Origin of the sequence: Pontibacter chitinilyticus, assembly GCF_039748935.1 — a bacterium.
Classification (GTDB): Bacteria; Bacteroidota; Bacteroidia; order Cytophagales; family Hymenobacteraceae; genus Pontibacter; species Pontibacter chitinilyticus.
The window spans coordinates 286,588-344,258 of record NZ_JBDIZJ010000004.1 but is presented as its reverse complement, the minus strand read 5'-3'; the positions used below and the strand labels follow the sequence as shown (position 1 = coordinate 344,258).

Annotated in this window: 52 protein-coding genes and 1 tRNA gene (2 of these 53 only partly in view); 20 read left to right on the top strand and 33 right to left on the bottom strand. The window is 50.7% G+C overall.

Features of this window, described 5'->3' with window-relative positions:
- Positions 1–1,551, bottom strand: the 5' portion of a protein-coding gene (locus ABDW72_RS09660) for a pyruvate kinase (protein ID WP_347158340.1). 303 nt of this gene lie to the left of the window's left edge; 1,551 of the gene's 1,854 nt are visible here — the first part of the coding sequence; its start codon is at positions 1,549–1,551; its stop codon lies off the left edge, out of view.
- A 236-nt stretch (positions 1,552–1,787) separates the two neighbouring features.
- Here ABDW72_RS09660 and ABDW72_RS09655 point away from each other — a divergent pair, with 236 nt between their 5' ends.
- The gene (locus tag ABDW72_RS09655) at positions 1,788–2,555 is read left to right on the top strand and encodes a ZIP family metal transporter (protein WP_347158339.1); all 768 of its coding nucleotides are present in this window, start codon (positions 1,788–1,790) and stop codon (positions 2,553–2,555) included.
- Between the two features lie 85 nt (positions 2,556–2,640).
- Here the strand turns inward: ABDW72_RS09655 and ABDW72_RS09650 are convergent, their stop codons facing one another.
- Positions 2,641–3,099, bottom strand: coding sequence for a peptidylprolyl isomerase (locus ABDW72_RS09650; RefSeq protein ID WP_347158338.1), 459 nt, complete (start codon positions 3,097–3,099; stop codon positions 2,641–2,643).
- Positions 3,100–3,254: 155 nt separating this feature from the next.
- Between ABDW72_RS09650 and ABDW72_RS09645 the strand changes: the two genes are divergently transcribed.
- The 3 genes from ABDW72_RS09645 (at position 3,255) to ABDW72_RS09635 (ending at position 7,924) form a co-directional block, all read left to right on the top strand.
- The gene (locus tag ABDW72_RS09645) at positions 3,255–3,908 is read left to right on the top strand and encodes a fasciclin domain-containing protein (protein WP_347158337.1); all 654 of its coding nucleotides are present in this window, start codon (positions 3,255–3,257) and stop codon (positions 3,906–3,908) included.
- Between the two features lie 735 nt (positions 3,909–4,643).
- Positions 4,644–5,828, top strand: a complete 1,185-nt coding sequence (locus ABDW72_RS09640; protein ID WP_347158336.1) for a hypothetical protein — start codon at positions 4,644–4,646, stop codon at positions 5,826–5,828.
- A 2-nt stretch (positions 5,829–5,830) separates the two neighbouring features.
- A complete protein-coding gene (locus ABDW72_RS09635) occupies positions 5,831–7,924 on the top strand; it encodes an OmpA family protein (RefSeq protein WP_347158335.1) in 2,094 nt (697 codons plus the stop codon).
- 182 nt (positions 7,925–8,106) lie between these two features.
- Here ABDW72_RS09635 and ABDW72_RS09630 read toward each other — a convergent pair whose 3' ends face one another.
- Positions 8,107–8,808, bottom strand: a complete 702-nt coding sequence (locus tag ABDW72_RS09630; protein ID WP_347158334.1) for an SDR family oxidoreductase — start codon at positions 8,806–8,808, stop codon at positions 8,107–8,109.
- A gap of 210 nt (positions 8,809–9,018) precedes the next feature.
- On the opposite strand from ABDW72_RS09630, the gene ABDW72_RS09625 reads away from it, so the two are divergent.
- Positions 9,019–9,426, top strand: coding sequence for a hypothetical protein (locus ABDW72_RS09625; RefSeq protein ID WP_347158333.1), 408 nt, complete (start codon positions 9,019–9,021; stop codon positions 9,424–9,426).
- Between the two features lie 16 nt (positions 9,427–9,442).
- Here ABDW72_RS09625 and rsgA read toward each other — a convergent pair whose 3' ends face one another.
- From rsgA to ABDW72_RS09595, 6 genes are all read right to left on the bottom strand, one after another.
- Positions 9,443–10,366, bottom strand: coding sequence for a ribosome small subunit-dependent GTPase A (gene rsgA / locus ABDW72_RS09620; RefSeq protein WP_347158332.1), 924 nt, complete (start codon positions 10,364–10,366; stop codon positions 9,443–9,445).
- Between the two features lie 5 nt (positions 10,367–10,371).
- Complete coding sequence (locus tag ABDW72_RS09615; RefSeq protein WP_347158331.1) at positions 10,372–11,613, bottom strand: 3-deoxy-D-manno-octulosonic acid transferase; 1,242 nt, start codon at positions 11,611–11,613, stop codon at positions 10,372–10,374.
- Positions 11,614–11,953: 340 nt separating this feature from the next.
- Entirely contained in the window at positions 11,954–12,592 is a 639-nt protein-coding gene (locus ABDW72_RS09610; RefSeq protein WP_347158330.1) for a peroxiredoxin, read from the bottom strand.
- Positions 12,593–12,618: 26 nt separating this feature from the next.
- Positions 12,619–13,083 (bottom strand): Fur family transcriptional regulator, encoded by a 465-nt coding sequence (locus ABDW72_RS09605; RefSeq protein WP_347158329.1) that lies wholly within the window; start codon positions 13,081–13,083, stop codon positions 12,619–12,621.
- Positions 13,084–13,457: 374 nt separating this feature from the next.
- A complete protein-coding gene (locus ABDW72_RS09600; RefSeq protein WP_347158328.1) occupies positions 13,458–13,607 on the bottom strand; it encodes a hypothetical protein in 150 nt (49 codons plus the stop codon).
- Positions 13,608–13,810: 203 nt separating this feature from the next.
- Complete coding sequence (locus tag ABDW72_RS09595) at positions 13,811–15,070, bottom strand: aspartate kinase (protein ID WP_347158327.1); 1,260 nt, start codon at positions 15,068–15,070, stop codon at positions 13,811–13,813.
- Between the two features lie 96 nt (positions 15,071–15,166).
- Here ABDW72_RS09595 and fbp point away from each other — a divergent pair, with 96 nt between their 5' ends.
- Complete coding sequence (gene fbp, locus ABDW72_RS09590) at positions 15,167–16,192, top strand: class 1 fructose-bisphosphatase (protein ID WP_347158326.1); 1,026 nt, start codon at positions 15,167–15,169, stop codon at positions 16,190–16,192.
- Positions 16,193–16,327: 135 nt separating this feature from the next.
- Here the strand turns inward: fbp and ABDW72_RS09585 are convergent, their stop codons facing one another.
- From ABDW72_RS09585 to yihA, 4 genes are all read right to left on the bottom strand, one after another.
- On the bottom strand, positions 16,328–16,636 hold the full coding sequence (locus ABDW72_RS09585; protein WP_347158325.1) for a hypothetical protein: 309 nt from the start codon (positions 16,634–16,636) through the stop codon (positions 16,328–16,330).
- Positions 16,637–16,689: 53 nt separating this feature from the next.
- Entirely contained in the window at positions 16,690–17,148 is a 459-nt protein-coding gene (locus ABDW72_RS09580; RefSeq protein WP_347158324.1) for a DUF5606 family protein, read from the bottom strand.
- A 17-nt stretch (positions 17,149–17,165) separates the two neighbouring features.
- Positions 17,166–17,570, bottom strand: coding sequence for an energy transducer TonB (locus ABDW72_RS09575; protein WP_347158323.1), 405 nt, complete (start codon positions 17,568–17,570; stop codon positions 17,166–17,168).
- Positions 17,571–17,641: 71 nt separating this feature from the next.
- On the bottom strand, positions 17,642–18,247 hold the full coding sequence (gene yihA / locus ABDW72_RS09570) for a ribosome biogenesis GTP-binding protein YihA/YsxC (RefSeq protein WP_347158322.1): 606 nt from the start codon (positions 18,245–18,247) through the stop codon (positions 17,642–17,644).
- A gap of 135 nt (positions 18,248–18,382) precedes the next feature.
- On the opposite strand from yihA, the gene ABDW72_RS09565 reads away from it, so the two are divergent.
- The 5 genes from ABDW72_RS09565 to ABDW72_RS09545 all read left to right on the top strand — a co-directional run bounded on the left by ABDW72_RS09565 (position 18,383) and on the right by ABDW72_RS09545 (position 24,389).
- A complete protein-coding gene (locus ABDW72_RS09565) occupies positions 18,383–19,705 on the top strand; it encodes a hypothetical protein (protein WP_347158321.1) in 1,323 nt (440 codons plus the stop codon).
- A 357-nt stretch (positions 19,706–20,062) separates the two neighbouring features.
- Positions 20,063–22,024: an OmpA family protein gene (locus ABDW72_RS09560; protein ID WP_347158320.1), complete on the top strand. Its 1,962-nt coding sequence runs from the start codon at positions 20,063–20,065 to the stop codon at positions 22,022–22,024.
- A 152-nt stretch (positions 22,025–22,176) separates the two neighbouring features.
- Entirely contained in the window at positions 22,177–22,899 is a 723-nt protein-coding gene (gene ubiE, locus ABDW72_RS09555) for a bifunctional demethylmenaquinone methyltransferase/2-methoxy-6-polyprenyl-1,4-benzoquinol methylase UbiE (RefSeq protein WP_347158319.1), read from the top strand.
- Positions 22,900–22,913: 14 nt separating this feature from the next.
- Complete coding sequence (porT, locus tag ABDW72_RS09550; RefSeq protein WP_347158318.1) at positions 22,914–23,630, top strand: type IX secretion/gliding motility protein PorT/SprT; 717 nt, start codon at positions 22,914–22,916, stop codon at positions 23,628–23,630.
- 9 nt (positions 23,631–23,639) lie between these two features.
- Positions 23,640–24,389: an SDR family NAD(P)-dependent oxidoreductase gene (locus ABDW72_RS09545; RefSeq protein WP_347158317.1), complete on the top strand. Its 750-nt coding sequence runs from the start codon at positions 23,640–23,642 to the stop codon at positions 24,387–24,389.
- 102 nt (positions 24,390–24,491) lie between these two features.
- On the opposite strand, the gene ABDW72_RS09540 is transcribed toward ABDW72_RS09545, so the two are convergent.
- The 5 genes from ABDW72_RS09540 to ABDW72_RS09520 form a co-directional block, all read right to left on the bottom strand.
- A complete protein-coding gene (locus ABDW72_RS09540) occupies positions 24,492–25,061 on the bottom strand; it encodes a DUF4256 domain-containing protein (RefSeq protein ID WP_347158316.1) in 570 nt (189 codons plus the stop codon).
- A 338-nt stretch (positions 25,062–25,399) separates the two neighbouring features.
- On the bottom strand, positions 25,400–26,032 hold the full coding sequence (locus ABDW72_RS09535; RefSeq protein ID WP_347158315.1) for a hypothetical protein: 633 nt from the start codon (positions 26,030–26,032) through the stop codon (positions 25,400–25,402).
- A gap of 91 nt (positions 26,033–26,123) precedes the next feature.
- Entirely contained in the window at positions 26,124–29,066 is a 2,943-nt protein-coding gene (locus ABDW72_RS09530; protein WP_347158314.1) for an FAD-binding and (Fe-S)-binding domain-containing protein, read from the bottom strand.
- Positions 29,067–29,444: 378 nt separating this feature from the next.
- Positions 29,445–31,070, bottom strand: coding sequence for a hypothetical protein (locus ABDW72_RS09525; RefSeq protein ID WP_347158313.1), 1,626 nt, complete (start codon positions 31,068–31,070; stop codon positions 29,445–29,447).
- 48 nt (positions 31,071–31,118) lie between these two features.
- Positions 31,119–32,714 (bottom strand): hypothetical protein, encoded by a 1,596-nt coding sequence (locus tag ABDW72_RS09520; protein ID WP_347158312.1) that lies wholly within the window; start codon positions 32,712–32,714, stop codon positions 31,119–31,121.
- A 356-nt stretch (positions 32,715–33,070) separates the two neighbouring features.
- Here ABDW72_RS09520 and ABDW72_RS09515 point away from each other — a divergent pair, with 356 nt between their 5' ends.
- On the top strand, positions 33,071–35,560 hold the full coding sequence (locus tag ABDW72_RS09515) for a DUF5686 and carboxypeptidase-like regulatory domain-containing protein (protein WP_347158311.1): 2,490 nt from the start codon (positions 33,071–33,073) through the stop codon (positions 35,558–35,560).
- Positions 35,561–36,011: 451 nt separating this feature from the next.
- Here ABDW72_RS09515 and ABDW72_RS09510 read toward each other — a convergent pair whose 3' ends face one another.
- The 6 genes from ABDW72_RS09510 to typA all read right to left on the bottom strand — a co-directional run bounded on the left by ABDW72_RS09510 (position 36,012) and on the right by typA (position 42,181).
- Positions 36,012–37,226 (bottom strand): OmpA family protein, encoded by a 1,215-nt coding sequence (locus tag ABDW72_RS09510; RefSeq protein WP_347158310.1) that lies wholly within the window; start codon positions 37,224–37,226, stop codon positions 36,012–36,014.
- Positions 37,227–37,491: 265 nt separating this feature from the next.
- Entirely contained in the window at positions 37,492–38,658 is a 1,167-nt protein-coding gene (locus tag ABDW72_RS09505) for an OmpA family protein (protein ID WP_347158309.1), read from the bottom strand.
- A gap of 332 nt (positions 38,659–38,990) precedes the next feature.
- Complete coding sequence (locus tag ABDW72_RS09500) at positions 38,991–39,302, bottom strand: putative quinol monooxygenase (protein WP_347158308.1); 312 nt, start codon at positions 39,300–39,302, stop codon at positions 38,991–38,993.
- A gap of 10 nt (positions 39,303–39,312) precedes the next feature.
- Entirely contained in the window at positions 39,313–39,729 is a 417-nt protein-coding gene (locus tag ABDW72_RS09495) for a DUF6157 family protein (protein ID WP_347158307.1), read from the bottom strand.
- Positions 39,730–39,763: 34 nt separating this feature from the next.
- Positions 39,764–40,171: a VOC family protein gene (locus ABDW72_RS09490; RefSeq protein ID WP_347158306.1), complete on the bottom strand. Its 408-nt coding sequence runs from the start codon at positions 40,169–40,171 to the stop codon at positions 39,764–39,766.
- A gap of 204 nt (positions 40,172–40,375) precedes the next feature.
- Positions 40,376–42,181 (bottom strand): translational GTPase TypA, encoded by a 1,806-nt coding sequence (typA, locus tag ABDW72_RS09485; RefSeq protein WP_347158305.1) that lies wholly within the window; start codon positions 42,179–42,181, stop codon positions 40,376–40,378.
- A 374-nt stretch (positions 42,182–42,555) separates the two neighbouring features.
- Between typA and ABDW72_RS09480 the strand changes: the two genes are divergently transcribed.
- From ABDW72_RS09480 to ABDW72_RS09470, 3 genes are all read left to right on the top strand, one after another.
- Positions 42,556–43,332 carry a DUF3050 domain-containing protein gene (locus ABDW72_RS09480; RefSeq protein WP_347158304.1) on the top strand — a complete coding sequence of 259 codons (777 nt, stop codon included), beginning with the start codon at positions 42,556–42,558 and terminating at the stop codon, positions 43,330–43,332.
- A gap of 104 nt (positions 43,333–43,436) precedes the next feature.
- Entirely contained in the window at positions 43,437–43,703 is a 267-nt protein-coding gene (locus tag ABDW72_RS09475; protein WP_347158303.1) for a hypothetical protein, read from the top strand.
- A gap of 180 nt (positions 43,704–43,883) precedes the next feature.
- Entirely contained in the window at positions 43,884–44,210 is a 327-nt protein-coding gene (locus ABDW72_RS09470; protein WP_347158302.1) for a hypothetical protein, read from the top strand.
- A gap of 27 nt (positions 44,211–44,237) precedes the next feature.
- Here ABDW72_RS09470 and ABDW72_RS09465 read toward each other — a convergent pair whose 3' ends face one another.
- The gene (locus tag ABDW72_RS09465) at positions 44,238–44,474 is read right to left on the bottom strand and encodes a hypothetical protein (RefSeq protein ID WP_347158301.1); all 237 of its coding nucleotides are present in this window, start codon (positions 44,472–44,474) and stop codon (positions 44,238–44,240) included.
- Between the two features lie 243 nt (positions 44,475–44,717).
- Between ABDW72_RS09465 and metG the strand changes: the two genes are divergently transcribed.
- On the top strand, positions 44,718–46,766 hold the full coding sequence (gene metG, locus ABDW72_RS09460) for a methionine--tRNA ligase (RefSeq protein ID WP_347158300.1): 2,049 nt from the start codon (positions 44,718–44,720) through the stop codon (positions 46,764–46,766).
- 89 nt (positions 46,767–46,855) lie between these two features.
- Here the strand turns inward: metG and ABDW72_RS09455 are convergent, their stop codons facing one another.
- The 7 genes from ABDW72_RS09455 to purL all read right to left on the bottom strand — a co-directional run bounded on the left by ABDW72_RS09455 (position 46,856) and on the right by purL (position 54,101).
- Positions 46,856–47,530: a GAF domain-containing protein gene (locus tag ABDW72_RS09455; protein WP_347158299.1), complete on the bottom strand. Its 675-nt coding sequence runs from the start codon at positions 47,528–47,530 to the stop codon at positions 46,856–46,858.
- Positions 47,531–47,781: 251 nt separating this feature from the next.
- Positions 47,782–49,047, bottom strand: a complete 1,266-nt coding sequence (locus tag ABDW72_RS09450) for an MDR family MFS transporter (RefSeq protein ID WP_347158298.1) — start codon at positions 49,045–49,047, stop codon at positions 47,782–47,784.
- Positions 49,048–49,146: 99 nt separating this feature from the next.
- Entirely contained in the window at positions 49,147–49,713 is a 567-nt protein-coding gene (gene pth, locus ABDW72_RS09445) for an aminoacyl-tRNA hydrolase (protein ID WP_347158297.1), read from the bottom strand.
- A gap of 139 nt (positions 49,714–49,852) precedes the next feature.
- Entirely contained in the window at positions 49,853–50,440 is a 588-nt protein-coding gene (locus ABDW72_RS09440) for a 50S ribosomal protein L25/general stress protein Ctc (protein WP_347158296.1), read from the bottom strand.
- A 165-nt stretch (positions 50,441–50,605) separates the two neighbouring features.
- On the bottom strand, positions 50,606–51,535 hold the full coding sequence (locus tag ABDW72_RS09435) for a ribose-phosphate pyrophosphokinase (RefSeq protein ID WP_347158295.1): 930 nt from the start codon (positions 51,533–51,535) through the stop codon (positions 50,606–50,608).
- A gap of 169 nt (positions 51,536–51,704) precedes the next feature.
- A tRNA-Gln gene (locus ABDW72_RS09430) sits at positions 51,705–51,777 on the bottom strand.
- A 107-nt stretch (positions 51,778–51,884) separates the two neighbouring features.
- Positions 51,885–54,101 carry a phosphoribosylformylglycinamidine synthase subunit PurL gene (gene purL / locus ABDW72_RS09425; RefSeq protein ID WP_347158294.1) on the bottom strand — a complete coding sequence of 739 codons (2,217 nt, stop codon included), beginning with the start codon at positions 54,099–54,101 and terminating at the stop codon, positions 51,885–51,887.
- Positions 54,102–54,373: 272 nt separating this feature from the next.
- Here purL and ABDW72_RS09420 point away from each other — a divergent pair, with 272 nt between their 5' ends.
- From ABDW72_RS09420 to atpC, 4 genes are all read left to right on the top strand, one after another.
- Positions 54,374–54,523 carry a hypothetical protein gene (locus ABDW72_RS09420; RefSeq protein ID WP_347158293.1) on the top strand — a complete coding sequence of 50 codons (150 nt, stop codon included), beginning with the start codon at positions 54,374–54,376 and terminating at the stop codon, positions 54,521–54,523.
- A 302-nt stretch (positions 54,524–54,825) separates the two neighbouring features.
- Positions 54,826–55,095, top strand: a complete 270-nt coding sequence (locus ABDW72_RS09415; RefSeq protein WP_347158292.1) for a hypothetical protein — start codon at positions 54,826–54,828, stop codon at positions 55,093–55,095.
- A gap of 306 nt (positions 55,096–55,401) precedes the next feature.
- A complete protein-coding gene (atpD, locus tag ABDW72_RS09410) occupies positions 55,402–56,907 on the top strand; it encodes a F0F1 ATP synthase subunit beta (RefSeq protein WP_347158291.1) in 1,506 nt (501 codons plus the stop codon).
- A gap of 91 nt (positions 56,908–56,998) precedes the next feature.
- Positions 56,999–57,244: an ATP synthase F1 subunit epsilon gene (atpC, locus tag ABDW72_RS09405; protein ID WP_347158290.1), complete on the top strand. Its 246-nt coding sequence runs from the start codon at positions 56,999–57,001 to the stop codon at positions 57,242–57,244.
- A gap of 389 nt (positions 57,245–57,633) precedes the next feature.
- On the opposite strand, the gene ABDW72_RS09400 is transcribed toward atpC, so the two are convergent.
- A protein-coding gene (locus ABDW72_RS09400; protein WP_347158289.1) for a hypothetical protein crosses the window boundary here: on the bottom strand, positions 57,634–57,671 show its 3' end. 637 nt of this gene lie beyond the right edge of the window; 38 of the gene's 675 nt are visible here — the last part of the coding sequence; the start codon falls outside the window, past its right edge — the gene reads right to left on this strand; the stop codon is at positions 57,634–57,636.

The window sequence follows — 57,671 nt, the reverse complement described above, 5'->3', positions numbered from 1 at the left end:
TCGTTGCCAGCCACATTCCACCGCCAGGTCGCCACGCGCAATCATCACGCCTGCCGGGTAGCTCTGCATCAGGGCCAATAGCAGCTGCGCCAGGTTATGAAAGCCTTCTTTGGTCTCGATCTTGAGCATAATTCCCTTCTCGGTTGCATTCAGCTGCCGGAGTTCCTGCTGCAGCGCCTTCACCATGCTAGCGTCATTCACAAATGACAAGCCTACTATATCGGCGTGCTCAGCCACAAAGCGCAGGTCTTCTTTGTCTTTATCTGTCAGGCCATTTAGCTGCAGTTTGGTATCGGGCAGGTTAATGCCCTGGTCGGCCCGTAGTTTACTGCCAGTGTCGCTTGCATAGGTGATTTTTACCTGCATCTGCTCTTCATTTACCTGCTGCACCAGTCCTTCAATCTTCCCATCGTTAAATAGGATTGGCTGGCCGGCTTTTACCTGCGCAAATATTTCGGGGAGCGTGCAGGAGATATTGGCCGGTTGCACCACATGTCCCTGCGCATCGTATTTGGCTGGCGAGCCGGGCGTGGGTGCTTTAGTGAGCAGCAGCATGTCTCCTTTTCTAAGCCGCAACGGCTCTTCTTCAATTGGCAACTGACCCACGGCAGCCGTGCATTCCCGCATGGTGTCGGTTTTAACTTTCAGCAGGGTGCCGGTGGAGATGTAGGAGTTCTTGAGCAGGTGGGCCAGCACGCCATCCACCGTTTTTTGCACTACGGACAGCTGTCGCTTGCGGCCGCGGGTATCGGTAAAGTATAGCTGATCTCCGGGCTGTAACCCAGCCAGCCAGTCTGCATCTAGCGGCAGTGTGGCATCTGTTCCGGCAGGAACTGGCCCACCGGCAGCAGTGAGCCATACTTTTGCTGGTCCCACTACCTGTCCGAGCTTGTTTTGTACCGGGCGTATAATGAGCAGGGGTGGCCCGGGCTGAAGCGGACCTGTCCGGAGCTTCGGCCCCATCAGGTCCATCAGAATCTGGCAAGGGAGGTGGAGTGCCTCGCTGGCTTTGCGGATTTGCTGTACCATCCGGAGCCATACTTGCGGATCGTCGTGGGCGCAGTTAATGCGGGCGCAGTTCATACCCGTCTGTAGCAGGCGACACACCAGCTCGTAATTATCGGCCAGGTCTGAAGAAAAGGTGACCATGATGCGGGTACTGCGGTTTTCCGGTGCCGGGCCAAGCAGATCGTTGTTGTGGGTGGCTAGCAGCGTGTCGTTCTCCAAAAAAGAAACAGCCAGGTGTTCTTCCGAGGGTTTGCAGTCTGCCAGGCAGCACAAGTGGTGGCGCACCGCCTGTAAGCTGGCCAGCACGTGCCCTTCCGCCCGCCCGAGCGACGACAGGCCCAACTGCGCTAAGGTCTGCTGCAGACTGCGGATGTCATGCTGGCGCAACGCCAGGTAATGAGCTAGGTTCTGCGCACTTTTCCGGAAGTTAGGATGCACATTAACGATTGCCGGAGTCAGTTTTAACTCTAACGCTATGGCCTGTTGGTGTAACTGCTCCAGTTGCCCGATAAGTTGCTGATAAAGGAGGGTGTTCTGCGGCATGGCACTTTAAAAAAGGAGTATTATACTATGGCTACGCTGGTTTGGTATTATAAGATAACATGTTAGCTGTTGAAGTAACATTGAAACGCATTGTTAAATGAATGATGAGCAGCAGCTAAAGGAGAGTGTGCTGGGTAAGACATAAAGTGATGCCGGAAATTTCATCGGCCACAGCACTTTTGAACTGACCAGGCAGCCACGTTTGCCGTACTATAATTTTCAAATAAGATGATAGTATGGCAATAGACATCCCTGTTTGGGCGAAAGCTGGTTTGTGGGGCCTGGTAGCTGGGTCAGCGCTTCTGATTGGCGCCTGCGTGGGTTATTTTGTACCGCTGCGGCAGCGTGTGGTAGCAGCTGTTATGGCGTTTGGCAGTGGCGTCCTGATTTCGGCGCTTTCCTTCGAGCTCATGGACGAGGCATACCAGCGGGGCGGCTTTATTGCCACCGGGCTTGGCTTTTTTCTAGGCGCCGCAATTTTTACTGGGGCTAATTACATTCTGGCACATCAGGGAGCCAGGCACCGTAAACGCTCGGGGCACCAGCAGGCCACAGAAGCTGAGAACAGCGGCAGCGGCATGGCCCTGGCGATCGGCTCGCTGGTAGATGGGATACCCGAGGCGATCGTGATTGGGGTAAGTATGATTGAGGGCGGTGCGGTAAGCCTGGTAGCGGTGGCTGCTATTTTCCTGTCCAACATTCCAGAAGGCCTTTCCAGCTCAGCAGGAATGAAAAAGGCGGGCCGTTCCAAAACCTATGTTTTTGGTGTGTGGCTGAGCATCGCTGTGATTCTTGGTGGCGCTTCGCTGGCGGGCTATTCTGTGTTTAGCGGGTATTCGCCGCAAGTTGTCTCTGCTACCATGGCGCTGGCTGCCGGCGCTATTCTGGCCATGCTCTCTGATACCATGATACCCGAAGCGTTTGAGTATGCCCACGACTTTACCGGCCTGATCACGGTGGCAGGTTTTCTGGTAGCCTTTGTGCTGAGCCAGCTGACCCGATAAAAGTATAGGCCGCCCTGGTTAGGAGCGGCCTATACTTAAAACAATGCAAAGCAGGTTATACTTACAGGTATAGCCTGCAGCGGGACTATTCCTCGTTTACCACAATCTTCTGAATCCGGTCGTTGGCACGAATATCGTCTATCACGTCCAGTCCATCTACCACTTTGCCGAAGCAAGTATGATTACGGTCCAGGTGGGCCGTGTTTTTGCGGCTATGTACAATAAAGAACTGAGAGCCCCCGGTATTGCGGCCGGCGTGGGCCATGCTCAGCACCCCACGGTCGTGGTACTGGTTATCACCGGTCAGTTCACAGTCTATTTTGTAGCCGGGGCCACCGGTACCGGGCACTCCTTTGGCACCTTCGCGCGAGTTAGGGCAGCCGCCCTGTATCACAAAGTCGGGAATAACACGGTGGAAGGTCAGGCCATCATAAAAGCCTTTGTTGGCGAGGTCTATAAAATTTTGTACGGTTTTAGGAGCGTCTTTCTCATAAAACTCTACTTTCATCACGCCTTTGTCGGTATGGATCTCTGCAGTTCTCATGTATATTTCTGGTTAAGCTTAAAAATCAATCCGGATAACAAAAGTAAGCAATTTATAGTTTAAGAAACCTAAGCGGCAGGATTTGCTACGGCTTAGGCTGCCATTCTTGCTGCCGGTAAGTGTCAAAATCAACCAAGAGAGTACAAAGTAACACTATGAAAAAAACAAGGAGACTGGCCTATGCCATTGCTATATGCTGCAGTACCGCACTTATAAGTTGCGGCACAAACGATCAGAATGCTGAGAACGAACTGCAGCGGGAAACAAAGCCTAGCCCCGGCGCGCAGGAAGATGCCCGGATGACTGACCCGAATACACCGGGAGCCCAACAGACCAAGGAGGCCAACGTGCAGCAGGACGGCGCTTCGCTCGGAGCCTATACCATGATGCCATCGAAGAGCATCACGGAAAACTTGATTTCTGACGCGGAACTGACCACGTTTGATTCGGTTGTGAAGCAGGCCGGCCTGGTGCAGGAACTAAGTGGTACCGGCCCCTACACGGTGCTGGCTCCTACAAACGAAGCCTTTGATGCGCTGCCGGAGGGTACCCTGGAGGACCTGATGAAGCCAGAGAACAAGCAGCGATTGGTTAATATTTTGCAGAACCATATCATTGCCGGAAAAATCAGCGCGGCAGACCTGCAGAGTGGCAGCACGCTGCGTACGCTGGGCAACGGGCAGCTGAAAGTAGATAAAAAGCTGGAAGATGTCATGATCAATGGCGCCGCTATTGAAAAAGCAGATATAGAGAGCAGCAACGGTGTAATTCACATCATCAATAAAGTGTTGGTGCCGGCAGAGAAGTAGAGCCTTGCACGTCGTTCGTTCCGCATGAGCGGGTGCAGGAACATTAGAAAAACAAAAAGGCTTTTGGGCGAGATTGCCCGGGAGCCTTTTTGTTTTTAACACAGTCTACTTAAAAGATGCCTTCCGCTTCTGCCAATCTGTAATATCCGGCTCTTTGCGCATGTATACTTCCCATCAGCAGAAGCAGCTTTAATGTGAGGCAAGAGCCTGAGGTATAAAACTGAATAGTATAAAAGTGCAATTTATCATACTTGTTCTTCTGTTATAAAATCAATAGCAGCAGAGAAATCAGATTTGAAGAATTGTATAGGATAAAGCCCCAGTTAGCAAATAGCTTCCAATCTTATGCCGCAAGGGAAAGGTAGTGATGGCATGTAATAGCCCGTGTAACGTTTTGTTGATCTGGTAAATAGCTGAAATTAGCCTTGCGGCAGCTAGCTTACTTCTTACCCCTGTGTACCTGCTGAATTGTATAAATTAACGTAAAAAACAAACATTATCCGATTGCTCCTGTTTTTATCCCGTATACTAATAATGTAAAAATAGTGTAATATCAGTAACCTGTAGTGCAGATTTACGAGTAAATCCTGTGCAACGGCAGCGCTACTGAACAACAGGGATCTACCTCTCCTGGAGCAGGAAATAAACACAGCAACATGCTGCCTGATCTGCCCGGGGCCTTGCAGCAGCCGCTGTGCCCCGGCCTGTTGATAACCATCATAAAATACAAAAACTATGAAATCTAAACTTTACGTACTCCTCATCTTTATGATAGTGAGCATGCCTGCTATGGCGCAGTACAAAACTGTTATGTTTAACTACGAGCGGGCTTATTTCGACGATGGCCAGCCATTGCCTGCTGAAACCAAGTTTATAGTTACCGGAGAAACCAGCCCCACCATTGGCCTGGTAGAACTGAAACTATATGAGTCGAGCAATACAAAGAAAGAACCATTCTATCAGAACTCCTGGAAACGGCGGGTTGGCAGCAGGCAGAATACGTTTTCTATTCCGGTTAGCCAGCCCTTGCGTGGCAACGAAGAGTATACGTTTGTGCTCAACTTTTACTCCCCGATCACAGTTAGGCAGCAGCGCCGGTTGTTGGGGCAGGTAAATGAAGCGCTCTCCGCCTACATCAATCAATCGTATCAGGTAGAGCGAAACAGCATCGAGATGCGGGAGAATCCCAGTACCGTTCGCAGCGATATGAATGCTATTGTAAACCAGGGATTGTCGCTTTACCGAAACCAGATCAACTATAAGTTTGATGGTTTTTCGGATATCGTGCTCGATAAGCTGAAGCAGATACAGGACTTGAACCTCAAAAAAGCCCGCTTTAACATCTTTAGTAAAGAGGACGCTGACAAAACGGAAATCCGGTTAAAGTATGCGCAGGAGCAACTGGAAGCTTTAAAAAGTTTGGTACAGGGAGAGGTAGCGCAATACGTAGGGCCACAGCTGTATGCACTGACTGATACCAAGATCATAAAGGACTACGCTACGGAGAAAACCAAAAATGTGATCGCCCTTAACTTCGGCTATGGCGGAGTATACTATTCCGGCAGCGCCAGCAATTTTACCTCCGATACAGCGCCTTATGCAGGCATTTCGTTGCCGCTGGGTAAAGCACCTTTCTCTTCTGCTTTCTGGAACAACACCAGCATATCGGCAGGTGTGTTTCTCAAGAACCTGGATTTTGGCGATGGCAAGGTAGCGACAGGGCCATTGGTGCAGCGGCCGGTGTTTGTTGGACTTGGCTACAAGGTGCTGCCCTTCATCCGCCTGAATGCCGGCGCTACGGTACTGCAGGACAAAAAAGGTGGTAACAGCCTTTCAGACCTGAGCTTAGATAGGATCTACGTTAGGCCATTTGTTGGCTTGAGCCTGGAAGTGAACTTATGGTTAAACTTAAGCCGCTAACCATGAGGAAGATACTTATATTTATATTGCTGATGGCCTGCGCACTGCAAGCCTCGGCACAGCACGACCACTACAACTGGCACGTCAAGGGCTATGTTGGCATTGCCGACTACTATAATCCCGATCAGGATGCCAGCACTTATTTTTCTGCGAACAACCACCTGCTCTACCGGTTTGAACTGGGTAAAAGCCTGGGAAACACGTTTGGTGTTGCTGCCAGTGCCACGTATGGACACGTGCAGGGCTGGGGAGTTCAGGGAAATTCCTTCACTACAGAAGCACGGATGATATCGGGCCGGCTATACTTCTATACCGACAATGGCTGGATATTCAATACCTCTGCGCAGCTGTCGCCATACTTTTTTGGCGGCTATGGCCTGAGCACTTTGCAAACCACTGTTGGGAGTGAAACGCAGGAGACACGCCGTATGCCGGTGGTGCCGTTCGGCGTAGGGCTCAAATTCCGGCTAACGGACAGGCTACAGCTTAACCTGCAGGCAGAGGCGATCTACAACACCAAGCAGCACCTGGCGCCGCTGGTAGTTGAGCAAAACAAGCATAACAATTCTATTCTGCACGGTGGTCTGGCCCTTGCCTATAGTTTCGGACAGAAAGAATCGACGTTCAAAGCCCCGCGATTCTATGTAGGCAAAGCGGATACGTATGCTACAAGCGGAGGGGAGCTGCTGCCACAGCGGGCAGACAGAAGTATGCTGGACTTTATACTTCAGGTTCAACCTAAGCCGGTGCAGCTTGGCCATAACCCATCAGCAGACAGCCTGACCAAAGCGGCCCGCCAGCAGTTGCCCTTAACGTCTCCCGGCGATTCGCTGATTCAGGATGCAAAAGCCGATCTGGCCATCATTCCTTTTACCAGCAGGCTTGTTACTGTTGATACAACCAACCAGCAAAACCAGGCAGGTGGAGTAACGAAGTATACCCTGGTGCCAGTTGACAGTATGACCGTAAACCCACCAGCTGTTACTGTGCCGGCCGGCAGCCGACAGATGGTATACACTGATACCGATACAAGCCGTGCTGCTGCAGCTGCCAGACGAGGACAGGCTGATACGACACGCACAGCACCATCACCTCGGACAAGGGCGGCTACTGCCAGCCGTGCCGCTGCTGATACTGTCCGGCAGCAAACCAATGCTGTTGTGGCCGATACCAAAAACAAACAAAAAGGAAAGCAAAAGTCCAAAGCGCAACGAAATGAAGAGGTAAAGGACCAGGAGCAGGCAGCTCGCAGCACCGAAGTGGACCGCGAGGTGGAGGAGGAGCATGCCGAGAATTTAACAACAACGGCACCTGTCCGCCAGGACCCCATACGCGTGCAACAGCCCGCAACCCGAACACAGATACAGCAGCGTACTGTTTACGTACCCATCGACCGGTCCTATGCTGACCGATCAGGACAACGCGACAGAACGATGACTTTACTCCTGGATAATGACAGGAGAAGACTGGAAGCGGCAAACAGAACCAACCGCCAGCTGCGCAGCAACCTGGACTCGCTAAATGCCCTGCAGGCAAATGATGCCATGGCAGCGGAGCAGGAAACAGAAAATGCCTCTTACTTGCAGAACGATAGTGTATTGCACTACATGGACGAGCAGGCGGCGCTAAATGATAGCATTTTGCAGCGCCTGACTTTATACCAAGTAGAGCTACAGCGCCTGCAAGCACCGGCGGCACGGGCGGTTACACCAGGTACTACTGCGCCCGCTACTACAGCAGTAGCTGTCCCTGTTGCGGTAAGCAGTCCTGCCCCAGTGAGTGATTCGACCAACGTGTTCTTTGCTTTTAATTCTGCCAAGGTGCCGATGGAGAGCTATAACAGCTTGCTCACCTTTGTAAGGTTGCTGAAAGATAACCCTGACCTGCAGTTACTGCTTGCCGGCTATACCGACCAGCAGGGAGATCCCAACTATAACCTGGTGCTAAGCCGCAAGAGAGCGGAAGCCGTGTCTGCTTTTTTCCAGGAGCAGGGTATTGCCAAAGAGCGGATCAGAGCAGAATATAAAGGCGAAGCTTCCTCCGCTAACAAGTCTGTAAACCCGGTAAACAGGCGGGTGACATTATACTTACATTAGTAATTGAAGCTCCTGCAGTAAGATGCAGGAGGAAAAAAGAACAGCCTCCCGTCGCAGAACTATACGTGCGGCGGGAGGCTGTTTTATAGTATGGAAACTACCACACTATAGTATAAAGTATCAGAAAAATGTGGTCCGCTTATTACGAAAGGGCGTGAAGTATTCTGTTGCTGCCCTGCAACTCAGAAAGGATTGGTAGCCCAGACGGCTAGCTCCGGTATAAACCCGCGGCTATCCATTTCCAGCGCGCCTTTAATAGCCCATGCAATCTCCTCACCTCGCAGCTTGTTAGGCTTGCTTTCCCGCTCCTGCCGGTCTTCACGGCCAAAAGCAGTGGTTACCTCGCTGGGGTTTATCAGCATCACGCGTATGTCGTAGCGGCGCAGCTCGGCCTGCCAGCTCTGCGTCATGCTGCGGAGGGCAGCTTTAGACGAAGCATAGATGGAGCCGCCTTCATACCCTTTGCTGGCCGCTGTTGAGCCTATGTTGATGATGTTGCCAGCATTCTGTTTTTTGAAGATTTCGGCAGCCTGCGCCGCCATCAGAGCCGCACCAAACACATTAACACGGTAAATTTGCTCGAAATTTGCAATGGTCAGGTCTTCCACTCTTCTGGCTATACCTATGCCTGCGTTGTTGATCAGCACATCCAGCCGGTCATACTTCTCCATAAATACCTCAAAGGTACGCTGCACATCATTAGGGTTGGCTACATCGGCCGTGATGGGCATTGCTCCGATTTCTTCTGCCGCTTTCTGCGTGCGTTCTTTGTCGCGCCCGGTGATGGCCACCGCAGCGCCGTGTTCTACCAGTAGCTTAGCAGTGGCATAACCAATGCCCAGCGTACCACCTGTTATCAGTATGTGTGCGTTCTCCAGTTTCATGTTTGTCTTTTGGAAGTGAAACACTTTTTAACGCAGCAAGGGAGACAGGGTTAACAACCAGCTCCTAAGAACCGATTTTGTATTAAAGAGATGCGGACTACGCAAGATTGTATAGTAGGTTCTGAAAACTTATGGGAAGCTGCTAAAAGGCCGTAGATATTCTTATCTTGTCCTCTGTTTACAGAAAACTGATAAAGTGTGCCGGCAAACATGATATTACACCGAGATGGCCTGGTAGAAATGCAATACGATGCCGCCGTTGATATTCTGAAAGTAAAGTGGCTGGACAGCAAAGGTGCTACCAGGGACGAGTTCGGCTATTCTTTCCAAAAGCTGTTAGAGACTATTCGGAACTACGACATAAAAAAGCTCCTGATCGATTCGCGTGAGGACATAACAGCAGTGACGGATGAGGAGTATAAAGAATTGAATACCACGTTTGCTAACAAACTGGCTGGTACTCGCCTGGCCCGCATTGCCCGTTTGGGAACTACAAACACCAGCCGCGAGAGCTTTGTAGAAGCCTTGGTTGAGGATGTGCTGGCACTACCCGATACGACTGTGGCTTACCATAACTTTTACGACGAGCAGCACGCCACGGCGTGGCTTGTAGCATAAAGCAAGTATACACGCCTTATTTCCGGTTGTCGCCGCCGTGCAGCATACTTAGGTAGCTTTCGTAGCGGGAGAGGGCGATCTCATTGTGGCGCACCGCCTCGATTACAGCGCAGCCCGGCTCATTGAAATGGGTACAGTTATGGAAGCGGCACTGGTTCAGGCGCTCGCGCATTTCCGGGAAATAGTGGCTGAGCTCCGCCGCCGGAATATCTACGATACCAAGCTCCTTTATACCAGGCGTATCGATGATAAACGTGGCGTCATTTACCTCAAACATTTCGGCAAAAGTAGTGGTGTGCACGCCTTTATCCGAAAAATCAGAAATTTCTGAGGTCTTCAGTGCCAGATCTGGCACCAGCAGGTTGATGAGCGTGGATTTGCCTACGCCGGAATGACCAGAGAAGAGTGTTGTTTTGCCTTGCAACAGCGCTTTCAGCGCGTCAATTCCTTCGTTGGTCTGGGCTGAAGTAGCGAGGCTTGAATAACCGATCTGGTCATACAAGAGGCTGATCTGGTGCTGGTAATGTTGCACGTCCTCATCATACAAATCTGTTTTATTAAAGATGAGCGTAGTGGGGATGCTGTATGCCTCAGCTGTTACCAAAAAGCGGTCGATAAAGCCAAACGAGGTGCGGGGCGAAACCAGCGTTACCAGCAGCAGCGCCTGGTCCAGGTTGGCGGCAATAATATGAGCATAAGCTGTTTTGTGGGTGCTCTGGCGGATGATATAGTTTTCGCGATCTTCTATTTTATGGATGACTGCCGTTGCTTCTTCCGTGCCCTCTATATCAAACTCCACCCGATCGCCAACAGCCAGCGGGTTGCTCACTTTCATTCCCTGCAGCTTAAATTTGCCCCGTAGCCGTGCCCGGTGCAGTTGCCCGGCTTCGTCGCGCACCAGGTACCAGGAACCTGTAGATTTTATGATTACTCCTTTCATGTATGCTATTTTAGCAGCAGCGCCACATCGGCCATAATGCGGGCTGTGGCGCCTGCCTGTGCTTGTACGTATTGTTTTCCGGTAGTGGTGATATGCTGCACTGTTTCCGGTGACTGCTGTATGCGTTCAAAAACCTGTAGCAGCTCCTGGGAATTCTGCACCGGAAAAGCGCATTGTAAAGCCACCAGGTCGTGGGCCTCCTGAAATTTATCGTACGTAGGCCCAAAGAACAATGGCAGGCCGAACACAGCTGCTTCGAGGGTATTATGTAGCCCCTTGCCAAAAGCACCGCCGATGTAAGCATAAGTGCCGTAGCTGTATAAAGCCGACAGCATGCCAACATTATCGATCACCAGGATTTTATACTTTGTTACAGTCTGAGCTGTTGCCGTTGAATAGCGTGTGGCCTCTGTGCCAACTGCCTGCATCACGGCATTTATACTTGTCTCGTTTACCTCATGCGGCGCCATGATAAATTTCATACTGGTGCTATACTTTTTTATCAGCGGCAACAGTACCGCTACATCGGCAGGCCAGCTGCTGCCCACTATCATCACCTGCTGCTGTTGTGCAAATGCTTCTACCAGGGGCAAGCGCTGTACCGAAGCCGCTGTTTGCAGCACCCGGTCAAAGCGAGTGTCGCCGGCTACGCTGGCATTGCGGATATTTATACTTTGCAGCAGCTCCAGCGATTGTGCATTTTGAGTGTAAATATGTGTAAAGTAGCGGAGCATCTCGCGGTTGAAGTTGCCGTATGGCTTAAAGAATACCTGACTAGGCCGGAAAATAGCAGAGATAGAGAGGGTAGGGATCTGCCGCTGATGCAACTCCAGCAGGTAATGGTGCCAGAATTCATACTTGACAAACACGGCCAGCTGCGGCTGTACCAGATCCAGAAACCGCTTGGCATTACGGCTGCTGTCCAGGGGCAGGTAGAAAATGTAATCGGCACCGCTATAATTTTTGCGGACCTCGTAGCCCGATGGGGAGAAGAAGGTGAGCAGGATCTTATAATCCGGGTAAGCCTGGCGAAAAGCCTCTATCACAGGCCGACCCTGTTCAAACTCACCCAGGGAGGCGCAGTGGAACCACGCCACCGGTGCGCTGTTACCCTGCAACGCCTCCTGCAGCCGTTCAAACTGGCGTTGGCGTCCCTGCCGCATCTGCCTGGCCTTCGGGTTAAATGGAGCCGCTAATGCCAAGGCCGCTGCATAGGTTCTGATACCGATGTCGTAGAGAAATTTCAAAGTAACTATAAGCTTATGGCTGACAAACGACCTCCTGAGTTCTACAGAACGTGCATGTTTCTGCGGTGCAAATATACGTGATTGCCTTTTGTGAAGAGCGGTTTAGTTTAAGAGTTGCTTCCAAGGGAGGTATTTCGTTTAGGTGGCAGTTTCTCTTTCGCCCAGAACCAATTGCCGAAGTATGGCAAATAGCCAGCACTCTGATACAATTAGCAAGGGCAAATGTTGCCTGCGGGCCTACTCTTTTACATTAGGAGGAAAAACCTAAAACAGTAGGTCTGAAAATAAAACAGCCCCTGCTGTAAGGCAGAGGCTGTTTGTAAGTTGTTGTGAATAACGCTTAGTGGCCTTTGTTGGCCAGGTAGCTGGATACACCTTCTTTTGTGGCTTGCATTCCTTCCTGGCCTTCTTCCCAGTTAGCCGGGCAAACTTCGCCTTTCTCTTCAAAGTACTGCAGGGCATCTACCATACGCAGGGCTTCGTCAATGCTGCGTCCTAGCGGCATGTCGTTTACTACCTGGTGACGTACCACGCCTTCTTTGTCGATCAGGAATAAACCGCGGTAAGCTACGGGCTCCCCAACAAAGGTCATTTCACCTTCCTCGTTATACTCGTAATGGCCGGCCAGCACATCATAGTTTGTGGAGATGGTTTTAGCTGCATCTGCTACCAGGGAATATTTAACACCCTGGATACCACCCTGGTCCTGTGGCGTGTTCAGCCAGGCGAAGTGAGAGAAGTGCGTGTCGGTAGAGCAGCCCACTACGGCTACGCCCTTACGCTCGAAATCCTCCATTCTATCCTGGAACGCGATGATCTCTGTTGGGCAAACAAACGTGAAGTCCATTGGCCAGAAGAAGAAAATAACGTGCTGTTTGCCTATATACTGCTCTAAGGAGAAATTATCCTCTATTTCATCACCATTAACAACTGCTGTAGCTTTGAAAGCCGGTGCTTTTTTACCTACTAATACTGCCATTTACAATTAATCTTAAAATTTATAATCTATTTAGTTACTTGTGAAATACTGATTTGTTTGTCCGGTTCCACTTTATTCCCTGTCAGCTGCACTGCTACGCTCTTTATCTCAAAGTTGCTCATAGCGCGCTTACGAAAGAATGTCGCCAAAAGCTGCTCCAACTCCGGATCTTCAAAATCGATGATCTCTTTGGTGTTGCTGCAGTAAATATGGCTGTGCGGCATCGTGTTTGCGTCGTAGCGCTTGCCACTTTCTTCTGACAGCACACGCAGTACCAGATTATGCTCCACAAAAGCATCAAGGGCCTTGTAGACGGTGCCCAGTGAAATGCTGGGATTAGCCGGCTTAAGCTGCTGGTAAACCTCTTCGGCTGTCGGGTGATGATCATGCAACTCCAGCACAGCCTCATACACTACCATGCGCTGGCTTGTGGCTTTCAGGCCTGCGGCTGCGATGCGTTGGTGGACTTCCTGACGGGTTAACTGCTGCATGTTCTCTTTTTTAGTGGAGAAAAATTCTTATATAAGAATTAATGCTGCAAAAGTAAGTGAAAGACAGCAGTGCTCCAAACCATCAGCAAATAATTCTGCAGGTAGAAGGGTAAAGCAGGTGTAATGCCCGCAGGAGATGCAAACATAAGTATGCAAACCTGTTTGAAGGCAAGGAAACGGCTATGTAGAAGAGCAATAAAGGATAGGAAAATATTCAGGCAATAGGCAAACAGGGCTGAGAATTGCCTGTAATGGTATTGCCGGCAGCAGCAGTACCACTACAGGTAGCATGGCCGCAGCAGGAATTAATTGCATCAAAGTACTGACAGGCGAATTACGCCTGCAGGAAAAGAATGCTTTTAAGCCAGTTTATACTATATGTTGGCAGACTGCTTGTCGTGGTTCACCAAACGGAAATACAGAGATTGCTTCAGGTGCATATTGGACGTATCCATGGCAGGTGTTTCTCCAACTTTTGCATCCTGCGCATTTGCATGTGCGGTCATCTTGGAGACTTTGAGCATGACACCGAAGAAAAGGAGTACAAAAAGAAGAAGAAGCTTTAATACAAAACGGGTTGTAATTTTCTCAGCAGGCTGCATTAGAGTTTGTAAAAGTAAGTTTCATAGGCAAAATTAATTATGCAAAGAAAGTACATTTAAATATATTTATAAAATGAATTTGTATAAATGTTCTAATTTATTTGTACGTAATCAGCATAATGACTTTAGCGGCACACTAACTGAAAAGTAGTGCGGGTGCGCTGTTCTAATAGGATTTCTTTGCCCTGCATAATCTTTTGCAAACTCTCCGCATCATAGTTTTTTATACTATACAGGTACAGGTGCGTGTTATAGTGTATCACAAACTGGTCGTGGAGGGCCTCTATCAGGTGGTGCAGGCGCTCCTGGTAAAAATCAGTGCAAATAGAAAACGAAATGGCGGAGTTCTGCATCAGGTTTATTTTGATCCGCAATTCAGACAGGACGCTAAAAATCGTCTTTAAATTCTTTTCGGAGATAAACGTAAAATCTTTCACACTGAAGGAGATCAGGCATTGGTTTTCTTTGATGATATAGGCTGGTGGCAGCTTCTCAAAACGGCAGTCGCATACTTTGGTGCCTTCGCCGGTTGGGTTCAAAAAAGACTTAACATACAGCGGTATATGCTTGTTAGCCAAAGGTTTTATTGTTTTCGGGTGAATGACAGAGGCTCCGTAATAAGCCATTTCCACTGTTTCCTGATAAGATATCTCCGGGTAACGAACAGTATCTGTAAAGTGCTTGGGATCAGCATTCAGCAAGCCTTCCACATCTTTCCAGATCCACATGCCGGCCGCATCCAGGCAATAAGCAAAAATGGCAGCACTAAAATCGGAGCCTTCCCGGCCAAGGGTGGTGGTGTGGCCGTTGGCAGTACCCCCCAGAAAGCCCTGTGTAACTACCATCTGGTGCTCCAGCAGCGAAGGCAATTCCTGTTTTATCTGCTGTTCTGTACGGGGCCAATTTACCTTGGCTTCGCGCCAGGTGCTGTCGGTTTGTACATATTGGCGGCTGTCGACCCAGGTATTCGGCAGACCTTGCTGCTGCAGGTAACCGTGTAGTATAACCGAAGCAAATAGTTCTCCGAAGCTTACAACCTGATCGTACTGCATATCGTAACTGCCGGACGGGCTGACTGCCAGCAGTGCCTGTTGCAGGGCCTGGTATTGTTGCTCTAATTGGGCATGTACCGGGTTGGCAGCATCTGTAAACAACGCAGCCGCTTCCTGCTGGTGATAGGTCCATATCTGCTGCAGGGCGTCAAGGTAGTCGCTGCCCTGGTAGGCCAGACTAAAAACCTGCTCCAGCGCATTGGTCGTTTTGCCCATAGCTGATACGACCAGCAGCAGTTGTTTTGTGCCGCCATGCACCTGCACGATGTGGGCTAGATTTTGGAAAGCTGCTGCATTTTTAACGGAAGCGCCGCCAAATTTAAATACTTTCATTGCTGTGTAAGTGATGTTCCGCAAAAGTAATGATTTTAGGAAATGCGCCTAAAAACGATAAATTTGTACTATGTAAAATATTTAAATACCCATCTTATGAACGACAAACTTGCACTACCTGTGGGCACTACGCTCGATAGGTTTATCATGAGAAAACAAGAAGATTTTCCGTATGCGTCAGGCGAACTATCGCAGTTGCTGCGAGACATTGCCCTGGCCGGAAAAATTGTGAACCGGGAGATAAACCGTGCAGGCCTGCTGGGAGTTACCGGCGCCCATGGCCAGCAGAATGTGCAGGGCGAAGAGCAGCAGAAGCTGGATGTAATTGCAAACATCCGCTTTATACGGGCCTTACGCAACGGGGGTGAAGTTTGTACCATTATTTCAGAGGAAGAGGATGAGATTATCCAGACTGGCAACACCAAAGGAAAGTATATTGTAGCCATAGACCCGCTGGACGGCTCATCAAATATTGATGTGAATGTATCTATCGGAACAATCTTTTCAATTTACAGAAGAACCTCTAAGGCAGGCCAGGATGGCACCATGGAGGATTGTCTGCAGAATGGCACGCGCCAGGTGGCAGCCGGCTATATTATATATGGATCCTCTACCATGATGGTGTATACGACCGGCAACGGTGTAAATGGCTTTACCTATGAGCCAAGCCTGGGAGAGTTCTTCCTGTCGCACCCCGATATTGTGACGCCCAAAACAGGCACCATCTACTCTATTAATGACGGCAACTTTAACAGCTTTCCGGAAGGCATCAGAGAATACCTGCGCTATTGCCAGCAGCACAACTACTCGGCCCGTTATATCGGCTCGCTGGTAGCTGATTTTCACCGCAACCTGCTCAAGGGGGGCGTCTACATTTACCCGCCTACCACCAAGGCCCCTAATGGCAAGTTGCGGCTCCTTTATGAGTGCAACACGCTGGCCTTTATTGTAGAGCAGGCAGGTGGTAAAGCTACCAATGGTTGCCGCCGCATAATGGAGCTGGAGCCGGAAGAACTGCACCAACGGTGCCCACTGATCATTGGTTCTTCTGAAATGGTAGATATGGTAGAAGAATTCCTGCACGCCGAGATTGCAGTTGAAGCTGGTATGAAAGAGGCCTGATCTACCTGCATCTTACTTATACTTGCCTAGACATAAAAAAGGGCAGCAACTCAGGTTGCTGCCCTTTTTTATGTCTAGGCTATACGGCTTAAGTATAAATTTCCTTTAGTGGACAAAGCCACATGGCTTCGGCATTTAGCGGTTGCTGTACTGCTGCCGGAGCCGGGCTTTTTGTAACTCCCGCTTCACGATCAGCCGGGCAATACGCTCAGCTATTGTCTCGGTATCATCCGCTATCATGGCCTGTTTTACCTGCTGCTCTTCCACATCGATGCGGTACAAAATGTGGAGCAGGCGGTTCATGTCGGTGTGGAGCAGGTGCGCGACCACCCGGGCTACTTTATAACAGAGGGCTTCCTGGTCTGTGGCGGGCAGGTTGTCTACCTCAAACACCTGTTGCAGGCGGCGGGTAGTGCTGATGAGAAGTGCGGAAGCGTCGGGCATACCTTTTAAGTACTTAAAACAAAACCCTCCGGTGGCGGAGGGTTTTGTTTGGGTTATTCTGTGTCTTCTGCCTGCTGGTTTTTGTCGCCAGTTGTAGCTGCAGCAGTTTCATCAGCTTCTGTAAAACCTACATACTGATTTACAATGGAGTACCAGCTCACAAGTTTCTTCATGTCTGATGCATACACCCGGTCTTCGTCATACTCAGGCAAAGCCTCTTCCATAAAGCTCTTCAACTCGGCATTATCCGGCTTATCGCTCACGGGCAGGGTGTCGCCATACTTCTGGTGGATGCGGTCGAACACCTCTGCCAAAGACACTGTGCCTTCCTCATCCGTAGTATAAATAGAAATTTCATCCAGCAACGACATGCGGTGTCGGGCCTGTGCCACTACGGTGCGTGGGTTTTCCTCCAGGCTCTCCACAATAACGCCCGTTCGGGTAGGCTTAACAATGCGGTAAAGTCCGCTCATGCCAGAGATGGCAGCAACTTGTTTTAAATCAATAGGCATAATGAAATATAAAACGGTTATAATTTAAACATGACCGGCATGGTAGCATTTACGCCGTAGCCGGGAGCTTTAAACTTGAGCACCTTCACAGCACGTACTGCTTCTTCGCCGGTGCCGGCGCCGGCATTGCGCAGCACCTTAAAGTTAGAGGTAGAGCCATCTTCGTTCAGCGTAAAGCTGAGGATAACCTCGCCCTGCACACGATTACGTTTGGCTAGCGGCGGGTACTTCAGCTCTTTATAAAGGTCTTTGTACATCGCTTCCACGCCACCTTCATAGAACTCAGCTACCGGAATCACTTTGTCCGGCGTCCATACTTTCTCTTCCTGTGGGGGCTGCTGCTTGGTTTCGGTTGTCTGGGCCGAAGCGCCGAAGGCTGCAAGGGCAAATAAAAGAAACAAAAAAGAAATTTTACTTTTCATATAGGCTAAACATTTAAATTCAACATCACCTGTGGGCTCCAGCTACTCCGGCTTAAATGTAGTACGCTTTGTTACTGCTGCTGCATCTGGGCATTAATCTCAGCAATATACTCCAGTATTTCATCGCGGCCACGCCTGCTGGTCGAAGACGTAAGAAAAATAGGAGGGAGCTCTTCCCAGGTTTCCAGCAGTCTACGCTTGTAAGCCGCAAGAGTTGAATCCGTTTTAACGGAAGACTGCTTGTCGGTTTTAGTAAAAACAAGTACAAAAGGCACGCCAGTTTTACCCAGGTACTCCATAAATTCCAGATCCTGCGCCTGCGGCTTGTGGCGCGAGTCGATGAGCACAAACACGCAGGTCAGGTTTTCGCGGTGCTGCATGTAATAGTTGATCATCCGGCGCCATTCTTCGCGCGAGCCCTTGCTGACCTTGGCATACCCATAGCCCGGCAAGTCTACCAGGTACCACGCATCGTTGATAAGAAAGTGGTTGATGAGCTGTGTTTTGCCAGGCGAAGCAGAGGTTTTAGCCAGCCCTTTCTGCTCGGTAAGCATATTGATAAGCGATGACTTGCCTACGTTGGAGCGCCCGATAAAAGCATACTCCGGTTTATTGGGCGTTGGGCAGAGCTCCACTTTGGTATTGCTCATCAAAAACTTGGCTTCCTTAATGATCATCTTATCTGGTTTAAGGCAGTATAGTCACTATTTGCCTGTTAATATTAGAGTATACCTATGTGTTTATTACCTTTAGCCTGGTTCTGAAGCAGGTTAGGTTCTGGCACCTCAAAGGTACTATTTATTTTTCCAAACATGAAGTACAGGCACTTTTTACCAATTCAGGATTCGGGTGTGTTAATGCCTGCGGGCGCCAAAGCGTTTGGACCTGTGATAAGCGTGTGGCTGCTGTTGCTGGCCATGCTGCTAACGGTACACATCACCTTGGCCGGGCCGGTGCACCATTACCTCCGCCAAGCCGATAAAGCTTTTGCGGTAGAAGATTATGCACTAGCGGCTGAGCTGTATGCCCGCGCCGTAGAAGCCGACCCGCAGAGCGTGCAAGCGAACTATAAGCTGGGGATAGCTTACCTGGAGCTGCGGCTTCCTAAAAAAGCAAAGCTATACTTTGTCCGGGTACAAAAGCTGGACCCCAGAATAGGCGAGAAACTGTTGCTATACCTGGCCGATGCCTGCCAGCAGGATTATGACTTTGCCTCTGCTAAAACCTACTACCAGCAGGAGCTGCTGAAAACAGGTCGCAATGAAACTATGTACCGCGCTCAGTTGGCGAAGCGGCTGGAGGAGTGCGCTGCCGGTGAAGCAATGGCCGTCCTGCCACCGCTGGCTGATGTGGTAAATGCCGGCCCGGCCATCAACTCGCGCTTTGCCGACTATGTGCCCGTGCTGCTGCCCGGCGATAGTGTGCTACCTTATACCAGCCGACGCCCGACCAAGCGTAAGTTTGCCGATGCCGCAGGAGTAGAGCAGGTACGCATCAGCCGGCAGTGGCAACATGCCTGGCAGCCATCTACCCTGTTCCTTGATACTGATGCAGCCTTACCGGCACAGGCAATGGTTTCGGCGGCGGCAGATGGGCAGGAGTTGTACACATTCTTTCAGGGTAAAGGCTTGTACCGCGCGCAGTGGCAGCAGAACGGCTGGACGAAGCCGGAGCCGTTGGGGGCACCGTTCAACAAGGGCGGCATCGTATACTCGTTAGCTGTTACGGCTGATGGCCGTTTTGCTTTCTTTTCCAGCGATCGCCCCGGGGGTATGGGAGGCCTGGACCTATACATGAGCTACAGGCAGGAAGATGGCAGTTGGAGCGAAGCGCTTAACCTGGGGCCTTCCGTTAACACGCCGTACGACGAAGATGCCCCGTTTGTAGATGCCGCCACAAACACCTTATACTTCAGCTCCCGCGGGCATAACAGCATGGGCGGCTTCGATATATTCAGATCCACGCTTCAGCAGGCAGTGTGGGCGCAGGCACAAAACCTGGGCCTGCCTGTCAACTCACCCCAGGACGATGTATACTTTACTTTGAGCGCCGACAGGAATACCGCCTATTTTTCGTCTGATAGGCCGGGTGGCTTTGGTGCGAAGGATATTTACCAGATTATTTTCCGGAAATAGTGTTCTAACATACTTATTAAGAGGAGGAAGGAAAGGAAAGCACAATGAAAATTATACCTGTTTTTTTCGTTTGCTGTATCTTTTATTTTATATATTTGTGACTTGTTAAAATAAATATTATTTATTTCATACTTATACTTTACTTTGATGCGGGTTATGTTGGATAAAGCGGTGCTTGCCAACTTAGCTGCATAGCAATGCAAACAACGCGTTTATTAAAAAGTATAAATTAAGACATATACTGATTTTAATATTGTACGTATACAAGCAAAGCCAGTCATTGAGTCTGATGTATTACACAAAGCATTACGCCTTTCTAAATATTTATTGCCAGGGAATTATATAAAACTTTTACACATGAATCATTTTGCCAAGTCGTTCTCACGGCTTTCTTTGCTCCTGCTGATGGTGTGCCTTTTCGCAGCCGCTGCTTCAGCCCAGAGCACCAGAAAACAATTACGGTCCGCAAACAAGTTTTTCGATAAAGAGAATTACCGCGAGGCAATTCCTTTTTACGAGCAGGTGCTGGCAAGCGATCCAAACAATGCAAAAGCGCTTTATTATGCCGGTATCAGCTACATGACCTTTGATAAGGAGAAGGCGGCGGATTACCTCTACCGTGTGCAGAAGCTGAAGCCGAATATCGACAAGGACCTGGAGTATTGGCTGGGACGCGTGGATCATATCAACTACCGGTTCGACAGCGCCATAGATCATTTCCAGAAGTACCAGAAAACGGTAAAAAAGCGCAATGAAGAGCGCCGGGAGGAAGTGGCACAGCTGATCAAGTATGCCAAAAGCGCTAAAAAAGAAGTGGCTAACCCGAAAGATGTGTTTGTGAAAAACCTGGGCGGCACAATTAACACCGCTTACTCGGAGCATAGCCCTGTTATTTCGTCGGACTTCAATTACCTGCTGTTTACCACCCGTGCCCAGAACGTAACAGGAGGCAAAGAGGCCCGCGACGGCGAATTTTACGAAGACATTTTTGAGACCAACCGCCTGGGTGAAGATGAGTGGGAGAAGCCGCGTGCAGTGCCAGGCGCCCTGAATAGCCCCGGCCACGATGCCTCGATCCAGTTATTTGACAACGACACTAAAATGCTGATGTACCGCTCCGAAAATAACGGCGACATTATGGTGGCAGAACGCCAGCCAGATGGCAGTTGGGGAGCACCGAAGAGCATTGGCAGCAACATCAACAGCCAGGACTTTGAATCGGACGCCTACATTTCACCGGACGGACAGACGCTGTTCTTCTCGACCAGCCACTACTCTGAAAATGGAGACCTGGACCTGTATGTAGCCAAGCGGGCTGCGAACGGAAACGGATGGCAGACACCCAAAAGCTTGGGCACAACCATCAACACGCCTTACGACGACGATAGCCCATACCTTGCTGCGGACGGCACGCTGTTCTTTGCATCACGTGGCCATAACTCAATGGGTGGCTATGATATCTTCTCGGCCAAGTATGATTCTGTGGCCAGAAGATGGGCGCGCCCCGTAAACCTGGGTTCGCCAATCAATACGCCGGATGATGATACCTACTACCGTTTAGCGCCGGATGGCAGCTATGCTTACCTGTCGTCTTACCGCATTGGTGGCTACGGCGAGAAAGATATTTATACGATTAACTACATCCGCACTACCAATGTAAACGGGCAGGTGTTCTCACTGCGCGACAGCACAGTTATCCCTGGTGTAGAGTTGCTCTTTAATGGCTTGCAGGCTGATAAACGTCCGATTGCTTACCGCGACGTAACCAAACCAGACTCCGGCGCTTATGCCGTGCAGGTGCTGTCAGGACGCAAGTATCAGGTGCAGCTGTCTAAAGATAACAAGCAGATTGCAACGGCCGAGCTTGACGTGCCGGTTAGCCTGAGCGATACCACCAACCTGACACATAATTTCTACATCGATTATGTCGATACCACCGGGGCTGTTGCAACAGGTCGTTTTGCGCTGCAGAACATCTACTTCGAAACAGACAAGTATGCTCTGCGTCCGGAGGCTTTGGGAGAACTGGACAGAATTGCGCAGATCCTGAAAGATAATCCTGGTATCAACATCAGCATACAAGGCAACACCGACTCCCGTGCAACAGACGAGTATAACATGACGCTGGGCCAGAACCGTGCTGATGCGGCTTTCGATTATCTGGTAAAACAGGGCATTTCGCCGAAGCGCATGGTAACAGTAAGTTACGGCGAACGCCGTCCGGCTGTACCTAATACTTCGGAAGAAAACATGCAGCTGAACCGCAGAACCGAGTTCAAGGTGATTCCAAGAGAAGACCAGGCACAGCAGAGCCTGTAATACCTATAGCAGCGGCACAGCAGCCACTGACATCCTTCTAAAACCGGCCAGGCCTACACGCCTGGCCGGTTTTTTTATAATTCGGAACATATTCCGTGAAATATAGTTTTAGGAACAGTATTTTTGCCTGAACTATACTTTACAACAAGCCCATGGCGGTAGTACCTTATAAAGACCAGAACGAGAACAAGAAGCAGCAGGTAGCCACGATGTTTAACAACATCGCCGGCAAGTATGATTTCCTGAACCACTTCCTGAGCGCTGGTATTGATATTATCTGGCGCAAAAAAGCGGTAAGCCTACTGCAGGCTCAAAAGCCGAAGCTGGTGCTGGACATTGCCACCGGCACCGCTGATTTCGCGATAGAAGCCCTCAGCCTGCACCCCGATAAAGTGGTGGGCGTGGATATTTCGGAGGGCATGCTGGCCGTAGGGAGGGAGAAATTACTTAAACGCGGGCTCTCGGATAAGATCGAACTGAAGTATGGCGACTCCGAAAACCTGCCGTTTGCCGATAATACCTTCGATGCCATTACGGTAGCCTTCGGAGTACGTAACTTTGAGAACCTGGCCAAAGGACTTGCTGAAATGAACCGTGTGCTGAAACCGGGCGGCACAGCTGTCGTACTGGAGTTCTCGAAGCCGCGGGCTTTCCCGATGAAACAACTCTATCAATTTTATTTTAAGAACATACTACCGGTGGTAGGTAAAATCGTTTCAAAGGACAACGCCGCCTATACCTACCTGCCCGAATCTGTGCAGGCGTTCCCGGACGGGCAGGAGTTTATCAATATCTTTGAAGCAGTTGGATTTAAAAGCACAAAATGGCATTCACTTACATTCGGTATCAGCTCCATTTACACAGGCAAAAAATAACGATACTTGGCTTTATGGCTTTGCTGCTGTTGGGCGGTCATACAGCCATCGCCCAAGAAAAAATTAAAGGCGAAAACAAACCCGGCTACGACGACAAGCCCATCCACTATGGCTTTTACCTGGCCCTGCCCGCCACCCGCTATAACCTGCAGCACTCGCAATGGTATGCCGACCAATTGGCCGGCGCCGATGCTTCGGGCGCCGATTACTTAACAGCAAATACCAAAACCAACTTCGGCCTTTATACAGGGCTGGTACTGAATGTGCGCCTGGCGCAATACCTGGATGCCCGTTTTGTACCGGGCGTAGGCTTTTACGGCCGGCCGATTGTGTTTACCAACACCCGGGCCGAGGACGAAGAAGATATTCAAACTGTTAGCTCTACCGTAGTGGAGCTGCCTTTGCTGCTGAAGTATAAAGCCCGCCGCCGCGGCAATTTCCGGATGTATTTTGTGGGAGGGCTTAAGCCTGCGATAGACCTGGGCAGCGGGAAAAACAGCCCGGAGAATGTAGATGAGAACCTGATACAGGTAAACAAGTATGACCTGGCCATAGAGTATGGCGTAGGACTGGATATCTTTTATCCATACTTTAAGTTTGCGCCGGAGCTGCGCTTCTCACAGGGTTTGCTGAACATGCACAAGCCCATCAACGACGATGCGCAGACCTATAGCCGGAGCATAGATCGGCTTACCACCCGAAACGTTTCACTGATTCTGTTCTTTGAATAAAACATACCCATGACTAAAATCGCATTTGTGACCGGAGCTACTTCCGGTATAGGACATGCCACTGCTCTGGAACTGGCCAAACAAGGGTACCGCATAATTGCCACCGGTCGCCGTACCGACCGCCTGGACGAATTAAAGCAGCAGCTGGCCGATGTGCCGGTTTATACACTGGCGTTTGATGTGCGCGACAAAGAAGCCGTGCAGCAGGCTGTAGACTCGCTGCCAGCAGAATGGCGGCAGATAGAAGTACTGGTGAACAACGCCGGCAATGCCCACGGGCTGGCACCTATCCAGAAAGGAAGTGTGGATGATTGGGATGCCATGATCGATATCAACGTGAAAGGCCTGCTTTATGTAACACATGCGGTGCTGCCCCTGATGCTGGAGCATAAGAAAGGCCATATCGTGAACATCGGTTCTATTGCCGGCAAGGAAGTATACCCGAACGGCAACGTGTACAGCGCTTCCAAATTTGCGGTAGACGCGCTCTCCAAATCCATGCGCCTGGACCTGGTGCAGGAAGGCATCCGCGTATCGGAAGTGAACCCTGGGTTGGTAGAAACGGAGTTCTCGGAAGTACGCTTTAAAGGCGACAAAGAGCGGGCGGAGTCGGTATACAAAGGCTTCGATGCGCTGCAGGCGCAGGACATAGCCGAGCTAATCAGCTTTATTGTTACGCGACCGGCCCACGTCAACCTGGCCGAAGTACTGGTGCTGCCGACGGCACAAGCGTCCGCAACGGTTTTGCATAAGCAATAAGAAAACCTCTCTTTAAACCAAAGCCGCCCCCTATTGCCACACGGCAGCGGAGGCGGCTTTGGTTTTGTATAAGGATACTCTGATCAGTTGATCGAGCAAAGCTTAAACCCTTAGTGAGCCACGAAATGCCCTGGCGGCATAGTATGATTGTGCCCCATTGTGATATACGAAAACTTGGTTATAGCGGAAATCAGCAAAGATGGCACCACCAAGTTCTCTGATTGCAGGAGGTGTTTTCAACCAACTCGACGTTTTCGTATCGAACTTACCAAGCTGCTGCAATTCGCGGTATTGTTCTTCTGTCAAAAGCTCAATGCCCATGGCAGCAGCCATATCTAGAGCGTTATTTTCCGGTCTATGTTCTTTCCTGGACTCCAACCCTTCGCGGTCGTAACAAACACTTCGGCGGCCTTTCGGGCTTTCCGCTGAACAATCAACGAAAATGTATTCGTCCGTTTCTTTATCATAACCCACTACATCCGGTTCACCGCCTGTTCTTTCCATTTCCTGAAGCGACCACAGCTTTTCCGGATTCGCTTCCAGCTTTGCCTGAACCTTGTTCCATTCTAGCGCTTTGTGGCGGTTCCTGTTTTTCTCAAAGCGGGCTTTCAAGGTGCTGAGAAGTTCCTCGCGCTGTGCTGCGGATACCTCCTTGGTATTGCTCTTTGTCATAGTTTTGCTTTTGATGTCTTGCAAGTGGTTATGTTCAATGCCGGGAGAAATAATTGGAAGCTTTTAACCTTAAAAATGGAATAGCTTTGTACTATTCTTAAGCGTAAGGCTGATTCTTCAGCCAATTGCTCCTGCGAAAAGCCTTTCCTTTTCCTTAGTTCCTTAATTTTCGATGCTAAGTTCTGATTACCCATCTTGATTATCTCTTGGTTCATCAGCAAAGGTATTGTATGGCCTTACTGGGTATTGCGTCAGCTTTATGACAATCTTACGTCATTTATGCCAACGTACTGGGCTATAAGGCGGCATAGCTGCCTTATAGGTGTTGTTACCTAAAGTCATTTTGTTTTGACCATTATTATACCTCCATACTGGTACCTTCCAGCAGGTAAGCTATCTCTAAACAACGTGAAAAGCTTCCAAGAGTCAAACTCCTTATTTATTGCAGAAAGAACATTCCTTACACTTTTTACTTCCCTTAAATCGGAGTTTTGATAGTGGTCGTTTTCTGGTTCCCAGTATGAGTAGACTCTGTACTTATCACGGGAGCTTACTTCAAACACATATGTCGTTCCGTCCAATCCATTTACATACCCCTCTACATCATAGCTGTCTGGAAGTTCTTCAACTCCTTCTTTTTGAAGTTGCTCTATGAGAATCTTAGTTACAGATGCTGGTATGATTACCTTCTCGCTTACTACTGCCTTTTTTTCCTCTTTGCGGTTCAATTTAGTTACAAAGTTCACCAACTGACCCTGATAAACAGAGTCATTAACTTTGATAAACTCAACTACTTGATATGGTTTCCACAACCTAATAGCTGTAGTATAGTCAGAGTTTTCAAGATTCTGCAGGTTCAGCTCACTTACATCCTCGTCAATATAATTCTTCCAGAACGACTCTTTCTTGTTCTGTCCAAGCAATGGGAGAGAAATAACAAGCAGGAGAAAAAAACTGATTCTTAACTTCATTGATTATAGGTAACTAGTAGATATGCGTAAACATACGATTATTGGTACCATGTGCGAAGAAGGCAAAGCATGCTCTCCCTAATTTCTAGATTTATCGCAACGCCTCGTACAGCACCTCAATCGGGTGCAGAGCCTTCCGCTGCGTGCCGTCATAGATCTGGTGGCGGCAACTGGTGCCGGGGGCGGCGATGATCACTTCTTCCGGTTGCTGCCGTACAGTAGGGAACAGCACCAGCTCGCCTACCTGCATGGAGACATCGTAGTGCTCGGCCTCATAGCCAAAGGAGCCGGCCATGCCGCAGCAGCCGGATGGGATCACCTCCACTTTATAGTTGGGCGGCAGCGTGAGCATCTGCTGGGTATACAGTACCGAAGATAGCGCTTTCTGGTGACAATGGCCGTGCAGTTTTATCAAACGCGCTTCCTCCTTAAATATGTCTTTCGGAATGTTCTGGTTGAGCATCTCACGAGCGATAAATTCATCAAACTGCAGGCAGTTGATGGATAACGTTTTGGCGTCTTCGGTTTGGTCTGCGTCTACCAGGTCGATGTATTCGTCGCGGAAGGTGAGGATGCAGGAGGGCTCGATGCCTACCAGCGGCGTATCGCTGGAGATGAGGTCTTTGAGCAGGGCTACGTTGCGCTGGGCTAGCTTTTTGGCGTCGCGGAGCAGGCCTTTGGAAAGATAAGTGCGGCCGCTTTCCTCGTGCCTGGGGATGTCTACTTCATAGCCCAGTCGCTCCAGCAGCAGCACGGCGGTTTTACCAATGTGCGTGTCGTTGTAGTTGGTGAACTCGTCGCAGAACAGGTATACCTTCTTCTTAGCGGCCTGCGGCGGCTGGCCGGCTGTGCGCTTATGCTTCTTAAACCAGCTGCGCAGCGTCGTTTCCTGAAGCAGCGGCATGGTGCGCTCTGGGGCAAAGCCCATCATCTTTTTGGCGATGGCGGCCGTCGTGCCGTTTTTGAACAGCAGGTTATACATGCCCGGCGCTATGGCGGCCAGCTGGTTGGCCTTGGTAAAGTTACCCACCATGCGCGTGCGGAAAGGCACGCCGTTCGCATCATAATAATGCTGCAGGAACTCGGCTTTGAGCTTGGCTACGTCCACGTTAGAGGGGCATTCGGACTTGCAGCCTTTGCAGGAGAGGCATAGATCCATCGTCTCTTTGATCTCCACGTGGTCGAAGCGGTTCTCTTTAGTGGAGCGCGTCAGGAACTCGCGCAGCATGTTGGCCCGGCCGCGGGTGGTATCTTTCTCGTTACGCGTCACCATGTAGCTGGGGCACATGGTGCCGCCGGTCAGGTGCGTTTTGCGGCAGTCGCCGGAGCCGTTACAAAGCTCTGCTGCCCGCAATACGCCTCCCGTTTGGTTGAACTTGAAGACGGTATCAAACGCGGGTGTTTCCTGGCCGGGCTCGTAGCGCAGGTAAGTGTTCATGGAGGGTGTGTTCACGATCTTGCCCGGGTTAAAAATGTTGCCCGGGTCCCATACCCGTTTCACTTCCTCCAGCAGCTTGTAGTTGGCCTCGCCCACCATAAACGGAATAAACTCGCCCCGCAGGCGTCCGTCGCCATGCTCGCCGCTCAGTGAGCCGCGGTACTTCTTTACTAAATGCGCAATTTCGGTGGCAATGGTGCGGAAGAGCTGGTTGCCTTCCTCGGTTTTAAGGTTGATAATCGGGCGCAGGTGCAGTTCGCCGGAACCGGCGTGGGCATAGTGTACGCAGTAGAGGTTATACTTCTCCAGCGTCAGGTTAAAGTCACGGATAAACTGCGGCAGGTCCTGCACATCCACGGCGGTATCTTCAATCACCGCCACCGGTTTGGCATCGCCGGGAACGTTGGACAGCAGCCCGAGGCCGGCTTTGCGCAGGTTCCATACTTTCTTGGTATCCGGCCCGAACACCAGCGGGTAGTGGTAGCCGAGGCCGTTGGCTTTTAGCTCCTGTATCAGCGCCTCCGCCTGTACTTCAATTTCTGTCCGGGAGTCGCTGCCAAGCTCTACCACCAGGATAGCACCCGGGTCGCCTTCCACGAAAAAGCGGTTCTGGCTTTGCTCGATGTTGGTTTTGGTACACTCCAGCACGTAGTGGTCCATCAGCTCGCTGGCGCTGGGATTATAGTGCAGGGCCACCAGATTCGCCCGCAACGACTCGTCCACGCTGTGGCAGTGGATGCACAGCAGGCCAGTTTCCGCGGGTGGCAGCGGGTTGACGTGCAGGGTGATCTCCGTTAGAAAGGCAAGCGTGCCCTCCGAGCCGGCTATCAGCTTGCAGAAGTTGAAAGGCACGGTACCTGTGGTGAAAGGCTCCGTCTCCAGCAACATATCAAGGGCATAGCCGGTGTTGCGCCGCGGGATGCTTGGCTTCGGAAACTCACGGCGGATGTTTTCCTGCGTGGGGGCATGGGAGAGCATGGCTTTGGTTGCCTGGTAAATGCGGGTTTCCAGCGAACCGGAAGTATGCTCACCCCGGCATTTGACCTCAAACGCAGCCTCGCTCAGCGGGCCGAAGGTCGTTTCCGTCCCGTCGCTTAGTATGGCTTTCACCGAGAGCAGGTGCTCGCGGGTGCTGCCATATACAATGGAGTTGGAGCCGCAGGAGTTGTTGCCCACCATACCTCCGATCATCGCCCGGTTGGCAGTAGAGGTTTCGGGGCCGAAGTATAAACCGTGTGGTTTTAAAAACATGTTGAGCTCATCCCGGATCACGCCAGGCTGCACACGCACCCAGCCTTCTTCGGGGTTCACCTCCAGTATCTGGTTGAAGGTGCGTGATACATCGACGATGATGCCATTGCCTACCACCTGCCCGGCCAGCGAGGTGCCTGCTGTGCGGGGAATCAGCGAGGTGCCGTGCTGGCTGGCAAAAGCAATCAGCTTTTTGATATCAGTAACTGTTTTCGGAAAAGCAACAGCTTCCGGTATTTCCCGGTAAGCCGAGGCATCGGTGGCGTACAGTGTACGCATGGTATTGTCGAAGTATAGCTCTCCTTCCAGTTGTCCGGAAAGTTGCTGTAGTTTATCAGAGTTCATATAAGTTGATTCCGTATCTACTCCCGGCCGGGTAAGCGTTGAGCTTCTTCAGGTCAGGAGCGGAAAAGATAAAGCCAGGTATAAAACTAAAGTATGATGGGAGCCTGCAAGTATAGGCATCGGATAGCGCCGTCCTGACTTCAGCACCAGCTGGGGCAACAGGTAAACTTCGGGCCAGTATTCATCCTAAATTCAAAGCATTCTCCTATCGAAAGGTAAGCAGCGGAGCGGGAATGTCAAAGTATAATGTGCAGAAACAGACTGCTTTGATCTTCTGCCGGGTAGTTGCCTCAAACAGAATCTTTGCATACTGGCTCAAACACTGGGAGATTAGCCAGGTGCTTTACAGACCGGTTATACTATAGCTGCAGGAGAAGATCAGTTGAGGTAGTAACGGAGCAGCCAGCCCGCCGCATCATACTTGTCAGCGGCGATGGCATCATCTACAGCTATGGAAATATGTTTGTCCACATCATAGGTGTTCCGGTATTTGGTGTCATCAATGCGGATGGCATTGCCAAAATTAGCGCCTTTGCTGTGTACCTGGTAAGTATCCTCGCCGGCGCCTCCCCATAACTTTATTTTAATCTTTGGCTTAACGGCCCCTGTCACCAAAAAATGATCATCGCCGCTGAGCCCATACAATTCCAGTTCATCTGTTTCATCAGCCAGAAAGGTACGCTGCCACAACAGCTTCTGTTTTTCGCCATCCTTATCTGTTTTAAACACGCGCAGCTGCACCTCTTTCTCTGATAGTACCTCCACCTCAAACAGTTCGTGCTTATCGGTGCCGACGGCTTGTACTTGTTCGGCCAGGATGCTGTAGTAGGTGCGGGCCAGCTTCGGCAGGTTATCGCGGCGGGTTTTAAAAGCAGCCATCAGCGGGGCAGCAGTGAGCTGATAGATTGTGTCGGGCATACGATGAAACGCCTTTTCTATTACGGCATCGGTTAGCTCCTGCTGCACACTGTCGGCCACCTCCTGCCAGTCCTGCCATGAGAGCCTGGCAAGTATAAGTTCATCGAGGTTACGCCCGCTGTGGTTCAGGTTTTCGAGGTCTTCCCGGCTGAGGTGCGGGCGGTAGGTCTGGAAATGCGGCTTGAGGCCTGTGTGCATGAAGAGCCACGGCACAGGTGCATCGTTGAGCCTATAAAACACGTTGTCACGGTCGCGCGGAATTGCCTGGTAAGTATAGCCTTTGTCGGAATGTTTTCGTTCGGCCCAGCGCCAGTTGTCTTCGTGCCGGCTCCAGTCGCCCAGCAGCATATCGAGGAGGCGCGCGCGCAGGTAAAAGCGGGCATCAAAGTCGGAGTCGTTGTCAGCAAAGCGTTCCTCCATGGCGGAGCGGGTACTCTTCACCTCTTTTGCCCTGCCCATTTCCGGATTGTCGGTTTGGTCGCCGTCCGGCCGCCGTTCCAGCAGGGCCAGCGTGCCGCCTATACTTGGCAGGTACTTGCCCAGGCGCGGGTCGTGGGGCACATATACCAGTTCGGGTGTTGTGTGATAGATGTGGGCAGCCGCTGCCAGGCCGGGTATCACCAGGGCCGCATATGGATGTAGGGCACTGTTTGCATCACGGGCAATGTCGGCCAGGTAACTGTGCTGCAGCCACTCCGGCAGCACACTGGCGGGCTCTTTATCAATAGAACGCAGCACATACTCTGTTCCCTGCGGGTTTTGCAGGCGAAGGTTGATGGTTTGCCGGCTGCCACCTGCTCGCATCGGGTGCAAGCCTCCTTTGGCCGTGCCGATGTCGAGCACGTGGACCTGCACCGGTGTGTACCAGGCAGGGCGGTAATGTTTGCCATAAAATAAAGTATGCAGGCGGCTGCGCTTGTAGTGCGTACCGGCAGCCACTGTAATCGTGCTATCGCTGTAGTCTGCGGCGGCAATGTGCGCGGGCGCGGCCACCTGTTGCACCGAATGGGTGAAACTGCAGCCAGATAAAACCGCATGCAGCCCCATCAGCAGGATGATCCAAAGTATAAAAGCGCGAGATCTCATAAGTATGGGTGCATGGGTAGCTAAAGGAACAGTGCTGAGGGTGAAGTATCAAAAACCTTCCCTGTCGAAGGCATGCACGCGAACATCGCGCGTGCGTTTATCTTTAGTGGTAGGACCTTCTTCCAGTTGTGTGCCCCGCTCCGTATCATACACCCACGTTTTCTTTCCCCCGTGTGCTACTTCCGAGGTGTCCTTGATCTTATCTTCGCCAAGGCCACCAACGATCTTTACTTTGATGCCTTCGTTTACCTTGCCGCTTACCTCAAAGGTATCGTTGCCACGCAGGCCGTAGAGCGAGATCAGCTTGGTTTCGGAGCGGTGAAAGATGCGGTGAAAGAGGACGTACTCATCGGATTTGCGGTATACCGTTACTTCTGTGTCTTTGTCGTTGAGGCGTTTCACCACAAAACGTTCTTCTTCATCGGTGCCTGCTACAATGGGTTCTTCGGCCAGGATAGTATAGAATGTTTTTGCAGCCTCGGGCAACAGGTCGCGCCGGCTTTTCAGGCGAGCGATTGTTACAGGGCCGGTCAGCTTAAAAACAGGCGCAGGAAAGTGATGGACCGCCTTTTCAATCACAGCATCTGTCAGTTCGCTCTGCAGCACCTGCGCCAGCGAATCGAACTGCTGCCGGGTTACTGCCGGCAGCACCCGCTGATCAATAAATTCGGCGTTGATGGTAAGGTCTTTTACATCTTTGTACTCCTTTGTGAAGGACGTAAACTTGCGAATGCCCCAGTTGCGGCTAAAAAGCCAGGGAAAAATACCGTCGTGAAAGCGGAAGAAAGCATTGTCCCGGTCTTTGGGAATCGGGCGGTAGATGGTTTCGCCTTTTTGCTTGAACTGTGCCCATTCCCACTGCCCCATGTGCCGGTCCCAGTCGCCGATGAGTAGGTCGAACAGGCGGGCTTTGGCAAAAGCCAAGGCATCAAAATGCACATCGTTTTCGCTAAAGCGCTTGTTGAGGACTGTTGTGGAACCGTCGATGTCGTTGGCTTTTTCTATAAGCGGCGTCAGGTCTTTTTCGCTGTCAAACTTATTTTCGATCAGAAACAGCTTGTCACTGAATAGGGCTTTGTTTTCCCCGAAGTCGCTGTCATTGGGCCGTACGTACACCAGCGATGGCGTGGAGTGGGGGATACCTGCTGCTGCTGCCAGTGGCGCTACAATCAACGCGCCGTAAGGGTTGGCAGCAGAGGTCTGGTCGCGCAGCAGGTCGAGGGCTACCGTGTGCCGCCAGGCCTTTGGCAGTACCACATACGGGTCTTTGTCAAGGGAGCGAAGCGCATATTGCTTGCCCTGCTTGTCCGTCAGGGTCATGCTGGTCGTTTGAAAGCCACCGCCTAGCTTGGTAAACGCCAGCCCTCCTTTAATAGTATCCATCTCAAAAACAGGCACTTTTACAGGCGCAGCCCATACGTTGCGGTAGTGCTTTCCCCAGAACAAGTTGTGAAAGCCGCTGCGGTCATAGTGCTTGCCGGCAATTACTGTGACACTATCCAGTGCAGTGGGGTTTTGCTGTAGCTTTTGGAGCACAGAAGCGTCTGCCACCGGGGTTTTGGCGAAATAGTTCTTCCGGACACAGCCCGAAAAAAGTAGAAGTATAAATATAGCTACGGGGAGCTGCTTATAGTTAATCCTCATATGGGGCGCTTGAATTATGCATGTATCTAACGTAAACGGTTTATAATGTTTTCATGTGAACGGTAGTAATTTCGTTGCTAAATGCCTTGAGCAAGAGGTGAAACAAGTATGGCGGATCGGGTAGCTTAACAGGCAAACCAAACCTGCCGGCATTAGCCACATGGAAAGAAACTTGTGCGGCAGGGCAAATGAAGGAAAATCAGCATATTAGCAGCAACCAGCAGGCATTTTTAACGGCTTTCCGGCGCTGTTTTGGAAGCGTGCGCACAGGCTATGTTGCTGTTAAAACAATTGCAGATTGCTATGGAAGCATAAGAAATTTAGCTCTACCTTTGCGCGCCTATTTGCTCATATATTTGAAAAATCTATTATATTTACTGGTTTTTGCCTTTTCAGTTTCTGTTTGCCAGGCGCAATTCAGAATAGCAGGCAAGGTGACGGATGCTGCCACAGGAGAAGCACTCCCTTTTGTCAGCATTTATGTCAAGAATACCGCCATCGGCACCTCAACCGACATGAACGGAGCTTTTAACATCAGGCTTACCACGGCTCCTGATTCTATAACGGCTTCCTACGTTGGTTATTTGCCTCAGACGCTGGCGGTAAAGAAAGGGGTGGCGACGCAGGTACTCGACTTTCGGTTGGGAATAAGCGCCAAACAACTGCAGGAGGTGGTGATCCGCCCCGGCGAAAACCCAGCCTGGCCCATCATGCGGCAGGTTATCGCGCATAAAAAGGCAAACGATAGGCGCAAGCTAACGGCGTACAGCTACGAGGCCTATACTAAAATGCAGTTTGATGTAGACAACCTGGGCCAGCAGAAGGGCAAAGGCGTGATGGGCAAAGCCATTACCTCGCTCGTAGATTCGCAACTGTACTTGGCAGGCGACGATGGTAAAAAGATGCTGCCCTTTTTCATGTCCGAAACACTGTCGGATTACTACTATAACCGCGACCCACGGAAGTATAAAGAGTTGATCAAAGCCACCAAAGTAACCGGTATCGGCCTGCAGGATGGCAGCCTGGTGTCGCAGGTAATCGGGAGCTCGTACCAGGACTACAACTTTTACCAGAACTGGGTAAGTGTGCTGCAGAAGAACTTTGTGAGCCCCCTGGCTGATAGTTGGAAAGCCTCCTATACGTATGAGCTGGAGGATAGCTTATACTTAGGCGATGATTGGTGCTATCAATTGAAAGTTGTGCAGAAGCGGCCGCAGGACCTCGCATTTAACGGCACCATCTGGATAGCTGCCAGCAGCTATGCGCTCCGGAAGATCGACGTAACTGTAAGCAAATCAGCCAATATCAACTTTGTACAGGGCATTCACCTGGTGCAGGAGTCGCAGCCGGTGGGAGAGAACGCCTGGATGCCTTCTAAAACAAATGTCAGCATCAAGATTGTGGGGCTTACCAGGAGCCGCCCCGGCATACTAGCTACCGTCAGTACCTCGTACCGCGAAGTGGTAGTGAACCAGCCGCAGCGGCCAGCATTTTTCGACAAACCGGTGGAACTCCTGGCTAATGCGCAGAACAAGCAGGAAGATTTTTGGGATGCACACCGCCACGATTCTCTTAGTATAGCCGATCAGCAGGTATATGCAACTATCAACGCGATCAAATCAACCCCCAAAGTAGCGCACTTCACGAACCTGGTTACGGTGCTAGCTACCGGCTATAAAAAGCTGGGCAAGGTGAGCTGGGGGCCATGGCCGTATACGTATGCCTATAACGACGTAGAGGGGCACCGCCTGCAGCTGGGCGGTAAAACGAATATTGATTTCAGCCATAACTGGGAGCTGAGCGGCTATGCGGCCTATGGCACAGAAGACCGGCAGCTCAAGTATGCGGCCAATGCCCGTTATATTATTTTATCGCGTAAGCGCTGGAGCGAAGTGGGCGTGCACCACAGCGAAGACCTGGAACAGGTAGGGCTGATGTCGGATAAGCTGGAAAGCAGCCCGCTCTTTATGGCCCTCTCGCGGTTCGGTACGCTGCAGCGGCCGTTCCTGATCAAAGAATCAAGTGCTTACCTGCAGCGCGACGTGCTACGCGGCATTACGCAACGCCTCACCGTTCGTAACCGCGCCTTTAGCCCCACGTACGATTTTGCTTACATAAAACAGGCAGGAGAGCAGCCGGCGCTGGAGAAAGCTTTTACTACAACCGAGGTAAGCTTTATGACGCGCGTGGCCAACAACGAGGTGTTTGTGCAGAACGACAACGAACGCATTAGCCTGGGCAATGGCAACTGGCCGGTGTTTATGGCTAAATATACGGTGGGGCTGAACAACACCCTTGGCTCTACACTGGAGTACCAGCGCCTGGACCTGGGCTTGGACCAGGAGTTTCCGATGGGGCAGCTGGGCAATGCTGTGTACCACCTGGAGGCAGGTAAGATCTTTTCGCCGGTGCCTTACCCGCTGCTGGAGGTGCATACCGGCAACGAAACACCCTTTTACTACGACGCTACCTATAACCTGATGAACTACTTTGAGTTTGCCAGCGACACCTACGCCTCCTTACACTACGAGCAGTACTTCGAGGGTTTGCTGTTTAACCGCCTGCCCCTGATCAAAAAGCTAAAATGGCGGGTACTGGCAACCTCCAATATCCTGTATGGTAGCCTGAGCCAGCAGAATAAGGCGCTGCTTTCGCCGGTAGGTTATGCGGGTACGCCGCAGGGCAGCTTCAAATCGCTGGGTAGCACGCCGTATGTAGAGGTTGGCTATGGAGTAGAGAATATTTTTCGCTTCCTGCGGGTAGATGCTTTCCACCGCCTGACCTACCTGGATGAGCCTGGCACCCGCAAGTTTGGCGTGAAGGTGTCGGTGCAGTTTAAACTGTAAAGCTTGGCGGAAATGATAAAACCAAAGGGCCGCTATACTTTAGCGGCCCTTTGGTTTGTATAAGTAGGGTACAGTAGCTCCGCGCTATATCATATACTTACTGTGGCAGGCATCCGCAGCAACTACAGAAATGGCCAGGTGTGGTGCCGCAGGGGCTTTATCTTTAGCCCGCAACGCACTTTTAAACACTTAGTACGACAGCACCAGTCCAGATACGCTCATCAGCAATATAAACAGCAGTGCCCCGGTTAGCATGTCCCAGCCAGTGACGTAATTAGAATGTAAATTTGAGCCTCTTTTATTACCATTTCAAAGAGGCCGCTACCTTAAACCGGGTGGCACTGGTGATTTTAAACTGACTCTGAATAGTCTAAAAAGGACTTAACATCATAGTATAAAAGTAAAGCCTCTGTAGCGGATCAGTAACCAGCTTAATGTAAGTATAAGTAGGCTAGAGCTTCACAAACTCCACCCGGCGGTTGTTAGACTTGGCTTCGGGGGAGTTGTTCTTGTCAAGAGGTTTAGCAGAACCCCAGCCTTTGGCAGCCAGGCGTTTTGCCGGAATGCCCTGCGCTACCAGGTATGCTTTCACGGCCTCAGCGCGCTGTTGGCTCAGGCGCTGGTTGGTATTACTATCTCCGTCAGAATCGGTGTGGCCCTCCACGCTAAAGTTAAGTGCTGTCTGCTCCTTCATCAGTTTGGCAATGCTCTCCAGCGTGCCCACCGACTCCGGACGAATTATGGCCTTGTTCACATCGAACTTGATGCCGTGTGTAACGATTTTACCATCCGCCAGCACCTGGTCATACAGCTTTTTACCGCCTTCTGCCACGAACACGTTCTTTACCATGGTATTCGCATCAATGCGCTTGTCGCACTCTATCCGAAGGCCGGTTGGTTTTCCTTCAACGTTCGGAATGTTAATCAGCCGGTATTGGTCCAGGTATACTTTCATGCTGCGCTTGTTGAACGCAATGGATACATGGCGCCACTGGCCTTTGGTGCCGGCTTTCTCCAGTTCCTCAGAGGTGCTGCCGTAGGTGGTAAAGTGCACAGCATGGGACATTACTTCAACCGGGTCCCAGAAACGACCCTGTACTTGCTCGTTATACTTTCGCTGATCACTGTAAAGGTAGAGATCATAGGCCACGTTTGGGTTGTCGGTATCAAAGTACAGGTCCATCTCCACCGTGAAAGTCTCCGGCAGCCATTCGTCTTTCTTCACCAGCGGCGATATACTCGTGCCACTCTCTACCAGATTAATTACCGGCTCATCACCAAAGCTGGCAACTTCTGCGTTGCCTTTCCGCAGGTCCCACCGCGACGGAAATTCTCCGTTTTCTTCACCCGCCAGGTTGTCTTCAAACAACACTTTGTCGCCCGGTACAAAATCATACTTGCTCCATACTTTCCGGCTGCTGACTTCCGTGCTGCCAGTTTCGGCATCCGGTGCCGCATTAGTATCAGCAACATCTTTTGCTGTTGCCTTGTCCGAAGCACCCTTTTTAGGCTTTTCCAGCGCTTCGTCGATTTTTTTGTCTACCTGTTGATCAACCTTCTGATTGATCTTGTCCTGGAGTTTACGGCCGAGGTTGAACTGCGCCTGAACAGGCAGGGCGAACAGCAGCATAAGGGCTCCTACATAAAATAATGCACTCTTTTTCATAGTTTAAAAGCATTGATATGAACTGCAAATAAAGTATTATATCAATAAAAATTATAATAATAAGTGATTTAGTTGTTCAATAAATCTCTGATAAGGGTAAAAGTGTGGTTTGAGGCAGTAAATAGCTTAACACCAGTGCATTAAGCATGAAACAGGCACAGCCAACCCGCTTGCATACGAATTGGCTGTGCCTGTTTGAAGTATAAGATGAAAAAGGCCTGAGAGGCGACAGTATACTTGAATAAGAGGTGAGGACCAGGTGCTGTCAGAGCTTGATAAACTCCAGCCGATAATTATTCCAGTCGGCTTTGGCGGAACTGCTTTTATCCAGGGGTTTGGTGCTGCCCCAGCCCTTAGCCACAAGCCGTGCAGGAGCAATACCTTGATAGACGAGGTATGCCTTAACGGCTTCTGCCTGTTTCCGGCTCATATCCATGTTCAGGTTCTGATCGCCGTTATTGCCGGTGTGACCTTCAATACTTAGTTTGAGAGCTGGCTGTTCCTGCAGCAGTTGCAGCAACGTATGCAGCGTTCCGGCAGATTCCGGGCGCATGGTTGCTGTGTTATACTCGAACCGGATGCCTGGGGTAACGATCCTGCCATTGGTATGCAGCTGCGCGGGCAGTTGCGGCGCTCCTCCGCTCACCAGCACATTCCGCACCATCGTGTTCGCTTCTCCGCGCTTATCTACCTCAATCCGTAAACCGGCAGGTTTACCTTTTACATTGGTCAGGTGCAGGAGGTGGTATTGGTCGAGGTATGCATCTAACTGGCCTTTGCTGGTTCGGATGGATATGTGGCGCCACTGGTACCTGGTGCCCGCCTGCTGCAGCGCTGCCGACACAGAATCTGCGTCTGAGAATTTAATGCCGGTAGCGGTTACTTCAATGGGATGCGCGTAAGCGCCATGTTGGGCTTCTTTATAGGCAGCTGCATCGCTCAGCAAGTATAGTTTATACTTCGTGTTAGGATCATCTGTCTCAAAGAGCAGGTCCATCTCAATGGCAGCGGTATCCGGAAGCCAGTTCTCTTCCAGCAGCAATGGCCGGATACTGGTGCCCTTTTCCTGGAGGTTAAGTGTGTTGCTGCTCCCGTAGGTGGCGACTTCCAGCTGTCCTTTTAACTGTTCCCAGTGCGCCGGAAACTCACCTTTGTCTTCTCCTGTAAGGTCCTCCTGGAACACAACCTTGTTGCCCGGTATAAAATCATAAGGCGCCCAGACCCGTAGCAGGCCATATTCCATGCCTTTACCAAAAGGCACCGCAGGAGTTTCAGCCGCAGATGCAGTAGCAAGGCTGGCTTTCGATTTGGAAGTTGCAGGTGGCGTGGACGTGTGGCGCGGCTGCTTGGTAGCCTTTTGCTGCGCCAGCACCGGAAAGGTAAACAACAGGGCGAAAATGCTCCAACCGGTCAGTAAAAATTTTCTGTACATAGCAGTGTAGCTTACCTTTATTTTAAAATAAGGTTACTATCTAACAGCAGCAATTCAAAGTAAGTTGTATTACACGAACCGAGTATAGCTTAATGGTTAGTACCTGCCCGAAAGTGATGTTTTTACTTTTAGGCGATGTTAAAGCCCGTTCCTTATTTAAATAAATTTGGGTAAATCTGCTGCAAAAGCTTTTTACAGGCAAACGACTTTTCTGGTAATTCCCTATAAGTATGATTTAGCGGCGCGATAGCTGTATCCTTACCAGCCGGTTTATACTTCAACCTGCGCTAGTATGGCTGCTTTTTCCACAAGTTGGTGGTAGCAGTGAATGGTTAGTGTATTCCTGCCCCGCCTAACACCTCGAGCACCTGCCCTTTTTCAGGTCGCCCGTTCAGCAGGGGCATGGCCTGCGCGATAAGTTGCTGCACTCCTGCCACATGCAAGGAGTTGTCATGGTCTTCTTTGCTGTCCCATACTTCAGTTACCCAAATGGAGTCAGCATCATCGGCATCTTTACTGACAATATAAAGCTGGCACCCCTTGGCCGTAGCCACTAACCTGGAGGCTTCCAGGAGAATTTCGGCCAGTTGCTGGCCCTTTCCGTTGATTGCTTTTAACTTTCCGTGTAAACCGTATTTTTGCATGTATTCTGTTTTAGATTCGTTTTGAGCGCATTGCTTTTACAACTTCCACGGTGTTCCCGGAAGCAAAGCGTTGATAAGCATCGGTTTCAACGCCATACAGGGCTACTTTGCCTTCAGCGTCGTTGTGAATTCCCCATCCGTAGCGCTTGGTTAATGGCGAAGCACGAAAGCAAGGCTGCCCTTTGGAGAAAAACCGTTCTCTTTCCAACGGCCATTCCGCTTCGGGCAGGTCCCTTCGTAGCACATGTACCATAAACTGGATATCGTCTGAAGTATAGCGGTAAGGATGTTGCCGCAACAAGTCGTACTGCAGGTTGGCAACAGATCTTTTGGCATCTCTTACCGGTGGCTCCTGGCCCTTTTCCGCCGGACAGTCTTCTGCTACTACGATAAAGCAATTCTTGAAATTTGTTGTATGTACTTTCATTTTTACCTCCGGTTTATACTTGAGAGGAACAACTTCAGGAAGAAGGCAGGGCATCCATGTTCATCCAGAACACCTCCCATATATGGCCGTCCAGGTCGTTGAATGCTCTGCCATACATAAAACCATGATCCTGCGGCAGGCGTACCTCCGTGCCGCCTGCTGCGATAGCAGCGTCTGCGATGGTGTTTACCTCATCTCTGGTCTCCACCGAGAGCGAAGCCAGCAGTTCGGTTGTCCTGGTCGCATCCGAAATGTCCTTCGGCGTAAACTGTTTGAATTTTTCATGTGTCAGCAGCATCACATAAATTGTGTCTGATACAACGATACAGGCGGCTGTGGAATCACTGAACTGCTCGTTGATCGAAAATCCGAGGGCTGTGAAGAAGCTTTTCGACTGCTCCAGGTCCTGCACAGGCAGGTTTAAAAAGATTTGTTTTACCATAAGAATGTTGTTTCGTTTTCTTGAAGTGCGTTGCTGGCCTGGGCACCTTCCGAGTACAAGATAAGCATGTTTTGAATTTAACAACACCCTTCGTAATACAGCAGGCAGATTTGCTCCGATAGCACTGCCATACTTATACAAAATGGCAAAAAAAAAGCCTGCCACTTTGCAGCGGCAGGCTTCTGTTTATACTTGTAGCAGTGCTTACGCGTCGGCTCTGGACATACGGTTACGCTCGTTCTCGTCGAGGTAAATTTTGCGCATGCGGATGCTCTTCGGCGTTACTTCCAGCAGTTCGTCCTTCTGGATGTATTCCATCGCTTCTTCCAGCGAGAAGTGCTTGGCCGGTGCGATTTTCACGTTGTTATCAGAACCGGAAGCACGCATGTTGGTCAGCTTCTTGCCTTTCTGAATGTTCACCGTGATGTCGTTCTGGCGGCTGTGCTCCCCGATTACCTGGCCCATGTATACTTCCACGCCCGGATCAACAAAGAAGAAACCACGATCCTGCAGCTTATCAATCGAGTAAGCAGTGCCTGCGCCTGTTTCCATCGAGATGATAGAACCGTTGTTACGGCCAGGAATATTGCCTTTATACGGCTCGTAGCGGCTAAAGCGGTGGTTCATGATCGCCTCACCAGCAGTAGCAGTCAGTACGTTATTTCGCAAACCGATCAGGCCGCGTGCCGGAATGTTGAACTCCAGGTGCTGCAGGTCGCCTTTCGGCTCCATGATCGTCAGTTCGCCTTTGCGCTGCGTTACCAGCTCAATTACCTTACCGGCTGTTTCTTCGGGCACGTCTACTACCATGTGCTCGATCGGCTCGCAACGAACGCCATCAATTTCTTTATAGATTACCTGTGGCTGTCCTACCTGCAGTTCATAGCCTTCGCGGCGCATGGTTTCAATCAGTACAGACAAGTGCAGGATACCACGACCGAATACCAGGAAGGTATCCTCACGGTCTGTTTCCTGTACGCGCAGTGCCAGGTTTTTCTCCGTTTCTTTGAACAGGCGGTCGCGCAGGTGGCGCGAAGTCACGAACTTGCCCTCTTTGCCAAAGAAAGGAGAGTTGTTGATCGTGAACAGCATGTTCATGGTTGGCTCATCGATAGAGATACGTGCCAGTGCCTCCGGGTTCTCCGCGTCTGCAATGGTATCGCCAATGTCGAAGCCTTCGATGCCTGTTACGGCGCAAATTTCGCCGGCAGATACTTCCGGAACGCTCTTGCGGCCAAGGCCTTCAAAAATCTGGAGTTCAGCAATTTTGCCTTTCTTGATGGAGCCGTCTGCTTTGCAAAGCGCAATAGGCATGCCTTCTTTCAGGGTACCACGGTGCACACGGCCAATGGCGATACGCCCCACAAAAGAAGAATAGTCCAGCGAGGTGATCTGCATCTGGGGTGTTCCTTCGCGGTATGGAGCCGGCGGGATCACGTCGATGATGGCATCCAGCAGGGGCGTAATGTTATCGGTGGGCTGTGTCCAGTCGGTGCTCATCCAGCCTTGCTTGCTGGAGCCATACAGGGTTACGAAGTCCAGCTGGTCTTCCGTTGCATCCAGGTTAAACATCAGGTCAAATACCTGCTCGTGCACCTCGTCGGGGCGGCAGTTTTCTTTGTCCACTTTGTTTACCACTACAATTGGCTTAAGGCCCAGCTGAATGGCTTTACCCAGTACGAAACGCGTCTGTGGCATGGCGCCTTCAAAGGCATCTACCAGCAGCAGTACGCCATCGGCCATTTTCAGTACGCGCTCCACCTCGCCACCGAAGTCGGCGTGACCAGGCGTGTCGATGATATTGATTTTTACGTCTTTGTAGCGCACCGACACGTTTTTGGAAACGATCGTAATGCCTCGCTCGCGCTCCAGGTCGTTGTTGTCGAGGATGAGGTCGTCAAACTGCTGGTGCTCCGCGAAAAGTTTGGAAGCATGGATGATTTTGTCCACGAGCGTAGTCTTGCCGTGGTCAACGTGTGCGATGATCGCGATATTTCGAATGTTCTGCATTGAATTGGTTTTTCGAGCCGCAAAGGTACAAAAAAGGGTTTATACTTTAAGTATGCGTCTCGAAATAAACATGTTATGTGTATATTAAGTTCTTGGTGGGCTATTTTACAGGTTAAAAGAAGGACAAAATGGTTAGCCTAAGCCTCCGTCTCTGAAGAAATCAGCCAGTATAAAACAAGTCAGGTGAGCCAGTTAAGGTGCTGAGACGTGGTATACTTTAGTGCGGCCGGGCCATACTTCGGCTTGTAGCGTTTTCCGGAAAAAGGGTGTTTTCAACCAGGCTGTTGTACCTTTATGGCAGTAAAAAAAGTATACCGCAGCGGCAGGGTTGCACCCGCCCGGGCTTTTGCCTGTCTTAAAAAAAAATCAGAAGTATGAATTATCGCATAGAGGCGCTGCAACAGGCGCTACGGGAGCACCGGCAACAACTGCTCCGCCACAATGTATACCAGAGCCTGGAAACCCTCGAGGACATCAGGATTTTTATGGAGCACCATGTGTTTGCCGTCTGGGATTTTATGAGCCTGCTAAAAGCCCTGCAGCGCGACCTGACCTGTATTACGTTGCCTTGGGTGCCGACCGGCAACCCGCTCACGCGCCGCCTGGTAAATGAGATCGTGCTGGAAGAGGAGACCGACATAGACCAGCAGGGCAGACCAGTGAGCCATTTTGAACTGTACCTGCGCGCCATGGCTGAGTGTGGAGCCAACCCCGATAAAATACAGCAGCTGCTGCAAAGTATAAGCGAAGGCAAAAGTGTGAACAGTGCCTTAGACCTGGTGCAGGTAGATGCCACGGTAAAGTATTTTGTGCGCAACACTTTCCGCATCATTCACTCCGGCAAACCGCATGCGGTGGCTGCTGCCTTCACGTTTGGGCGCGAAGACCTGGTTCCGGGCATGTTCCGCCACCTCATCACCGACCTGAACAGCCGCTTTTCCGGCAAGCTCGACACGTTTCTGTATTACCTGGACCGCCATGTGCAGCTGGATGAGGAAGTGCACACACCGCTGGCCTTGCAAATGGTGGATGAGCTATGCGGCGATGACGAGGAAAAATGGCAGGAGGCGCTGGAAGTGGCGCAGGCCTGCATCGAGCAGCGTATTGCGCTCTGGAACGGCATCCGCAACCTGCTACCATCCGAGGCATGAGGCTGTATTACATCAGGCCTGCTACAGCACATGGCTGCGGCAGGCGCTATTAACAATCCGGCACTGCCTGCCGTACGTTAAACTGAACTTAACAGATAAAGACGATGGCAGAACTACATTCGCAAGCAGATAATATCGAGAACCTGGCGCAGTGCATCATGGAAGCTTTTAAAGGCATGGAGGTGCAGGAGGGAGCCACGCTGCACTACCAGCAGCTGTACCCATACCTGCAGGAGCGCTATCCCAAGTATAAAGATGTGCAAAAAGAAGCGGAGCACCACCTCGCCAAAGAAGGCTACATCAACCCCGCTCCGGATGGCCTGATGCTGACGCAGGTAGGTTACGACCACGTGTATGGCGGTAAAGGCTGATTCTGCAGCAGTGCAAGATATAGCAAGAAAAAGCAGCGAACTTTCCGGTTCGCTGCTTTTGTTTTGATGCCCTGCACCAGGCGCTCCACCGCTGCAGAATATCTCTTTTTATACTTTTCCGTCGTATACCTAAGTATAGCTTCTGTTTTACGGGAGCATGTAGGATATAAAGTAGAGGATATGAAAAAGTATAAGATACAGGCAGCGGCCCTGGTGTTGCTAGGGTTCACCGGCTGCACGTCGCTGTCGGAGGGGCAGGTAGCGGCACCTGCTGCCGACCTGAACCGCCGCGTAAGCGTTCCGGAAAATGCATCCGGGCTGCGCGAGCACATGGATGAGCAGGCCAGTGAGATCAACCGGAAGCGCAACATAGAGCAGTTTGATGAAAACCTACCGGCCATGACACCTACCAAGCTACGGCCCCAGCGGGTACCTTTTTCCCCTGCCGATACTGTTACGCACGAGGCGCCGCAGCCCCTGAACACCACCGTCCCGCCTGTTGAGTAAGGGCATCGGTAGCTGTACACAAGTAGTCTATACTTGCTTAGGCTTCTGCTTTTCGCTGTCGCCGCCTACATCCAGCGGGTCGTCTTCGTCGTGCAGTTCGTCTGGTTCCAGGTCTACGTATACTTCGTTTTCGGGCGGCGTATTTTCAGATTCATGGTCTACCTCTTCCGGCGCCGGGTCGCTGGTTACTTTATTGGTGCTGTTACGCTCCCCCAGGTCATCGCCATCATCTCTTCTCGTTCTGAAATTCTCCTTGTTTTTCATCTTTTCTTCAGGGTTTATCGTGATCTACCAACGCGTGCAGGGCGTTTGCTGCCAGGGCTATACAAGCCGTCAGTCGTAGGAAAGCAGGTGCTTGCCGCACGTACTTTTGGATGCCCTGCCACAGCGCTTATCCGTTGGTTTACGCAAATACCGGCCCCGGGTAAACTGCCTCACCCGATTTTGCAGCTGGGGCGGCAGTGCAATCCGTGTGGTATTTGTATATTTGCACTTTGAATCTGACACATGACAACAAATCCAAAACGCTATACAGTTACAGCGGCACTGCCCTACGCCAATGGTCCGGTACACATCGGGCACCTGGCCGGGGTATACCTGCCGGCTGATATTTATGTGCGCTACCTGCGCATGCAGGCACGTGACGTGAAGTTTATCTGCGGTTCTGATGAGCATGGGGTACCGATCACCATCCGTGCTAAAAAGGAAGGCATCACACCACAACAGGCGGTAGACAAGTACCACGAGCTGATCAAGCATTCGTTTGAGGAGTTCAACGTGTCGTTTGATGTATACGACCGCACCTCCTCTGCCATTCACCGCGACACGGCCTCTGACTTTTTCCTGAAGCTCTACAACGACGGCAAGTTTATTGAACAGACGACCGAGCAGTACTATGATGAGGGCGCGCACCAGTTTCTGGCCGATCGCTACATTACGGGTACCTGCCCTAAGTGCGGCTTTGAACATGCCTATGGCGACCAGTGTGAGAACTGCGGCACGTCTTTGAATGCCACGGACCTTATTAACCCAAAGAGCACGCTGAGCGGCCTTAAACCAGTGCTCCGCGAAACAAAACACTGGTACCTGCCCCTGAACGAGTATGAGGCCTGGCTGCGCGAGTGGATCGTGGAAGGCCACAAAAACGACTGGAAGCCGAATGTGTACGGCCAGTGCAAAAGCTGGATAGACCAGGGGCTGCAGCCGCGCGCCGTTACCCGCGACCTGGACTGGGGCGTGCCGGTACCCCTGCCGGGTGCCGAAGGCAAGGTGCTGTACGTGTGGTTCGATGCGCCCATCGGCTATATCTCGGCCACCAAAGCCTTAACCGATGATTGGGAGAAGTACTGGAAAGACGAGGAAACTAAGCTGGTGCATTTTATCGGTAAGGACAACATCGTGTTCCACTGCATCATTTTTCCGGCAATGCTGAAGGCGCACGGCGATTTTATACTTCCGGATAATGTGCCGGCCAATGAGTTCCTGAACCTGGAAGGCGACAAGATCTCCACCTCCCGCAACTGGGCCGTGTGGCTGCACGAGTACCTGCAGGATTTTCCCGGCAAGGCCGACGTGCTGCGCTACGTATTGGCTGCCAACATGCCTGAAACCAAAGACAACGACTTTACCTGGAAAGATTACCAGGCCCGCAACAACAACGAGCTGCTAGCTATACTTGGTAACTTTATCAACCGGGCTGTGGTGCTCACCCAGAAATATTACGAAGGCGCTGTGCCTGCCTGTAAAGAGCTGACGGATTATGATAAGGAAGTGCTGGGCGTGCTGGAGAATATGCCGATGGTGATTGCCACGTACATTGAACGCTACCGCTTCCGCGATGCTTTGGGCGAACTGATGAACCTGGCCCGCCTCGGCAACAAGTACCTTGCCGATACCGAGCCCTGGAAACTGATCAAAACGGATGCGGAGCGGGTGAAAACCATCATGAACATTGCGCTGCAGATATCCGGTAGCGTGGCCATGCTGATGGAGCCTTTCCTGCCTGCTTCAGCAGCCAAACTGCGCGACATGCTTCAGATGAAGGCAGGCATGTGGGCCGATGCCGGCGCTGCCAACCTGCTGCCTGCCGGCCATGTGATTGGCAAGCCGGAACTGCTGTTCGAGAAAGTGGAGGACGCGGCCGTAGACGCCCAGGTACAAAAGCTGCTGGATACCAAAATTGCCAACGAAGCAGCCAATGTGGCAAATGCCACCGTAGAACCTGCTAAAGAGGATATCACCTTTGAGGACTTCAGCAAAATGGACATCCGCGTGGGCACGATCATCGAAGCGGAGAAAGTGGCTAAAACCAAAAAGCTACTGAAACTGAAGATCGACACAGGCCTGGACCAGCGCACCGTGGTAAGCGGCATCGCCGAGTTCTTTAACCCGGAAGAGATCATCGGGCAGCAGGTAAGCATCCTGGTAAACCTGGCACCCCGCGATATCAAAGGGATTACGAGCCAGGGTATGATCCTGATGGCCGAAAATGCTGATGGGTCTCTGGCTTTTATGCAGCCGGGCAAGCAGATCAAGAATGGTGGTACGGTATCGTAGCGCCTATGCTATAGACGATCCTCAAAACAAGAAAGCTCACCTGGCACAAACCAGGTGAGCTTTCTTGTTTTGATAGCTATACTCTATACTTATTCCGGCAACTCTTCCAGAAATCCCTCTATATGGCGAACAAGCTCCCTTGAAGAGGTGGCTATGTTGGTGAGGCTTTCGCTTCTGTTGGCTAGCGGTACTTTAGCTATCTCCAGGGCAGTATCTTGTAAGTGAGATCGGGTAGCCTGCAGCAGTTGTTCTGTGCTCCGGGCTGCTTTTCGTGCTGCCAGCCTGATTTCGATCTCATCCATGGCAATAGCGGCAAGCTCTTTTAAAGTCTCTTTCTGAGGCTCAGTGAGGTAGCGCTGCTTTTTATCGATCAGGCATATAGTGCCTAGATTGTAGCCGTCCATCGTCTGCAAGGGGGCTGCGGCATAAAAACGTAATCCAAACTCAGACACGACAAGCGGGTTGGTGAGGCTGCGCGGGTCTTCAATGGCGTTTTCGATCACATACACTTCATCAGAAAGTATGGCTGAGGTACATAAGCCCGGTTCGGTTCCGATCTGCGCCACATCCACTCCAAAGCGCGACTTAAACCAGATCCTGTCTGTATCGACCAATGTGATGATGGCAATAGGGACATTAAAGATCTTTGCTGCCAGCTTCGTAAGCCTGTTAAAGCTCCCATCTTCCGGAGTGTCTAAAATCTCATACCGTCTTAGTGCTTTCAGGCGCTCTTCCTCGTTATACTCCAAAGTCGTGTTCTTCATATTAAAATAATAAAGCTGCTTACTTAAATCTGGCGCAACTGCGGTTGTGTCTTAAAGCTACAACAGTACTTACGTATTGTTAGAGATAATCGAACAAATAACAAGCAGTGGCTGCCCCTATACCGGAGCTTTGGTTAATGCGGCATTGTGCCGGCAACAGAGTGCTAAAGCTTACTGTAATATGTATTGCAACAGCATCGGTACCCTTAACACTTGCCAAGGCAAAAAGGTGCGGGTGCTAGAATTTTACCTTAGCCGGCGGTCAGTTTTATGGCGGTAGCCACAACATCCTGCTGTTGCAGAGGCCGTTCCCGCTCCATCTGCTGAATGATCAGGTACAGGCCGGCTGCAACCAGCACCGACAGCACACCCATGACCCACCATAGCGTAGTAAAACCATAGGCGGCTACAATGGTCGTTCCCAGGAAAGGAGACACCACATGCGCCGCAGCATAAGAGATCGTATACAGGCCCATGTAGGCGCCGCGGTTGCTGGTACTGGAGCGCTCTACGGTAATGGTGGCCATAAAAGGCATCGCGCAGATCTCAGCTATACTTAGCAGCAGCATCGAAATATATAAGGTGCTGATGTGGGGCAACAGGTTGAGCAGCACGAAAGACGTGCCAAGCGTCAGGAGGCCGGCCGCTACAAGTATGGCTTTATTTACTTTGTCGCCTAGCAAGTATACCGTAATCATCTCCAGCAGGAAAACAACGAGGCCGTTTAAGCCCATCAGGGCGCCAATGCGGCTCTCGGGCAGTGCGTATACCTGCCGGTAATATAAAGGCAAGGTAGCAAACAGCTGAAAAAAGATGATGGCAAAACAGCTGCACAAGACCACGAACAGCACAAAGGTGCGGTCGCGGTAAGGGGAGCGGAGTGCCGGGGCAGGTGCTTCTGTCTGCTGCTTTTGCCGCACCGGTTTATGGCCCTGTCGGTTGCGGAAGTATAAAAAGAAGAAGATGCCCGCTGCAATACATGTAGTGCCATCGGTAATAAAGAGCCAGTGGTAGGAGAGGGCCGCCAGCAGACCACCAATGGCTGGCCCTACCGAAAAGCCCAGGTTAATGGCCATGCGGTTGAGTGAGAATGCACGCGTCACATTCTCAGGCCGGGCATAGTAGGCGATGGAAGCTGCGTTTGCCGGCCGCAGCATATCATTCACAAGGCTAAGTATAAAAACACCCGCAGCCAGGTAGCCAAACTGATGCAGGCGAAGCAACAGAAAGTATAAACAGCCGCCCAATGTCAGGCTCACGAACTGCACCCTGAAATGGCCGATCCGGTCGGTGAGCCAGCCACCCAGGAATGCGCCGCAAACCGCGCCCATGCCATAGATGCTGAGAATGATGCCTGCTTCCCGCAAAGTATAGCCTAGCATACTGGTTACATAGATGCTCAGGAAAGGTGTCACCATGGAGCCGCTGCGGTTGATGAGCATCACCACTGACATCATCCAGGCATCTTTGGAGAGGCCACCGAACGCATTGCGGTAAAGGAGGAAGAACCGTTTCATAGGTACAGGTAATATAAAGACGCCAATTACACGCCTTTTAAGCAGGACAGTCGGGATGGCAACAGCAGGAGATGCCAATTTTGCGTCTCCACAGGGAGTCTACTTGGTATTAAACTGGTTCATGGTTCGCTCCAGACCAATGGTGCCAAACGCCAGGGCAGCATCGGCTGCTTTCTCGATCAGCGTTTGTAATTCCGCTTGCTCGTCGGGACTGAACTTGCTCAGTACATAATCTACCTGCTTACCTTTATGGAAAGCATCGCCCACACCAAAGCGCAGCCGGGGGTAATTGTTATGCCCGAGCGTCTCTTCTATATTTTTAAGGCCATTGTGACCGCCGGCGCTGCCTTTTGCGCGGATGCGGATTTTGCCGAAAGGCAGTGCAATGTCGTCTGTGATCACAAGCAGCTGCTCGGCAGGCAGTTTCAGGCTGTTGAGGTAGTGGCCCACCGCTTTGCCGCTCAGGTTCATGTAGGTGGTAGGCTTTACCAGCACATAGGTGCGGCCTTTGCTTTTGATCTCCGTTACAAAAGCATGCCGGCTCACCTCAAAGGTAGCCGCGCCATACTTCTGTGCCAGGTAGTCCAGCACCATAAAGCCGATGTTGTGGCGCGTGTCTGCATACTCAGGCCCGATGTTGCCGAGTCCTACAATCAAGTATTTCATATGTGTTGCTTCAATAATGGCGGGAGCAAGGCCCAGCCATCGTTTTATAGTTTGGAGCATTAATTTAGTAACAGATCAAAAAAAATCCTGTCCTGCGCAGTGGCAGGACAGGATTTTGATAAGTAAGCGCTGCTTAAACTTATTTCTTGCCGCCGCGGGCTTCTTCCACCTGTGCGCTCTTCAGGGCACGTGGAATTGTAACTGTTGCTACCGGAGCCAGAGTGTTGGTCAGGATCTCATAGTCACCAGTCTTGATCTTACCTACTTTAATAGACTTACCCAATTCCAGGTCAGAGATATCCACCTCCACATAATCCGGAAGGTTGGCCGGAAGGGCTTTCACTTTCAGCTTACGCAGTTTGGTAACCAATTTACCACCAGCTAAAACGCCAGGCGAAACGCCTACCATTTTCACAGGTATATCCATTTTCACTTCTTTGTCTTCGTGCAGGAGCAGGAAGTCTACGTGCAGCAACATTTCGTTTACAGGGTGAAACTGTGCATCCTGTAGAACGGTTCTGTAGTGCGTGCCTTCAATGTTGAGGTCTACCTCGTATACTTCCGGCGAATAAACTAAGTCTCTGAACAGGATAGCAGGTGCGTAGAAGTGAACTTGCTCTTCGCCACCGTACATTACACCTGGTACAAAAGACTCATTGCGCAGGTCTTTTGCCTGCTGCTTACCGAGATTTGCTCTTTTAAACCCTATAATCTCTAATGTTTGCATAAAATTTGTTTAGTAAGTATAATATTAGGCCGCAAAGGTACGGTTTTTTTTAATTGTTTGATTGTTTAATGGTTAAATTGTTAGGCTTCGATGGTTGTTTTGCTAAACGGTTAAAGTGCTATTCACAGAATAAACCATTAAACCATGCAGCCATGCAACAATTAATTAGATAAACAGCGAACTGATCGACTCGTGCGTTACCACATTATTGATGGCCCGGGCAAAAAGATTGGCGAATGAAAGCACCTTGATCTTGGCGCATTCCTGCTTGAGCGGAATTGTATCAGATACAACTAATTCTTCGAGCACGGAGTTCTCGATGCGCTCATAAGCTGGCCCTGAGAGTACAGGGTGAGTAGCAATGGCCCGCACCGATTTCGCGCCCTTCGCTTTCAGCAGTTCGGCTGCCTTGGTAATGGTGCCAGCTGTATCTACCATGTCATCCACCAATACCACGTCCATACCTTCTACGTCACCAATCACCTGCATCGAAGCGATCTCGTTAGCACGTTTTCGGTGCTTGTCGCAAACTACCATTTCAGCGCCAAAGTTCTTGGCGAAAGCACGTGTCCGTACAACGCCGCCTACGTCTGGTGAAGCAAAGATCAGGTCGCTGCCCAGGTCCAGGCTGCGCAGGTAAGGCACAAAAATAGCGGAGCCATCCAGGTGGTCTACCGGGATATCGAAAAAGCCCTGAATCTGGCCGGCATGCAGGTCGCAGGTCATCAGGCGGTCTGTACCTACCGACTGGATGGCGTTGGCCACCACTTTAGCACCGATTGATACCCGGGGCTTGTCTTTCCTGTCCTGGCGGGCATAGCCATAGTAAGGCATTACCACAATTACTTTATGCGCGGAGGCGCGCTTGGCAGCGTCTACCAGCAGCATCAGCTCCATCAGGTTATCAGCAGGTGGGAAGGTAGACAAGATGATGAAAACTTCGGCGCCACGAACAGACTCGTTATAGTGAACGCCAATTTCTCCGTCGCTGAAGCGTGAGATGGTAAGGTCGCCTAACTTGGTGCCGTAAGCGGCTGCAATCTTTTCGGATAAGTATTGCGATGCGGAACCAGAAAATATTTTTACCTGAGGCATAAGGTTGCTAAAAGCTAACGTTTTGGGTTTGGATTTAGGTTACTATGCCCGCAAAGCTACCAAAATTTCAGATACCCGCCACCACACATTTCTGATTTTTAATTAGTTACAAGGAGGGCTGAAAGCAAAGAAGAACAGTACCCATTCCAGGATACTGTTCTTCTCTATGTTGTCCGACCAGGGCTCGAACCTGGACTCTTCTGAACCAAAATCAGACGTGTTGCCAGTTACACCATCGGACAAACTACCGCACAACGCGGGGGTGGAAGCCCCCTTTGTCGTTTGGTGATGCAAAGATAGAGAGACGATTTTAAACTGCAAACATTTGCTGAAAAATTATTTCAGAATGTTAGTCTAAAATCTGCTCTAGCGCGGTGTCATAGTGCTTTTTGGCAACCGTTATTGCATGAAAGAGCTCCCCGTCAATGTGGCAGTCGTGGCGGGTAACGGTACCTAATTTTTTGAAATTCACAGACTTGTTTTGCAGCGACTTTTCAAACTCCGCCTGTTTTGCCGGCGAAACAGAAACCACAATGCGGCTCTGACTCTCGCCAAACAAGTACGCATCTTTCCTGAAATTTTTATCGGTTTCTACATCAAAGCCCAGTTCGTTTGGCATAGCAGACTCTAGCAGCGCAATGTATAAACCGCCGTCGGCCACGTCATGCGCCGAACGAACCAGTTTCTGCTCGATTACGTCTTTCACCGCCGCCTGCACGTTCAACTCTGTCTCCAGGTCGAAGTATGGAGCAGGGGAGAGCTTTACATTGTGGTAAGCGTACAAGTACTCAGAGGAGGCAATGTCGTTCTGCGCATCACCCAGCAGATAGATCAGGTCGCCGGCTTCCTGAAAAGCAAGTGTCATCTGGTTCTCTTTCTTCTCCATGATGCCCAGCATACCAATAGTAGGTGTCGGGAATACGGGACCTTCGTCAGAAGACTGGTTGTAGAAGCTGACGTTGCCACCTGTTACCGGCGTACCCAGCGCTTCGCAGGCCTTTTTCATACCTTTGATGGCGCCAACGAACTGCCAGTATACCTCGGGCACGTAGGGGTTGCCAAAGTTAAGGCAGTTGGTAATAGCTACAGGCTCGCCGCCGGTGCACACAATGTTGCGGGCAGCCTCAGCTACGGCAATGGCGCATCCCTGTTCGGGGTCGGCATGCACATAGCGACTGTTGCAGTCCACTGTCACCACAATCGATTTGTCGGTACCTTTTACTTTTACTACGGCCGCATCGGCAGGGGCATTGGTGGTGGTAGTGGCTGTGCCTACCATCGAATCATACTGGCGGTACACCCAGCGCTTGGAGGCGATGTTGGGATGCGTAGCCAGAAACTCGGCCACTGCCTGGTAGTCTTCCGGCTCCTGTACCTGCGTTATGCTAAATTTCTGGGCCTCTGCAAAATAGGCAGGTTCACGGTACTCCCGGTGGTAAACGGGTGCGCCGCCGCCCAGTACCAGGTCTTCAGCAGGCACCTCGGCTACCAGTTCGCCATTCTGGTAATAGCGCAACTGTCCGCCTTCGGTTACGACACCAATCTGCTCGCAATACAGGTCCCACTTGTCGCAGATGTCCTTTATGGTCTGCTCTTCGCCTTTCTTCATCACGATCAGCATGCGCTCCTGGCTTTCGGAAAGCAGAATTTCAAACGGAACCATGTTGGCCTGGCGGGTAGGAACTTTATCCAGCCAGATGTCCATGCCATGTTCTCCTTTGGCACTCATTTCGGAGGTAGAGCAGGTGATGCCGGCGGCGCCCATGTCCTGCATACCGATCACAGCACCGGACTGTATGATTTCCAGCGAGGCTTCTAACAGAAGCTTTTCCTGGAAAGGGTCGCCTACCTGCACTGATGGCAGGTCATTCACCGAGTCTTCGGTAATATCTTTCGAGGCGAATGCTGCGCCATGGATGCCATCTTTGCCTGTGGCCGAGCCAACTATAAATACCGGGTTGCCTACGCCGTAAGACGTAGCAGAGGCTGTTTCGCCCACCTTTACGATGCCTGCAGAAAACGCATTGACCAGTGGGTTGATCGTGTAGCATTCGTCGAAAAAGAGTTCGCCGCCAACCGTAGGTATGCCAAAGGCATTGCCATAGTCGCCGATGCCTTTTACCACGCCGCGTAGCAGCCGCTGTGTTTTCTCAGAGCGCAGATTGCCGAAGCGCAAAGAGTTAAGCTGCGCGATCGGGCGGGCACCCATTGTGAAAATATCACGGTTTATACCTCCCACGCCGGTTGCAGCGCCCTGGTATGGCTCTATAGCTGAGGGGTGGTTGTGTGATTCTATTTTAAAGCTACAGGCATAGCCGTCGCCAATGTCTACCAGGCCGGCATTTTCTTCACCGGCTTCGGCCAGAATGCGGGGAGAACTCTTAGGAAGTTTCTTAAGCCAAACAATAGAGTTTTTGTAAGAACAGTGCTCCGACCACATCACTGAAAAGATGCTGAGCTCTGTAAAATTAGGGGTGCGACCTAAAATTTGTTTGATGCGTTCAAATTCCTCTTCCAGAAGGCCGAGCTTCTGGGCGGTTTCTATGGTAGTGAGTTGTTGTTCCACTTTTAGTCTGGCTTTTGTAACGGATAAGCAAAAGTAGGCATTTCTGTTTTAAGGTGCAGCCAAAGCTGTTGTTTTTACCACGGCAAAGTATGGCTAGGGCTGCTGTGGAAAACTTTAGAGGTTTTTATCCTCATAGTCTGTCACTTGCCTATAGTTTATGCGTAAAGAATTGTCCACAGTTTATTTTTATTATGCCAGTTACAACAGTCAATCCCGATTTAGTAACCACCACGTGTGGCCGCCAGTTAGATTTGAGTACAACAGAGTTAGTCATGGAGCGGTCAAACAGCTTGTTCAGCTATAACATACATAAGCTAAAGTCCGGTGAGTATGTAATAGCGGAGAAGTTTTACGCTAACCCCTTCAACAACCGCTACATCCTGCTGAACGACCAGCAGATAGAAATGCTGAGCCACTTGTAGAGAAACAGGTGCCCGATAGCTTTGATGTTCAGTAGAATAAGGTATATTTAGTGCTGAACTATAATCGCGTAGCTATGAGCTCCTTCTGTACACTTTTATTTGTTTCCCTCGCAAGTGTAGGTATTATCTTCTCCAGTATGCCTAAGGCCCCTGTTCCGCTATTGCTAGCAGCTACCCACGTGGTTGCCCGCCAGGATACTACTGCTACAAGCTCAGGCAAAAAAAAGAGAAGACTTGCCAGAACAAAAGAAACAAGGAAGACGAAAGTCGTGTTGGCGCGGGATGTAGATAAAGCCACCCTCATGAAAAGAGGTGATCAGGGCAGCAGTGTGCAGGTTCAGATCACACGGCTTGGCTCACAGATTGGCTCGGTAGAAGACCTGCAACTGACCGGAAGCAGCGGTGCGACAATGACGAACGGAAGTTTTACAGGGTTTGATAATATTAATCTTCCTTTTGAAGGCAGCGTTCGGTTCAGGGCCGCAAACAAAATGAATTCCGCCGTTTACGACCGGGAAGTGAAATTTGTGGTTGAGGAGCCGGGAAAGTGGGTGCTCCGAATCGAAATCTAGCCATCTGAAAGGCCGCTTATACTATACATCGTATACCAGGCGAATTTTGAAAGGCAACCATAGTATACTTTCTTACCCCACATCCGACCTACAGGCGAAGCTTGCGCTGTTCCCATCTGCCTTGTGTGGCGGAATACAAGCTTTTAGTATGGCACTTTTAATATAGAAAGGGCCGTTTTGCGGTTTTCTTTCAGGCTGAGGCATTTAAAAGTTTTTAAAAGGTTGCATGGAATTCAGGAATTTATACCTTATTTTTGCACCCTGAAATAACTCCGTAACAATAGTTAATACATATAACAAAGTCAAATGGCGAATATTGGCAGAATTACCCAGGTTATCGGCCCGGTGGTGGACGTTAGCTTTGTGGGTGAAAACACGAAACTACCAAATATTTTAGATGCCCTTGAAGTGACGAAAGACAATGGCCAGAAGATCATTCTGGAGTGTCAGAATCACCTCGGCGAAGACCGCGTGCGTACCATTGCGATGGACTCTACGGAAGGCCTAACCCGCGGCGCACAGGTGCTCGATCTGGAAGGCCCGATTACCATGCCGACAGGCGAAGGTATCAAAGGACGCCTCTTCAATGTGATCGGCGAAGCCATTGACGGTATTCAGCAGCCAGTGAGCGCCGGCGGATTGCCGATTCACCGGTCAGCTCCCCGATTCGAAGATCTGGCTACTTCATCCGAAGTGCTTTATACAGGTATAAAAGTAATCGACCTCCTGGAGCCTTATGTGAAGGGCGGTAAAATTGGTCTTTTCGGTGGTGCCGGTGTAGGTAAAACTGTATTGATCATGGAGCTTATCAACAACATCGCGAAAGCTTATGCAGGTCTGTCTGTGTTTGCCGGTGTAGGTGAGCGTACGCGTGAAGGAAATGACCTGCTGCGTGAAATGATCGAGTCTGGCGTTATCAAGTATGGCGAAGAATTCGCCCACTCGATGGAGCAAGGCGGCTGGGATCTGGACAAAGTGGACATGACCGAGCTGGCAAAATCGCAGGCAACCCTCGTGTTTGGCCAGATGAACGAGCCACCAGGGGCACGTGCCCGTGTAGCCTTAGCTGGTCTTACAGTAGCGGAAAACTTCCGTGATGGTGACGGCTCTGGTGCTGGTCGTGATATCCTGTTTTTTATCGATAACATCTTCCGCTTTACGCAGGCAGGTTCTGAGGTGTCGGCCCTTTTGGGACGTATGCCATCAGCGGTAGGTTACCAGCCAACGCTGGCCACAGAGATGGGTGCCATGCAGGAGCGTATTACCTCTACCAAGCGCGGTTCCATTACCTCTGTGCAGGCCGTTTACGTACCTGCCGACGACTTGACGGACCCGGCTCCGGCAACAACGTTTGCTCACCTGGATGCCACTACCGTACTTTCCCGTAAAATCTCCGAGCTAGGTATTTACCCGGCCGTGGACCCGCTGGATTCTACTTCCCGCATCCTGTCAGCTGACGTGCTGGGCGACGAGCACTACAACACTGCACAGCGTGTGAAAGAGATCCTGCAGCGCTACAAAGAACTTCAGGACATCATCGCCATTCTGGGTATGGACGAACTTTCTGACGAGGACAAGCAGGTTGTACACCGCGCGCGCCGTGTACAGCGTTTCCTGTCGCAGCCGTTCCACGTGGCGGAGCAGTTCACTGGCCTGAAAGGCGTACTGGTAGACATCAAAGACACCATCCGCAGCTTCAACGAGATCATGGATGGTAAGTATGACTACCTGCCGGAATCTGCCTTTAACCTGGTAGGTACCATTGAAGATGCTGTTGCGAAAGGCGAGAAAATGCTGGCCGAAGCAAAATAGGTTTCTTAGTTAAAAGTTAAGAGTTAAAAGGCAAAAGTTGGTTTCCAATGGTGGCTTTTAACTCTTGACCTTGAACTCTTAACTATAAAAGATGTTTTTAGAGATCATCACACCTGATAAAAAAGTTTTCGCCGGAGAGGTGGAGGCAGCGCAGTTTCCGGGAGCCAATGGCTCTTTTGAAGTGCTGAACCTACACGCTCCGCTGATAAGTACCATGGAAAGAGGCCCCATCCGCCTGACAACCAGCAAAGGACTAGAGTTCTTTACAGTAGATGGTGGTGTGGTAGAAGTGCTGAACAACAAGATCATTGTACTTGCTGAGTCCGTGATCGAATAGCAGCCTTATCCCTAAGTATAAACAAGGCCTTCTGTTTCGCTGAAACAGAAGGCCTTGTTGTTTTAAGTCCTCTATAAACCTTCTGAGCCATTTTACAATCATGTACAATGGGATGCATACTTATTTAAGGTCCTCACCTAGTCCTGTATCGGATTTGCTCATCGTTATATCTTCTGCACAGCTGAGGGTACACCCAAAAACCTATTTATTGTCTCGCCAAGGTGACGCAGTATGAAACCAGCCGATGCTGCTTGATTATTTAAGCGAAAGCTTACTTTTATTCGCATCTTTATCATAATTAAGCTTTCTATTTAAAAGAGTAACGGACTGGTGCAGCCGACGTGCAAGGCGTAGCCGAAGCATGAAGCATACACGTGGTTGGCACTTAGTTATTTTTTCAGTAGGGCTATAACTAAAGCTATCAAAG

What these genes read in the sequence shown, in the direction of transcription:
- ABDW72_RS09655 (WP_347158339.1), top strand. Translation starts at nt 1,788, where the DNA reads ATGGCAATAGACATCCCTGTTTGGGCGAAAGCTGGTTTGTGGGGCCTG.
- ABDW72_RS09650 (WP_347158338.1), bottom strand. Translation starts at nt 3,099, where the DNA reads ATGAGAACTGCAGAGATCCATACCGACAAAGGCGTGATGAAAGTAGAG.
- ABDW72_RS09645 (WP_347158337.1), top strand. Translation starts at nt 3,255, where the DNA reads ATGAAAAAAACAAGGAGACTGGCCTATGCCATTGCTATATGCTGCAGT.
- ABDW72_RS09640 (WP_347158336.1), top strand. Translation starts at nt 4,644, where the DNA reads ATGAAATCTAAACTTTACGTACTCCTCATCTTTATGATAGTGAGCATG.
- ABDW72_RS09635 (WP_347158335.1), top strand. Translation starts at nt 5,831, where the DNA reads ATGAGGAAGATACTTATATTTATATTGCTGATGGCCTGCGCACTGCAA.
- ABDW72_RS09630 (WP_347158334.1), bottom strand. Translation starts at nt 8,808, where the DNA reads ATGAAACTGGAGAACGCACACATACTGATAACAGGTGGTACGCTGGGC.
- ABDW72_RS09625 (WP_347158333.1), top strand. Translation starts at nt 9,019, where the DNA reads ATGATATTACACCGAGATGGCCTGGTAGAAATGCAATACGATGCCGCC.
- rsgA (WP_347158332.1), bottom strand. Translation starts at nt 10,366, where the DNA reads ATGAAAGGAGTAATCATAAAATCTACAGGTTCCTGGTACCTGGTGCGC.
- ABDW72_RS09610 (WP_347158330.1), bottom strand. Translation starts at nt 12,592, where the DNA reads ATGGCAGTATTAGTAGGTAAAAAAGCACCGGCTTTCAAAGCTACAGCA.
- ABDW72_RS09605 (WP_347158329.1), bottom strand. Translation starts at nt 13,083, where the DNA reads ATGCAGCAGTTAACCCGTCAGGAAGTCCACCAACGCATCGCAGCCGCA.
- ABDW72_RS09600 (WP_347158328.1), bottom strand. Translation starts at nt 13,607, where the DNA reads ATGCTCAAAGTCTCCAAGATGACCGCACATGCAAATGCGCAGGATGCA.
- ABDW72_RS09595 (WP_347158327.1), bottom strand. Translation starts at nt 15,070, where the DNA reads ATGAAAGTATTTAAATTTGGCGGCGCTTCCGTTAAAAATGCAGCAGCT.
- fbp (WP_347158326.1), top strand. Translation starts at nt 15,167, where the DNA reads ATGAACGACAAACTTGCACTACCTGTGGGCACTACGCTCGATAGGTTT.
- ABDW72_RS09585 (WP_347158325.1), bottom strand. Translation starts at nt 16,636, where the DNA reads ATGCCCGACGCTTCCGCACTTCTCATCAGCACTACCCGCCGCCTGCAA.
- ABDW72_RS09580 (WP_347158324.1), bottom strand. Translation starts at nt 17,148, where the DNA reads ATGCCTATTGATTTAAAACAAGTTGCTGCCATCTCTGGCATGAGCGGA.
- ABDW72_RS09575 (WP_347158323.1), bottom strand. Translation starts at nt 17,570, where the DNA reads ATGAAAAGTAAAATTTCTTTTTTGTTTCTTTTATTTGCCCTTGCAGCC.
- yihA (WP_347158322.1), bottom strand. Translation starts at nt 18,247, where the DNA reads ATGATCATTAAGGAAGCCAAGTTTTTGATGAGCAATACCAAAGTGGAG.
- ABDW72_RS09565 (WP_347158321.1), top strand. Translation starts at nt 18,383, where the DNA reads ATGAAGTACAGGCACTTTTTACCAATTCAGGATTCGGGTGTGTTAATG.
- ABDW72_RS09560 (WP_347158320.1), top strand. Translation starts at nt 20,063, where the DNA reads ATGAATCATTTTGCCAAGTCGTTCTCACGGCTTTCTTTGCTCCTGCTG.
- ubiE (WP_347158319.1), top strand. Translation starts at nt 22,177, where the DNA reads ATGGCGGTAGTACCTTATAAAGACCAGAACGAGAACAAGAAGCAGCAG.
- porT (WP_347158318.1), top strand. Translation starts at nt 22,914, where the DNA reads ATGGCTTTGCTGCTGTTGGGCGGTCATACAGCCATCGCCCAAGAAAAA.
- ABDW72_RS09545 (WP_347158317.1), top strand. Translation starts at nt 23,640, where the DNA reads ATGACTAAAATCGCATTTGTGACCGGAGCTACTTCCGGTATAGGACAT.
- ABDW72_RS09540 (WP_347158316.1), bottom strand. Translation starts at nt 25,061, where the DNA reads ATGACAAAGAGCAATACCAAGGAGGTATCCGCAGCACAGCGCGAGGAA.
- ABDW72_RS09535 (WP_347158315.1), bottom strand. Translation starts at nt 26,032, where the DNA reads ATGAAGTTAAGAATCAGTTTTTTTCTCCTGCTTGTTATTTCTCTCCCA.
- ABDW72_RS09530 (WP_347158314.1), bottom strand. Translation starts at nt 29,066, where the DNA reads ATGAACTCTGATAAACTACAGCAACTTTCCGGACAACTGGAAGGAGAG.
- ABDW72_RS09525 (WP_347158313.1), bottom strand. Translation starts at nt 31,070, where the DNA reads ATGAGATCTCGCGCTTTTATACTTTGGATCATCCTGCTGATGGGGCTG.
- ABDW72_RS09520 (WP_347158312.1), bottom strand. Translation starts at nt 32,714, where the DNA reads ATGAGGATTAACTATAAGCAGCTCCCCGTAGCTATATTTATACTTCTA.
- ABDW72_RS09510 (WP_347158310.1), bottom strand. Translation starts at nt 37,226, where the DNA reads ATGAAAAAGAGTGCATTATTTTATGTAGGAGCCCTTATGCTGCTGTTC.
- ABDW72_RS09505 (WP_347158309.1), bottom strand. Translation starts at nt 38,658, where the DNA reads ATGTACAGAAAATTTTTACTGACCGGTTGGAGCATTTTCGCCCTGTTG.
- ABDW72_RS09500 (WP_347158308.1), bottom strand. Translation starts at nt 39,302, where the DNA reads ATGCAAAAATACGGTTTACACGGAAAGTTAAAAGCAATCAACGGAAAG.
- ABDW72_RS09495 (WP_347158307.1), bottom strand. Translation starts at nt 39,729, where the DNA reads ATGAAAGTACATACAACAAATTTCAAGAATTGCTTTATCGTAGTAGCA.
- ABDW72_RS09490 (WP_347158306.1), bottom strand. Translation starts at nt 40,171, where the DNA reads ATGGTAAAACAAATCTTTTTAAACCTGCCTGTGCAGGACCTGGAGCAG.
- typA (WP_347158305.1), bottom strand. Translation starts at nt 42,181, where the DNA reads ATGCAGAACATTCGAAATATCGCGATCATCGCACACGTTGACCACGGC.
- ABDW72_RS09480 (WP_347158304.1), top strand. Translation starts at nt 42,556, where the DNA reads ATGAATTATCGCATAGAGGCGCTGCAACAGGCGCTACGGGAGCACCGG.
- ABDW72_RS09475 (WP_347158303.1), top strand. Translation starts at nt 43,437, where the DNA reads ATGGCAGAACTACATTCGCAAGCAGATAATATCGAGAACCTGGCGCAG.
- ABDW72_RS09470 (WP_347158302.1), top strand. Translation starts at nt 43,884, where the DNA reads ATGAAAAAGTATAAGATACAGGCAGCGGCCCTGGTGTTGCTAGGGTTC.
- ABDW72_RS09465 (WP_347158301.1), bottom strand. Translation starts at nt 44,474, where the DNA reads ATGAAAAACAAGGAGAATTTCAGAACGAGAAGAGATGATGGCGATGAC.
- metG (WP_347158300.1), top strand. Translation starts at nt 44,718, where the DNA reads ATGACAACAAATCCAAAACGCTATACAGTTACAGCGGCACTGCCCTAC.
- ABDW72_RS09455 (WP_347158299.1), bottom strand. Translation starts at nt 47,530, where the DNA reads ATGAAGAACACGACTTTGGAGTATAACGAGGAAGAGCGCCTGAAAGCA.
- ABDW72_RS09450 (WP_347158298.1), bottom strand. Translation starts at nt 49,047, where the DNA reads ATGAAACGGTTCTTCCTCCTTTACCGCAATGCGTTCGGTGGCCTCTCC.
- pth (WP_347158297.1), bottom strand. Translation starts at nt 49,713, where the DNA reads ATGAAATACTTGATTGTAGGACTCGGCAACATCGGGCCTGAGTATGCA.
- ABDW72_RS09440 (WP_347158296.1), bottom strand. Translation starts at nt 50,440, where the DNA reads ATGCAAACATTAGAGATTATAGGGTTTAAAAGAGCAAATCTCGGTAAG.
- ABDW72_RS09435 (WP_347158295.1), bottom strand. Translation starts at nt 51,535, where the DNA reads ATGCCTCAGGTAAAAATATTTTCTGGTTCCGCATCGCAATACTTATCC.
- ABDW72_RS09420 (WP_347158293.1), top strand. Translation starts at nt 54,374, where the DNA reads ATGGAGCGGTCAAACAGCTTGTTCAGCTATAACATACATAAGCTAAAG.
- ABDW72_RS09415 (WP_347158292.1), top strand. Translation starts at nt 54,826, where the DNA reads ATGAAAAGAGGTGATCAGGGCAGCAGTGTGCAGGTTCAGATCACACGG.
- atpD (WP_347158291.1), top strand. Translation starts at nt 55,402, where the DNA reads ATGGCGAATATTGGCAGAATTACCCAGGTTATCGGCCCGGTGGTGGAC.
- atpC (WP_347158290.1), top strand. Translation starts at nt 56,999, where the DNA reads ATGTTTTTAGAGATCATCACACCTGATAAAAAAGTTTTCGCCGGAGAG.